Origin of the sequence: Nocardiopsis coralli (assembly GCF_014892575.1) — a bacterium.
Taxonomy (GTDB): domain Bacteria; phylum Actinomycetota; class Actinomycetes; order Streptosporangiales; family Streptosporangiaceae; genus Nocardiopsis; species Nocardiopsis coralli.
The window spans coordinates 1-57,671 of sequence record NZ_JADBGI010000012.1; the positions used below are offsets into that span (position 1 = coordinate 1).

Genomic DNA, 57,671 nt, shown 5'->3' on the forward strand with positions numbered 1-57,671 from the left:
GGTTGCGAGAAGGCCCGGCCGGGCTACGATCCCGACCCCGACGATCCCCGACCCCCGAGGCAACACCAACGAACCCGACCGACCCCCACCCCAGGAACCCGCCCCGAGGGGCACCACGAACGAACCCCAAGAACACTCACGTCCGGGGCGGAGAGCCCTTGAGGCAACGGGCCCGACGCAGAGAGTCCTTGAACCGGAGCGCCCGTCACGAACGCAGAATCCTCCCGACCTCGCGGGCGATACGCTCCGCGGATTCCTCCGCCACCTGCGTCGACGCCCCGGCCAGGTGCGGGGTGGCCCACACCTCCGGGCGGGCCGTGAGCGGGTCACCGGGGGCGGGCGGCTCGGGGTCGAAGACGTCGAGCACCGCCCCGCGCAGGCGTCCGGTGTCGAGGGCACGGTCCAGGGCCCGGTGGTCCACGAGCTCGCCCCGGGCGGTGTTGACCAGCAGCGATCCGGGGCGCATGGCGGCCAGGGCCTCGGCCCCGATCACGTGCCGGGTCTCGTCGGTGAGGCGCGCGTGCAGGCTGACCACGTCGCTCTCGGCGAGGAGCTCCGCCAGGGGAACCAGGCGTACCCCGGCACGACGCGCCTCGTCCGGGTCGGCGTAGGGGTCGTGGGCGAGGACCGTGCTCCCGAACGCCCGCAGGAGCTCGGCGACACGGCGCCCCACGGCGCCCATCCCGACCAGGCCGACGGTGCACGCCCGGAGTTCAGGACCGGTGCGTTCGTACCGGAAACCCTCCGCGTCCCAGTGCCCCGCCGACAGGCGCGCGGCCGCGGAGGGCAGCCCCCGCAGGGCGGTGATCATGGCGCCGACGCAGTACTCGGCGACCGCGCCCAGGTTGCGTCCGGGCAGGTTGACGACGGGGATCCCCGCGCGTTCGGCGGCCGCGGTGTCGACGTTGACCGGGCCGCCGCGCGTCACGCCGATGGCCCTCAGCGTTCCGGCCCCCGCCTCGATGACCTGCACGGTGACGGGGGCCAGGTGGGTGACCAGGGCGTCGGCGCCGCGCACGAGCTCGGCGAGGGCCCGGGGGTCGCCGGAGGCCTCCCGTACCCCGTCCACGCCGGTGAAGGGTTCGGTGGGCCATCCGGTGTCGGTGTGCTCGGTGCGCACGCCCGGCAGCTCACGTCCGAGGGCCCGGGCGAGGAGGGCGGAGGAGATGAACCCGTCCCCCGCGCACACCACCCGCGGCCCGTCCTGCCTGTGTCGTTCCGTCACGAGAGCCGCTCCCCCGTGTCCTTCGCGAACACGTGCACCCGCTCGGCCGGGGCCTGCACCCTGCACCGGTCGCCGGCGGCCCACGAGGCGCCGCCCTCGGTCTGCACCACCATCCGCGTGCCGTTCCCGTCGAGCGCGACGGTGGCGAGCCCGAACTCCATGAGGTCCTCCAGCACCTCGACGGTCGCGGCCGGGCCTTCACCGGGGGTGTCCTCGGCGGCCAGCCGGCAGTCCTGCGGGCGCAGCCCCACCTCGACCGGGCCCGACGCGGAAACGGCCGCCGGCAGACGCCCGGCACCGGCCACGTCGACCGCGCCGTCGGCGGCCTCACCAGGCACGAGGTTGATCGCGGGTTCACCGACGAAGTCCGCGACGAAGCGGTTCGCGGGCCGGTCGAACACCTCGTCGGGCGTCCCGAACTGCTGGATGGTTCCGCCGTCCATGACGGCCATCCGGTCGGCCAGGCTCAGGGCCTCCAGCTGGTCGTGGGTGACGACGATGGTCGTGTACCCGAACTCGCGCTGCAGCACCTTGAGCTCGCGCCGCACCCGCTGGCGCTGCCCGGCGTCCAGGTGGGAGAGCGGCTCGTCCAGCAGCAGCACGGGAGGGTTGCGCACCAGGGCACGGGCGAGCGCGACCCGCTGTTTCTGGCCGCTGGAGAGCGCGGCCGGGCGCAGGTCGAGCAGGTCGGTGACCTCCAGGCGTTCGGCGACGGCCTCGACACGTTCGCGGATGCACGCGTCGGGCATCGACCGCCGGGCCCGGAGCCCGTAGGCGAGGTTCTCGCGCACGGACAGCGGCGGGTACAGGGCGTAGCTCTCGAAGCCGACCCCGATGTCGCGCTTGCCCGGGGGCAGGTCGCCGACCTCGCGTTCACCGATCCGCACGCTGCCGGAGGTGACGCTCTCCAGCCCGGCGATCATGCGCAGCGTCGTGGTCTTGCCGCAGCCGGAGGGGCCCAGGAGCGCGACCATCTCCCCGGGTTCGATGTCGAGGTCGATGCCGCGCACGGCGGCGAAGGGTTCCCGGCCGCGGCTGCGGTAGGTCTTGTGCAGGTCGGCCAGCCGGAGCCGCCGGGCGGCCCCCTGTTCCATGGTGGCGCTCATCGCTGCTCCCCCTCGGTGTCGGTACGGGGCCGCGCGCTGCCGACCCGGTGCGCGTAGGCCCCCGGGTCGCTCCCGGCGAAGACGTGCACCCTGCTGTGCTCCGTGCTCAGGGTCACGGCGGTCCTCTCCCTCACGTCGGGGTCGTCGGTGACGGCGATGAGGGTGTCGCCGGGCCCTCCGCCGGACGCCTCGGTACGCACGCTCAGCTCCACGGACCTGCCGAGGCGTTCGGCCAGTTCGACCCGGCCGCGGACACGGAACCCCTCGGGGCGCGCCTCCCCTGCGGTCACCGTGAGGTCGCGCGGGCGCACCCCCAGCTCGACCGGCCCGGACACGTTTGTGTCCACCCCGACGGCCAGCCCGCCGGCGGTGGTGGCCACTCCCCCGTCGGCGCGGGCGGGCAGCAGGTTCATCTCGGGTTGGCCGAGCGAGCGCGCGACGAACGTGTCGTGCGGGGCGTCCCAGAGTTCGGCGGGTGTGCCGACCTGGACGAGGCGGCCGTCGCGCAGCACGCCGATCCGGTCCCCGAGGGCGAGCGCCTCCTGGTAGTCGTGCGTGACGTAGACGGTGGTGGTGCGCGAGAACTCGCCGAGCCGCCGCAGTTCCGCGCGCATGGTCGCCCGCAGTTTCGCGTCCAGGTGGGACAGCGGTTCGTCGAGCAGGTACACGTCGGCCGGCCGCACGAGCACCCGCCCCAGCGCGGTGCGTTGGCGCTGCCCGTTGGAGAGCTCCTTGGGCAGGCGTTCGCGCAGGTGGTCGATGCCGAGGGTGGTGGTGACCGCCTCGATGCGTGCGGCGCGCTCGGCCTCGGTCCAGGTGCCCAGGCGCCCGGACCTCAGGGGTGAGGCGAGGTTGTCGGCGACGGTCTTCTGCGGGTACAGCGCGTAGCTCTCGAACGCCATGGCGACGTTGCGTTCGTAGGGTTCCACGCCGGTCATGTCGCGCCCGCCGATGACGACCGAACCGTCGGCGCGGTCGACGAGCCCGGCCACGCACTTGAGCGTGGTGGTCTTGCCGGCCCCGGAGGGGCCCAGCAGGACGAAGAACTCGCCGTCGCCGACGGACACGTCCAGCCCGTGCAGCACGGGTTTCTTGCCGTAGCGGGCTCCCAGCCCGCGCAGTTCCAGTGTGCTCACGACTTCACCGCCCCGAAGGACAGACCGCGCACCAGGTACCGCTGGATGGACAGCGCGACCAGCAGGGGCGGTAGCGCGGCCAGCAGCGCGGCGGCGGCCGTCAGGTTGTAGTAGGCCTGGCCGCCCCCGCCGAGGAAGCGGGTCACGGCCACGGTCACGGTCGGGTTCTCGCTGCCGGTCAGGATCAGCGGGAACACGTAGTTGTTCCAGGCGAAGATGAACGCCAACAGGGCGGACGCGGCGATGCCGGGGCGTACGAGCGGCAGCGCGACGGTGAGGAACGCGCGCGTGCGGGTGTAGCCGTCCAGCAGCGCCGCCTGTTCGAGCTCCTCGGGCAGGTCCTGGAAGTAGGACCGCAGGATCCACACGATCAGCGGCAGGGTGACCAGCTGCAGCACCCAGATGGTGCCGAAGGCGGTGTCGAACAGCCCGAGCTGGTTGTAGATGATGAACAGCGGCACGATCACCATGAGCTCCGGAGCGAACCGGAACGACAGGATCGTGAACATGACGTCGCCCGACCCCCGGTAGGCCCATCGGCCCGCGGCATAGGCGGCGGGGACCCCGATGACCAGCGACAGCGCGACCGCGCCCAGCGAGGTGACGAGGCTGGTGAACAGGGCCCCGGTGAAGTCGACGCTGGTGATGCGCTCGCCCTCGGCGCTGAGCACGGTCGTGTAGTTCTCGAGCGTGGGCGTGAAGCGGAAGTAGGTGGAGGTCTGCTCGGCCTGCGTCTTCAGCGACAGCAGGATCATCCACAGGATCGGGAAGAGGGAGAAGGCGAACCACAGCACCAGCAGCAGGTCCGCGCCCGCGGCGGCGGGCGAGAACCGTCGGCTGCCGGGCCTGCGCTCTCGGGTGGCCACGGGTCAGTCCTCCGTTCCGGCGGCCCGCCTCTGGGCCTTGCCCAGGACGCCGACGAGGTAGCGGGCGGTGATGAAGACGATGATCCAGAGCAGGAACATGTACGTGCTGCCGAGCGAGAAGTTCAGGTTGGTCATGGAGTTCTGGTAGGCGCCGATCTGCAGGGTGCGGGTGGCGCCACCGGGTCCTCCGGCGGTCAGCACGTAGACGTGGTCGAAGATCTTCAGCGAGTCCATGAAGCGGAAGATGACGGCGACCAGGATGTAGGGCCACATCATCGGGAGCATGAGGCGGCGGAACATGTACAGCGCGCCCGCCCCGTCCACGGCCGAGGCCTCGAACGGTTCGCGCGGCAGCGACCTGATGCCGGCGAGCACGAGCACGGCGACGAACGGCGTGAAGATCCAGACGTCGACGAGCACGACCGACCACAGGGCGCGGTCCTCGCTGAGCCAGTCGAAGGTGGATCCGAGCCCGAACATGTGGTTGAGCACGCCGAACTGGGGGTTGTACATGAGTCCCCAGATGACGCCGGCGATGACGGGAGCGATCATCAGCGGCAGGATGAGCAGGCGTTCCAGCATCCGGCCGACGAGGCTGGCGCGGAACAGCAGCAACGCGATGCCCACGCCGAGCACGGTCTCGACGACGGTGGTGGTGACCGCGTAGGCGAGGGTGACGCGCACGCTCTCCCAGAACACGGGGTCGGAGAGCACGACGGCGTAGTTGGCCAGGCCCACCAGGACGGGTTCGGGCACCATGGCCGAGTAGTTGAGGAACGTGTAATAGACGCCCAGGCCGAAGGGGTAGAGGATCCCGGCGATGAGCAGGACGGCGGGGATCGACAGCAGGTAGGGGCGGAAGGCCCGCCGCCGGGCGGGGATCCGCCGGACGCTGCCCTCGCCCGCGGGCGGGCGGTGGGGGGTGTCGGTGCGTGTCACGGTCTCAGTCCCTGTTCACCAGCTCGGTGGTCTGCTCGGCGAGTTCGTCGAGGCGTTCCTTGGCGTCCTGGCCCGCGTAGATGTCCTGGAGCGCCACGGCCCAGTTCTCGGTGGTCTCGAAGAACTGGGTCTGCGGGGTGAAGTGGATGCGGGTGGAGTCGATGACCCGCTCGAAGCTCTCCTGGTAGCCGGGGAAGGCGTCGAGGGTGGGCTTGAACGCCTCCTCGAAGACGGACTCGCGGGTGGGGTTGGCGAACCCCATCTCGCCTGTGCGCACCGCCTCGGCCTGGGCCTCCTTGCCGGTGGCCCACTGGATGAAGAGCCACGCCGCGAGTTTGTTGCGGGACGCGGAGTTCATGGCCAGGCACCACGCCCACAGGCTGGTGTCGAGGTTGCCGTCGGGGCCGGCGGGGCCGGGGTGCCAGGCGAGGTCGCCGGCGCTGGCGCTGTTGCCGGGGATGTTCTGGGGGTAGGTGGCCGAGTCGGCGTCGAAGACCATGAGGGCGGTGCCGGAGCCGAGGTCGGCGGTGCAGTCGGGGTAGTCGTAGGTGGTCCAGGACGTGGGGCCGGCCTCGCGGGCCAGGTCGATCCACTTGCGGGTGAAGTCGACGGCCGTGTCGGAGTTCATGGTGGCGCGCAGGGTCCCGCCGTCCGTGGAGTAGTCGACGCACCCCTCGCGGGTGAACTGGGTCATGAACCCGGGGTGGATGGTCGCCCAGGAGCGGGATCCGCGGAAGGCCAATCCGTAGGTGCCCTCCGACCGGTCGGTGAGGTCGACGGCCAGCTCGAAGAGTTCGTCGAAGGTCTCGGCCGGGCGCACCCCGCGGCGGTCGAACTCGGCCTTGTTGTAGCAGATCACGTTGGTCTCGAAACCCCACGGGATCGCCCACTGCCCGCCGGTGCCGAGCGGGCTCCCGACCTCGAAGTCCCACTGGGTGGAGGTGCGCAGGCCTTCGAAGACGTCGTCGAAGTCGTACTCGTCGCTGGTGGCGGAGTCGTTGCCGATCCAGGGCCCGAGGTCCTCCATCCAGCCCGGCGGCCCGTAGGTCCACAGGAAGTAGGCGCCGGTCATGAACACGTCGTAGTTGCCGGAACCGCTGGCCAGTTCGGTGTTGAGGCGGGTGTAGTAGTCGGCCTCGGCCACCTGGTCGGTGTTGACGGTGATCCCGGTGAGCTCGGTGAACTCCTCCAGGAGCGGTTGGAAGGCGGCCTGGTAGGGGTGCGGGGTCTGCAGGAACGAGATCTCGGCGCCTTCGGCCTTGCGCCAGTCGAAGGAGCCGGTGACCTCCGAAGCCCCGTTCTCGTGGCCCTCCCCGAGCCCGCCGACGCCGACCCCGCAGGCGGAGAGCAGGGACCCGCCGGCCAGGGCGGCGCCGCCGGAACCGAACAGGCGCAGGGCCCGGCGGCGGGAGAGGTCGGGGGTACGCGGCGTGCTGGGGAAACGGGGGCCGGGGTCGAGGGGGGATCGGGGGGTGGGTCGGGCGCGTCGTCTCATGGGCTTCTCCAGGGGGCGCCGGGACCGCTGGGCGTCCCGGTGCGCGCGGCGGTGTCCGGGGGACGGGTCGGCACGTTGAGGCCGAGCAGGGCGGGCGGGTGTCCCGCGGTGCGGGGGACGCGGACGTGGGTCAGGGCCGCGTTGTCCAGCCGGGGGAGGACCCTCCGGTAGTGGGCGAGGGGGATGCCGAGCCAGGAGCACAGGGCCAGGCGCAGCGCGGTGTTGTGGCCCACGACGAGGATCCGGGCCCCGGGGTGGGCGGCGGCGAGGTCCTTCAGCGCCTGCCGGACGCGGGTGGCGACGGCGGCGGGGTCCTCGGCGTCGGGAAGCGGGTGGGCGACGGGGTCGGCGCGGAAGGCGGCGGCGGTGCCGGGCCGGTCGCGGTCGACCTCGTGGAGGGTGCGCCCTTCCGCGGAACCGAAGTCTGCCTCGGCCAGGCCGGGCACGACGATCGCGTCGAGCCCGAGGGCGCGGGCGGCGGGGGCGGCGGTCTCGCGGGAGCGGGTGAGGGGCGAGCAGGCCACCACGTCGTGGGGGTGGTCGCCGACCCACGCGGCGAGCTGGTCGGCCTGGTCGCGGCCGACGGGGTCGAGGTCGACGTCGGAGCTGCCCGCGTAGCGGTTCTCGGCGTGCCAGACGGTGCGGCCGTGGCGGACCAGGGACAGCTCGGCGGGGGCGTCGTCCGGGGTCCCGGTCCGGGCGTCGGCGGGGGTCTCGGCGGGGTTCATGGGCGGCCTGCCTGTGGGGTCGGGGCGAGCCAGCCGCGCTCGGCGAGGGCGTGCAGGAAACGCTCGTGGGCCTCGTCGAGCGCGTCGGCGCGGTCCGGGTCGGGGTCGTGGCGGCGTGCGGTGCGGACCATGGCCTCGGCGGTGTCGGCCAGGGCACCCTGCGGCGCGCGGGCCAGGACCGCGGAACCGAACGCGGAACCGGTGTGCGCGGGCACGAGCACCGGCCGGCGCAGCACGTCGGCGCGCAGCTGGGTGAGCCAGGTGTTGTCGGCGGCGCCCCCGGTGGCGGTGACGGGCCCGTGTGCGGGTGCTCCGAGGTGCTGGAGGCGTTCGAGCGCGAGGCGTTCGACGTGCGCGAGCCCGTGGGCGAGGCGGTGGAAGCGCTCGGCGGGGTCGGTGGTGCCGCTGCCGGGTCCGGTGTCGAACCCGGCCGCGTCGGGGGCCACGAAGGGGAACCGTTCCCCGGTTCCGGTGAGGGGGTAGGTGGCCCCGCCGGGCACCGGCAGGCCGCGGACGCGTTCGGTGAGGTCGGCCGGGTGGTGGCCGGGCAGGTCGTGCGCCCACACGCGGGTCCCGGCGTTGGCGGCGCCCCCGGGCAGCCATCCGCCGTCGGGGTTGCGGTGGCTGTAGACGGCGCCCGCGGGGTCGTGGATCCGGTGGGGTGTGGACCCCTTGAGCACGAGCGTGGTGCCGAGCGTGGCGGCCCAGCGCCCGGGGGCGAGGGCGGCGGAGGCGATCTGGGCGGCGACCCCGTCGGTGGTTCCGGCGCGGACGGGGGTCCCTGCGGGGATGCCGGTGTGCCGGGCGGCCTCCGCGCCGACGGTGCCGACGGGGGTCCCGGTGGGCACGACCTCGGGCAGGTGCGCGGGGTCGAGCCCGAGGCGGTCGAGCAGGGCGGTGGGCCATCCGTGTTCGGGGTCGTGGCCGGACTTGAGCGCCTGGGTCGGGTCGGTGGGCACGGGCCGGCCGACGAGGCGTCCGGTGATGTGGTCGCCCTGGTGGGCGGGGCGGGCGTCGGGGCCGAGCCGGTCCTCGGCGGCCAGGAGGAGGAGTTTGTGCAGCGCCCAGGTGGGCGGGACGGGGTGCCCCAACCGGGCGGCCAGGTCGTCCAGCGCGGCCTCGGTGCGGGCCGGGAGGGGGACACTCGCGGCGCGGGCGTCGTCGTACATCAGGCCGGGGCCGACGGGCCGGGCGCCGCGGTCCTGCAGGACCAGGGTTCCGGAGGTGCCGTCGACACACACCGCGCCGAGGGGGTGCCCGGCGTGGTCGGCGAGGGCGGAACGCACGGCGGCGCCGGTGGCCTCCCACCACTCGCGTGGGTCCTGCTCGTGGCGGGGTCCGTCGCGCCGGCCGCGCAGCAGCGGGGCGTTCCCGGAACCGTGCACCGTGCCGTCGCCGTCGACGAGCTGGGCGCGCACGCCCTGGGTTCCGAGGTCGATGCCCAACCACAGGGCTGCGGTCGCGCACGTTCGGGCTGGTCCTGGGGCGGGCACGAAACCTCCTCACACGTGTGACCTGCTTCATAACGGCGCAATGATGAGGAAACCTAAGCGAGTGAAGTTCTCGTGTCAATATGCGTTCGTCACACCAGATTTTGTTAAGTCTGCGCCCAGAGCACGATCGACGCAGCTCGATGGCCAGGTCAGGGCAGGCATTCTGCCGACAGAACCGGTCACATCCGACCTTGTGAACTTCACATGATCTCTTGACACATCACAGTCATCCCGTTGAGATGTGCGGACGACGCCCGACGACGACACAGGAGACGCCCACAGTGACGGTCAAGCACGGCCAGAGCCCGGACGAGCGGACCGGGCGGGACGCCGGCCACGACGACGCCCGACCGGCCGGACCCGAGGACCGCCGGGGCCTGATCACCGAGCTCGTGCTCGACCGGGGCTCCGTCTCCGCCCAGGACCTCTCCGAGAGGTTCGGCGTCTCGGTCATGACCGTGCACCGCGACCTCGACGAGCTCCAGCGGCAAGGGGTGCTGCGCAAGTCCCGGGGTGTGGCCACCGCCCAGCCCAGCGGCACCTTCGAGTCCAACGTCGCCTACCGAAGACGGGTGAACACCGACGCCAAGAAGGCGGTGGCGGCCCACGCGGCGCGCCTCGTCGAACCGGGCGCCTCGGTGCTGCTCGACGACTCCACGACGGCGGCCCGGCTCATCCCCCACCTGGGCGCCCTGACCCCGCTCACCGTCGCCACCAACTACCTCGGCGCCCTCACCGAACTCTCCCGGATCGAGGACATGCACGTGGTCGCCCTCGGCGGCACCTACGACGTGCAGCACGACTCGTTCCTGGGAACGACGTGTGTCGAGGCCATCCGTTCCATGCGCTTCGACGTGGCCTTCGTGAGCACCTCCGCGGTCGCCGCCGGCCACGCCTACCACCAGGAGGACCGCATCGTGGCGGTCAAACGCGAGATGGTCGCCGCCTCCGACACCTGCCACCTGCTGCTCGACCACAGCAAGCTCACCCGGGGCGCGCTGCACCGGCTGCTGCCCCTGGAGCGCTTCACCTCCGTGATCGTGGACTCCGCGACCCCCGAGCACGCCCTCGCCCAGCTCCGCGAACACGACGTGCGGGTGGAGGTGGCGCCCGATGCCGAATGACGGGGCCCACGGCTCCCCCGCCCCCGTGGTCTTCGACCTGGACGGCGTGCTCGTCCACACCGAACACCTGTGGGAGGAGTCCTGGGCCGCCCACTGCGCCGAGCACGGTGTGGAGTGGACCCGCGCCGACACCCTGCGCGTCCAGGGCATGAGCAGCCCGGAATGGTCGCGCGACGTCGCCGATGCGGTGCACGAACGATCCGGCGTCCGTGTCGCCCCCGAGCAGGTGCTGCGTTCCTGCGTCGCCCACATGCGCGCGGCGCTCCTGGAGGGCCGGGGCCCACTCCTGCCCGGCGCCCGCGAGCTCGTGACCGGCACCGCCGCACTGACCACCGTCGGACTCGCCTCCTCGGCCGCCCGCCCGGTCATCGACACCGTCCTGGAACGCGAGGGCCTGGCCGCGCTGTTCACCACGACGGTCTCCAGCGAGGAGGTCGCACGCGGCAAGCCCTCCCCCGACGTCTACACCGAGGCCCTGCGCCGCCTCGCCCCTCCCGACGACGGCCCCTGCCCCCTGGCCGTGGAGGACTCCGGCAACGGACTGCGCGCCGCCCACGCCGCGGGGCTCCGTGTGGTCGCGCTGCCCAACCCCGACTACCCGCCCGGCGAGGAGGCCCTCGCCCTGGCCGAACACGTGGCGTCCGACCACGCCGATGCCGCCGCCCACCTCCGGCGCGCGCTCGCCCCGGACGGAGCACCCCCCGACGACACCTGAGGAGACCCGTGTCATGTCCCGTCTACTCAACTCTCCCTCCGACTTCCGCGAGGACATGCTCGACGGTCTGTCCGCCGCCTACCCCAGCCACCTGACCCGTGTTCCCGGCGCCTCCGGAGTGGTCCGCAGCGCCGGGACCGGGGGCCGGGTGTCGGTCGTGGTCGGCGGCGGATGCGGCCACTACCCCGCCTTCGCCGGGCTCGTCGGGTCCGGGCTGGCCGCGGGCGCGGTCGTGGGCGAGGTCTTCACCTCCCCCTCCGCCGAGCAGGCCCACCGGGTCGGCCGCGCCGCCGACGAGGGCGCGGGCGTCCTGTTCAGCTTCGGCAACTACGCCGGCGACGTGATGAACTTCGGCCTGGCCGAGGAACGCCTGCGCGGCGAGGGCGTGGACTGCCGCACCGTGCTGGTCACCGACGACGTCGCCTCCGCCCCGCGTGAGGACCACGGCGCACGGCGCGGGATCGCCGGAACCCTCCCGGTGTTCAAGACCGCGGGCGCCGCCGCCGACAGAGGCGACCCGATCGACGAGGTCGAGCGCCTGGCCCGCCACGCGAACGCCCGCACCGCCACCCTGGGTGTGGGTTTCGCCGGGTGCACGGTGCCCGGGGAGAAGGAACCCCTGTTCACGGTCCCGCCCGGAAACATGGAGATCGGCCTGGGCATCCACGGCGAGCCCGGGATCGAGGAGGGGCCGCTCGTGAGCGCCTCGGAGCTGGCCCCGCTCCTGCTCGACCCGCTGCTGGCCGAACGCCCGGACGGTGCGTCGGGCCGGGTCGCGGTCGTGCTCAACGGGCTCGGCGCCACCAAGTACGAGGAGCTGTTCGTGGTGGCCTCCGGGCTGTTCCCCGCCCTGCGCCGCGCGGGGCTGGAACCGGTCCTGCCCGAGGTCGGCGAGGCGGTGACCAGCCTGGACATGGCCGGGTGCTCGCTGACGCTGGTGTGGTTGGACGACGAGCTCGAGGAGCTGTGGACGGCGCCGGCCGACACCCCCGGTTTCCGTCGCGGCGGGGCAGCCCCGCCCTCCACCGCCCCGGCCCCGCGCCCTGCCGTCGCGGAACAGGACGCCCGCTCGGCGCCCAACCCCTCGCTCGGCCCCGATGCCGGCAGCGAAACCGACCCCGACGCCTCCGCCCTGGTCTTCGCGGACCGGATCCGCGCCGCGCTCGCGGCCATGAGCACCGCCGTGGCCGACAACAGCGACGAGCTCGGTTCCCTCGACGCGGTCGCCGGCGACGGGGACCACGGAACCGGGATGGCCCGCGGCGCCAAGGCCGCCTTCGAGGCCGCGCACGGGATCGGCGGCGGCCCCGCCACGGTGCTGCGCGCCGCGGCCGCACGCTGGGCCGACCAGGCCGGCGGGACCAGCGGCGTCCTCTGGGGCGCCATGCTCGAACGCTTCGCCGACCGCATCGGCGACCTCACCGCGCCCTCCGCCGGCGACATCGCCGCCGGGGTCGAGGCCGCCGAACAGGCCCTCGCGCGCATGGGCCGGTGCGCCCCGGGCGACAAGACGATGCTCGACGCGCTCCGCCCGTTCCGCGAGACCCTGCGTGCCCGGCTGGCGACCGGGGCCGCGCTCGACGAGGCTTGGAACGAGGCCGTCGCCGACGCCGAACACGCCGCGCGCGCCACCGCGGACCTGCGCCCGCGCGTGGGCCGGGCCCGCCCACTCGCCGACCGCAGTGTCGGCACCCCCGACCCCGGAGCGGTCTCCCTCGCCCTGTGCCTGCGGGCCGTGGCCGGGGCCTGCTCCAACCCCCCGCTCGAAGGAGGACACCGGTCATGACACGCACGTGGCGCCTGGTCGTGGGCAGCGACGACGCCGGGCTCGAGTACAAGGACCTCATCGCAGGCGACCTGCAGGGCGATCCCCGGGTCACCGCCGTGGTCGACGTGGGGGTGAACGGCGACGAGCACACCCCGTACCCCGACATCGGCGCGGCCGCCGCCCGGATCGTCGCCGAGGGCCGCGCCGACCGCGCGGTCCTGGTGTGCGGCACCGGCATCGGCATGGCCATCAGCGCCAACAAGGTCGCCGGGGTACGCGCCACCACGGCGCACGACAGTTACAGCACAGAACGTTCGGTGCTGTCCAACGACTGCCAGGTCCTGACCCTGGGCCAGCGGGTCATCGGCCCCGAACTGGCCCGGCGCCTGGTGCGGGAGTGGCTGGACTACGAGTTCGACCCGGAATCCCCCTCGCACGCGAAGGTCGAGCGGATCAACGCACTGGAGTCGGCCCGCGGGGAGGCCGGCGGTGCGCGGTGAACCAACTTTCCTCGGTGTGGACGTGGGCACCTCCGTGGTCAAGGCGGTCGTCTTCGACGGCGGCGGCCGGGCGCTGGCGGTGCGCGGGCGCGAGCTCCCCCTGTCGCACGGGCCAGGCGGGGCGGTGGAGCAGGACCTCGGCGACCTCATGCGCAGCCTGGCCGAGGTCGTACGCGCGGTGGTGGCCGAGTCGGGCCGGACCCCGTCGCTGCTGGCGCTGACCGGGCAGGGCGACGGCTGTTGGCTGACCGACGCCGACCACCACCCGGTGCGTCCGGGCATGTCGTGGCTGGACGGGCGGGCCGCGGGGATCCTCCACTCCTGGGAGGAGGACGGGGTCCCCGAGGCCGTCTACCGCGCCAACGGCACCCGCATGTTCCCCGGGACCGCCGCCCCGCTGCTGGCGTGGCTGGCCGAGCACGAACCCGAGACTCTGGACCGCGCCGCCACCGCGGGTTACTGCAAGGACGCGGTGTTCGGCCGGCTCACGGGCGTGCGCGCCACCGACCCCTCCGACAGCTCGATGCCCTTCGGCGACGGCAGCGGGCGCGGTTACAGCGACACCGTCCTGTCGCTGACCGGGCTCGACGACCACCGGCACCTGCTCCCGCCGGTGCACACCCTGCCCGAGGGCCCGCTGAGCGCCGAGGGGGCCGCGCTGTTGGGCCTGCCCGAGGGGCTGCCCGTCAGTTCGGGCCCCTTCGACTTCCCCGCCTGCGCGGTCGGCGCCGGGGTCGAGGCCGACGGTGACGCGCTGATGATCATCGGCACCACCCTGGGCTGCCTGGTGCGCACCGACCGCCTGGACACCGGCGGCGAACCGGCCGGCTTCCACATCGCGACCGGGGACCGTTGGCTGCGTGCGATGCCGGCCATGGTCGGGACCGCCTCGGTCGACTGGCTGCTGTCGACCCTTCGCATGGACGTGGACGAGCTCGGCGCCTCCCTGGCCGAGAGCGACCCCGGCGCGGGCGGGGTGGAGGTGCTCCCCTACTTGGCGACCTCCGGGGAACGCGCCCCGTTCGTGGACCCGCGCGCCCGCGGCCAGATCTCCGGGGTGCGGCTGACCACCTCCCGGCACGACCTGGTGCGCGGGGTGTGCGAGGGCCTGGCCTACGCGGCCCGGCACTGTTTCGAGACCGCGGGGCTGTCCGGCCGGCTGCTGGTGTGCGGCGGGGGTTCGCGTTCCCTGCCCTGGCTCCAGGTCTTCGCCGACGTGCTGGGCACCCCGCTGGCCACCGCCCGCGCCCCGGAGGTGGGGGCCCGCGGCGCCGTGCTGACGGCGGCGGGCGACCGGGTGGACCGCCGGGCCTGGACCGCGCCGTCCGCGGTCGTCGAGCCCGAGCCCGCCCGCGCCTCCCGTTACGAGGACGGTTACGCCCGCTACCTGGACCACCTGTCCGCGGCCCGTGCGCTGTGGCCGGACGAGCACGAGACACGAAGGAGCACACCCGCATGAACTCCGCACCCGGACAGCTGTCCCCCGCCTCCAGGGAGAACGCGCTCTCCGCGGCCGACGGCGGCACGTTCGACGTCGTGGTCGTGGGCGGCGGGATCACCGGCGCCGGGTGCGCCCTGGACGCCGCCGTCCGCGGCCTGTCGGTGCTGTTGGTGGAGGCCGGCGACCTGGCCGCCGGCACCTCCTCGCGGTCGGGCAAGACCGCGCACGGGGGCCTGCGGTACCTGGAGCAGCTCAACTTCTCCCTGGTCGCCGAGGCCCTGCGCGAGCGCGACCGCATGATCGGGGTGACCGCGCCGCACCTGGTGGGCGCCGAACCGTTCCTGCTGCCCACGACCCGGTGGTGGGAACGCCCGTACTTCGGCGCGGGCGTGCTGGCCTACGACACGATGGCGCGGGCCCGCGGCCGGTTGGGGGTCCCGCGCCACCGCCACCTGGGCCGGGCCTCGACGCGCCGCCGGGCGCCGGGGCTGGCCGACTCGGTGACGGGGGCGATCCGCTTCTTCGACGGGCGCATGGACGACGCGCGCCACACCCTGGCGGTGGCCCGGACCGCCGCGCGCGAGGGCGCGCAGGTGCTCACCCACACGCGCGCGACGGGGGCGGTCGTCGAGGGCGGGCGTGTGCGCGGGCTCCGGTTGACCGACGCGATCTCGGGCCGGGACCTGGAGGTGCGCGCCGGCTCGGTGGTCAACGCCGCCGGGGTGTGGGCCGCCGACGTGCAGGGCCTCGCCGGGCCGGCCGGGTTCTCGGTGCGTCCGGCGAAGGGTGTGCACCTGCTCGTGGACGGGGACGCGTTCGAGTCCGACTCCGGCCTCATCGCGCGTGCGGAGGACTCGGTCATCATCCTGCGCCGCTGGTACGGGAACTGGCTGCTGGGCACCACCGACACCGCCTACGAGGGTGACCGGGGCACCCCGTCGGTCGAGGGCTCCGACGTCGACTACCTGCTGCGCAACGTCAACCGGTACCTGGCCCGGCCCCTGGACCGCTCCGACGTGCTGGGCGCCTACGCGGGTCTGCGCCCGCTGTTGTCGGCCGAGAGCGGGTCGGGGGCGACCTCCGCCCTCTCGCGCGACCACACGGTGGTGACCGGTCCCTCGGGCATGGTCACGGTGGTGGGCGGCAAGTACACCACCTACCGGGTGATGGCCCGCGACGCCGTCGACACTGCGGCGCGGGAGGCGGGGATCGACGCGGGGCCGTGCCGCACGGCCGACCTGCCGCTGGTGGGCGCGGACGGCCACGAGGAGGTGGGCCGCGAGCTGGACCGGCTGGCCGCGGAGGCCGGGACCCCGGAGGCAGAGGCCGCACGCATGCTCCCCCGGTACGGCGGTGAACTGCCGGACGTGCTGCGTTGGGACGGCGACGGGGCCGGACCGAAGATCGCCGGCCACCTGGCCTCGGAGCTCCGCCGGGCGGTGACCCACGAGGGCGCGATGACCCTCTCCGACGTGCTCGTGCGCCGGACCCGGGCGTCGATCACCGCCGAGCACGGCGGCGTGGACGAGGCCCCGCGGGTCGCCGAGCTCCTCGCCCCGCTGCTGGGGTGGTCGCCCGGACACGCCGCCGAGGAGGTGAAACGCTACCGGGCCGAGGTCGAACGCGACCGCAACGCATTGATCAGTGACGGAGGGTCACAAGACCCGTAAAGTCATGACTCCCAGCGACAAGGGGGTAACAATGCGTACGAGATATCGGAACACCCGATCGGGTGAGGCGCAGGCGGGCACCGTCCCCTGCGCCTTTCTCGTGTCCGGGGCGCCTGTGGCCACGCGGGTTTGTGGTGATCAGCGGTGAGCCGCCGCAGACGTCACCGTTCGGTGGCCGGATGTTGGCCGCGTCATGGCACCTCGTTCAGGCCGGTCGACCAGGGTTGCTCTCCGCCGGTTCCCCTTGGCCGGCGCAGTTCCCCCGAGACTTCGGAGAGCGACCCCATGCCTACGACGCACATACCGCCGCTGCGCGCCGAACGGGCGCGCCGCTCATGGAGAACCACCCTGTCCGTCTCGATGGCCGCCGCCGTCACCGGGTCCCTGACCCTGGTGGCCGCGCCGGCCTCCGCCGCGCCCGACGACGGGGCCGGTGACGGCTACCGGGGCGCGATCGAGGTCGTGCCCGCCGCGGAGGAGGGTTCCGGCGACGACTCGGTCGTGACCGGGACCGTCTTCGTCGACGCCGAGGAGAGTGGCGCCGCCGAGGGCCAGGAGGGCCTGGCCGACGTCGTGGTCACCAACGGCCGCGACGTGGTGACCACCGACGACGAGGGCCGCTACGAGCTGCCCGCGTTCGACAACATGACGGTGTCGATCACCCAGCCGTCGGGTTACCAGGTCCCGATGGACGAGAACAACATCCCGCAGTTCCACTACAACCACCTGCCGGAGGGTTCCCCGGACCTGGAGTACGGCGGCATCGAGCCGACCGGCCCGCTGCCCGAGGAGGTCAACTTCCCGGTCGTCGAGAGCGAGGCGACCGCCGACGACGCGCAGAGCTGTGTGATCGCGGGCGACCTGCAGGTCACCGACGAGGAAGAGGTCGAGTACGCCCGGGCGGGCGCCATCAACGACCTGTCCGAGCGCGACGACTACGCGGGCTGCGGTTCCCTGTTCGTGGGCGACGTGGCCAACGACGACCTGTCGCTGTACCCGTCCATCAAGGAGCTGGTGGGCGAGACCAACGGCCCGGCCCGCTTCCTGCCCGGCAACCACGACATCGACTTCGACTCGGAGACGCCGGAGCACGCCTTCGACACCTTCCGCGAGCACCTGGCTCCGGAGTACTACTCCTACGACGTCGGCAACGTGCACTTCGTGGCGATGAACAACGTCGACTACCCGTGCACGGCCGCCGAGGACAGCCCGGAGGGTGTCGAGGAGATCTGCTCCGACCCCGAGGGCGACCCGAGCTACAACGGCCGCATCAGCGACGAGCAGATGGAGTGGCTCGAGCAGGACCTCGAGAACGTCGCCGACGACAAGCTCGTGGTCGTGGCCGGCCACATCGGTCTGGTCAACTACGCGGACGAGGGCGAGGCCCAGCACCAGGTCGACCAGGCCGCCGAGGTGCACGAGCTGCTGCAGGGCCGCGAGGCCGTTGCGGTCTCCGGGCACAGCCACAGCATCGAGAACATGGAGGCCGGCGACGACGCGGAGGGCTGGAACGAGCTCCTCGGCATCGAGGACGGGCTCCCCTTCCCGCACATCACCGCGGGTGCGATCTCCGGTGACTGGTACTCCGGCGAGGTCGGCGACGGCGGTTTCCCGTCGGCGATCGGCCGTGACGGCGGACGCCCGGGTGTGGTGACGCTGGACGTGGAGGGCAACCAGTTCCAGGAGCGCTTCTCCGTCACCGGCGAGTCCGACGACGTGCAGACGCAGCTGGGCATCAACAGCCCGGCCTACCGCGAGTGGTACGAGGAGCACAGCGACAAGGAGGACGGCGGCGCCCCCGAGCTGGAGGACCCGCTGGTGGTCGACCGCGAGGACCTCGACGAGGGCACCTGGCTGACCACCAACTTCTTCATGGGCTCCACCAGCGGCGACGTCGAGGTGGCCATCGACGGCGAGCAGGGCGGCACGGCCGAGCGGACCCAGCAGATGGAGGGCGAGGCGCAGAACGTCGGTGCCGAGTACTCCGACCCGTACGCGGTGCAGCAGCAGCTCGTGCACGGCGGTTCGATCGCCGACCGGGCGATGCACCTGTGGACCTACGACCTGCCCGCGGACCTCGAGCCCGGCGCTCACACCGCGGAGGTGACCGCGACCGACGCGTACGGCCGCGAGTTCACCGACGTCCTCGAGTTCGAGGTCGTCGAGGACCGCGTGTAACACCCGAACGCACCGAGGGCCGCCACCCGTGCAGGTGGCGGCCCTTCGTGCGTCCCGCCTGTCGGAGGACGGGGCGCGACCGAACCACTAAACTCGTCACCCTCAGTGATCACAGGGGGAGACATGAGCATCGAGGCCCGCAACGCGCGCTGGTCGTGGGAGAAGCAGAACCTGACCGCCTGCGCCTACATGGAGCTGCACAACACCGGGGAGGGATCGGCCGCGCTGGTCTCCGCGTCCAGCCCCGACTTCCGGTACGCCAACCTGGTCACCACGACCGACGAGGAGGGCGAGCGGGTCAAGGCGGGCCTCGACCGCATCACCGTGAGTGACGGAACCTCGTTGGAGCCAGGCGACAACCGGGTGCAGCTGGACGCCCCCACGCACCCCCTCGACGACGGCGATCCGGTGGAGATCGTGCTGTCGCTGTCCGACGGGACCCGGCTCACCGTCACCGCCGACGGGGGCGCGGACACCCCCTGATCTCTAGTCGTCCTGGGAGGTCCGTCCCTCACCGGAGGCGGCCGTGGTCTCGTCCGTGGATTCGTTGCGGACCTTGGTACCCACGTCCAGCTCGGCCCGCTCCTCGGCCAGCATCTGCAGCGCCGCCTCGTGGGAGACCTCCCGGCGGGGCGTGACCAGGCTGACCACGACCCCCGCGACCAGTGCCGCGAGCATCGACGGGATCACCGGGTTGCCCCAGAAGTCGGTCCACGCGGAGATGTTGTGCACGAGCAGGGCCATGACCGAACCGCCGATGAGCGAGGCCAGACCGCCCTGCCACGTCGCCCGCGGCCAGAACTTGCCCAACAGCGACGCGACCAGCACACCGGTGAGCACTGTCGAGATCATCAGTTCGATGTAACCGATGATCGTGGTGGCCATGAGGGAGGAGAGCAGGGCCAGCCCGAGCACGGCCGTCAGAGCGACCCGGGAGAGGGCGACCATGTTCTCGGCCTTCGGCAGCCGTCCGGTGACCAGGTGGGTGACGTCGCGCAGCAGGATCGTCACGCCGGCGATGGCGTCGGAGTCGCCCGAGGACATCGTGGCCGAGAGCCCCGCGATCAGGAGAAAGGCGCCCACCCAGACGGGGAAAAGCGTCGTCGCCAAGTAGGGGAAGGCCATGTCCGGGTTCTCCAACCCGGGCTCCAGGCCGCGTGCGGCCATCCCCGCGATGGCGGGCAGCATTGCGAAGAGCGCGAACAGACCGGCGACCCAGGCGAAGCTGGTGCGCACGGTACGGACGTTGATCGCCGAGTAGATGCGCTGCCGGTACGAGGGGGTGGCCAGCACGCCCACGGCGATGACCAGGGCCAGGGAGATCCCCGGCAGCACTCCGACCGCTTCCAGCCCGAGCATCGAGGTCGCCTCGTCGGGCACGTCCCGGCCGATGCCCTCGAAACCGCCGACGTGCACGAGGGCGAGCACGGCCAGGAGGGTGAAGCCGAGGAACAGGATCGTGCCCTGGATGGCGTCGGTGATGACGACGGCGAGGTAGCCGCCCACGACGGTGTAGAGCCCGAAGCTCACGGCGATCACGATCTTGGCCGTGGCCGGGTCCATCCCGGTCAGGTAGGAGAGGTAGAGCGCTCCGCCCATGATGTGCGCGCCGAGCCACCCCACGGAGGCCAGGAGCATCACCACCGAGACCACGCCCTTGATGGCCCGGCTGGCGCCGTAGTAGTAACTCATCTCCTCGGAGAAGGTCATGAACCCGTGTCTGCGCACGTCGGAGAAGAGCCAGAGCAGGAGCAGGACGCCGACGGCGCCGCCGATCCCGTACAGCCCTCCGGCCCACCCGTTCTCGTAGGCGAAACCGACGGCCCCGAGGCTGGAGCCGGTTCCGACCAGCGTGGCGAGTGTGGTGCCCAGGAGCAGGGGTGTGCTGAGGCTGCGCCCCGCCAGCAGGAAGTCCTCGCCGCTGCTGGTGCGGCGCCGCGCGACCCACACACCGATCCCGAGCATGAGCACGACGGTGCCGGCCAGGGACCCCAGGTAGATCAGGTTCGTTGCGTCATTCATGTGGATCTCCTTTGCCCGGCCCGGCCCGCTCTCGGGCTCGCCCGGGGAGGGGGGTCGGGGCCCCGGCGCGTTGCCGGGGCCCCGCGGCTCACTCGGCCGGCTTGTACAGGACCGCGTCGACCTCGATGGCGAAGCCCGGCAGGTCGGCCTGCAGGGTGGTGCGGACCGGCGGCTCCTCGCCGAAGTACTCCGCGAAGAGCGTGTTCATCTCGGCGAAGTCGTCGAGGTCGCGCAGGTACACCCCGACGCGCACCGCGTCGCGCAGGCTCGACCCGGCGGCCTCGGCGACCGTGGCGAGGTTCTTGAAGGTCGCGTGGGCCTCGTCCGCGAAGGAGCCCTTGACCAGGGACCGGTCGGTGCGGTGGGGCGTGGCCCCGGCGAGGTAGACGAAGTCGCCGGCCACGACGGCGTGGGAGTACGGGCCGCCGGGCGGGGCGGCCTCGGGCGTGTTCACGATCTTCTTGGACATGGGAACCCTCCGTGTTCTGTGTTCTGTGTGTTCGTGCCGTCTCGGTGTCAGAAGACGGTGCGTACTGCGTCGACGACGTGGTCCCGGTCGTCCAGGACGGGGATCAGGGACCACTTGTCGAAGACGGTGCAGGCGTGGGACAGGCCGAACTCGACCACGTCCCCGACCTCGATCTCCGGTGCGTCCTCGTCCAGGTCGAGGAACCCGTGGTGGTCGTTGAGCTCCACCACCCGCGCCCCACCCTCGACCGGGATGCGGCGCCCCTCGCGCAGGACCGCGCGGGGCACGGGGAGGTCGATGTCGAAGGAGAGGTCGCGCTTGCCCGCCCCGAAGAGCGCCCGCCCCGGTTCGGGGCAGGAGAGCACCCGCGCGTAGCACGAGAGCGCGGGGCGCAGGGGGTCGGCGTCGGCCTCCGAACGCAGCGGCGAGGCGCGTTCCATGAAGAGGTCGTCGTGGGTGATGTAGCACCCCGACCGCACGATCGGCCGGACGGGCAGGGACAGCCCGCCGAGCCCGGAGAAGGCGTCGGCGACCAGGTCGGGGTAGCTGCTGCCGCCGGCGGTCACGATGATCTCGTCGGCGCCGGTGAACAGGCCCCGGGCGTCGGCGCGGCGGACGAACTCGGGCAGCCGGCCCAGCCAGGTGCGGGTGCGGTCGGGCGAGTCGTCGTCGCGGCGCTGCGGGAAGACCCCCTCGAACCCTTCGACCCCGACCAGGCGGACGCTCTCGCTGCGCGCCACCCGCTCGGCGAGGTCCAGGGCGTCCTCGAGGGTGCGCACGCCGGTGCGCCGGCCCGGGACCCCCAGTTCCACGAGGACCGGGAGGCGGCGCGGTGCCCCGCGCAGGGCGTGCTCCATCAGTTCCAGGCCGGCCGCGGAGTCGACCAGGCACATCGTTTCGAAGCCCGGGTCGGCCAGGGTCTCGGCGATCCAGGCCAACTGGGCCGTCTCCGTCACCTCGTTGGCGATGATGACCCTGCTGACGCCGGACCGGTGCATGATGCGGGCCTGCGCGACGGTGGCCGCGGTGAGCCCCCACGCGCCCCGTTCCAACTGGGCCGCCCAGAGCTGGGGGGCCATGGTCGTCTTGGCGTGCGGGGCCAGGTCGAGGCCGCGCTCGGCGCACCAGCGGGCGAAGCGGTCGAGGTTGTGGTGCAGGGCGTCGCGGTGGAGGGTGACCGCGGGCAGCCACAGGTCGCTCAGCCGGAGGCCGGCGTCGCGGACCTCGGCGGGGCTGGTGGGGCTCTGCGGCAGGGAACGCGCCTCGACGGCGGCGTGGTCCAGGTGGTGTGCGGGGTTCATGCTCTGGCTCCGTGGCGCGGGAAGGGTTCGTCGAAGTCCTCGGGGTCGGTCAGGTGCTGCACCGCGTCCCGGGTGCGCTGCTGCCGCCCGTGCTCCGCGCGTTGCTGCGCGGGGCTGAGCGGGACCCACGGTGGCGGGGCCTCGGCCGTGCTCGGGGGCAGGAGGCGGCCGGCGACGTAGGTGGCGGTGTTGTGCAGCTTCACGGGCGCGTGCCGGACGTCGCCGTGCACGTCCGGGAGCGGGAACGGCCCCTCCTCGACGTCGAAGACGGCGATGTCGGCCGGTGCTCCGGGGGCGAGGGTGCCGGCGTCGAGGCCGAACGTGCGGGCGGGCCGGACGGTGGCGGCCTCGACGGCCTCGTTCAGGCTGAGCCCGGCCGCCATCGTCTTGGCCATCACGGTCGGCAGGTCGAAGGCGGGCCCGTACATGGAACGGATGTGCAGGTCGGAGGAGACCAGGGGGCGCACGCCCGCCGCGAGTTCGGTCTCGAGCACGTCGTAGGCGAAGGCGCCGGAGCCGTGCCCGAGGTCGAACACCACCCCGGCGTCGAGGGCGCGCTCGACCGGGGCGGTGAGCCCGCCGTCGGCGACCAGGTCGGTGGGGCAGCCGGAGGCGCAGTGGGTCAGGACGTCGCCCTCGCCGAGCAGGGGTGCGATCTCGGCGATGGTGGGCGGGCCGTACCCCACGTGCACCATGAGCGGGCGCTCCAGTGTGCGGGCCAGGCGCACGGCCCTGCGCAGGGGCTCGATGCCGTTCTCGCCCACGGTCCGGGCGTCGATGCGGGCCTTGACGCCGCGCACGAAACCACCCTGGCGTGCTGCGACGGCCGCCGCGGCGTCGACGTCGAGGTGGTCGAGCACGCGGTGCTCACCGGTCTCGGCGACCAGTCCGAGCCCGGAGACGTTGATCAGCGCATGCACCCGCACACCGGCGGGTTCGGCCACGTAGCGGCGGAACCCGTCCATGGCGTAGGCACCGGCCGAACCGGCGTCGATCCACGTGGTCACACCCGTGCGCCACGCGACGGGCGTGGGGTCCATGCCCCAGTAACCGGCGCCGTGCCACACGTGGGTGTGCGCGTCGACGAGGCCCGGGGTCACCAGCTTGCCCCGGACGTCGACGACCTCGGCCGCCGCGCCCGTGTCCTCCGCCCCGGTGTCCGGCGCTCGGGCGGGCCGCACCTCCGCGATCCTGCCGTCGCGCACGGCCACGTCGGCCGTGCGGTCGTGCCCGGACGCGGGGTCCACGACCCGGCCGCCGCGCAGCAGTAGGTCCCACATGACAACCCCCGATGCTGCGTATCATGCAGCACTGTTGCGTATATCTCAGCAGAAGTATTAGCATCCAGTTTCATCGGAGGTCAACACCCCGCAATTTCGGGGCCGCACGTGGGAGGACAGGCGTGGAAGAGTCGGCGCAGAGCGGGTTCGGGACCGACGCGGTGTGTGTGGGCGAGACGATGGCGCTCCTGGTGCCCGATCCCCCGCAACCGCCCGAGGAGGCCGCCGCCTTCCGGATGCTGGCCGGCGGCGCGGAGTCCAACGTCGCCGTGCACCTGGCCAGGTCAGGGCGCCGCGTGGTCTGGCACAGCGCCCTGGGCGACGACGGGCTGGGCGAGCAGATCCGCCGCACGCTCACCTCCGAGGACGTCGAGTGCCGCGCCCGTGTCGACCACGAACGCCCCACCGGCCTCTACCTGAAGGAGCTCGGCCCGGACGGCACCCGCGTGCGCTACTACCGGCAGGGTTCGGCCGCCACGGCGCTCGGCCCGGAGGACGCCGACGAGATCCTGGGCCGCGTGCCCGCCCTGATCCACACCACGGGCATCACCGCAGCGCTCTCCGATTCCACACACGCCCTGGTCACGCGCCTGCTCACCGCCGAGCTCCCCGGAACGCTCCGCAGCTTCGACGTGAACCACCGGCCCGCCCTGCACGGCCCGCACCACGCCGAGCCCCTGCTCGAAGCGGCACGCAGCGCCGACATCGTGTTCTGCGGGCTCGACGAGGCCGAGGCGCTGTGGGGATCGCGCAACACCGAGGAGGTCCACGCCCTGATGCCCGAACCCCGGCTCCTGATCGTCAAACAGGGGGCCGACGGGGCCACCGCGTTCTCGCAGGGCCGTACCTGGAACCGGCCCGCACCCGAGGTCGAGGTGGTCGAACCCGTCGGGGCCGGTGACGCCTTCGCCGCAGGTGCACTGCATAAACTTCTTGCCGGCGCCCCCGTGGACGAGTGCCTCGACGAAGGCACCCGCCTGGCCGGCCAGGCCCTGAGGGTGCACGACGACATCCCCCCGCGTGCTCTCGCGGCCGGTGGCTCCGCCACCGCGCCTCGGGCCCGCGGCGCCGGGTGAGGGGCGCACGACCGAACGGACCGACCCAGAAGGAGACCCCCGTTGTCGAGCAGCGTCCAGCGTGCCCTGCACATCCTCGTGGAGCTGTCCTCCGGCCCCCTGACCATCAGCGAGCTCGGACGGCGCCTCGACGTGCACCGCACCACGTCGCTGCGACTGCTGCGCACGCTCGAGGAGGAGCGTTTCGTCCGCCGCACGGAGGACGGCCGCTACCGGATCGGTCCCCTCATGGCCGCGCTGTCCCACGAGGCGCTGGAGGGCTTCGACCTGCGCACCGCGGCGTACGAGCACGTGCGGGCCCTGGGTTCGGCGACCGGCCACACCGTGCACCTGGCCGCGCTCGACGGTGACAGCATCGTCTACCTCGACAAGGTCGAGTCCCGCCAGAGCATCCGGATGTACTCCTACGTCGGCGCCCGGGCCCCGCTGCACGCGACCGGGGTGGGCAAGGCGATCCTGGCGCACCTGGACCCGCAGGAGCGCGAGACCCTGCTCGGCACTCCCCCGTACCGGGGTTACGCCCCCAACACCCGGACCGACCCCGACGACCTGGCCGCGGACCTCGCCCGGATCGCCGAGCAGGGGTGGGCGCTGGACGACTTCGAGCACGAGGAGTTCATCCACTGCGTCGCGGCACCCATCAAGGGCGTCACCGGCAAGGTCGACGCGGCCGTCTCCGTGTCGGCCCCCGAGGTCACCCTGGACCGCCAGGGCCTGCTCGGGCTGGTCGGCGAACTCACCTCCACGGCGGAAGCCATCAGCGAAGAACTCGGTTGGAGCCGAACATGAACGTCCCACCCACGACCGACACCACGGCCCCGCAGGGAACGGAGGGCTGGGCGGACTTCTTCGCGTCCGGCTTCTCCGGCCCGCCCGTCATGCTGATCCTGCGCGGGGTCTCCCCCGAGGACGCCGTGGCCACGGCGCGCACGGCGTGGGCCTCCGGGGTCGGCCTCGTCGAGGTGACCGTGGAGAGCGAGAACGGGCTGCGCGCCCTGGAGGCGGTCGTGCGGGCCGCCGGCGGCGAGCACACGGTCGGGGCCGGGACCGTGACCACCCCCGAGCGGTTGGCGGCGGCGGTCGCGGCCGGCGCGGGGTTCGGGGTCGCCCCCGGCCTGGACCCCGACACCGTGCACGCGGCCGGGCGCGCGGGCGTGCCGTTCCTGCCGGGCGTGGCCACCCCGACCGAGGTGGGCCAGGCGGTGCGGCTGGGGGTGCGCACGGTCAAGGCGTTCCCCGCGTCGTCGCTCGGTGCCCCGTGGATCTCGGCGCTGGCCGGGCCGTTCCCGGAGGTGCGGGTGGTGGCCACCGGGGGTGTGCGGCCGGACAACGCCGCGGAGTTCCTGCGGGCCGGCGCGCTCGGGTTGGGGGTCGGTCAGTCGGCCACCGTCGGAGGCGCGCTGGAGTCCCTCGTCGGGGCATCGGCCGACGGGTGATCGAGGCACGTTCGGGGTCATCCAGGGCCTGCTTGGCGGACGCCTTCCGTCGCGAGCGGCGTATCCAGTGGTGCTCTCGCAAGGCCGAAGAAGGAGTGCCCCTACTGTGCATGCCTCGCAAGCTCGGCAGTTTCGCCCAGCGGGGGCCCGGGCGGGGTCCTGTCGACTGATGAGAACAAAGCGAGAGTGCCGCTGGGGCGACGCGCAGCAGGTATCGGTGTTCGCCAATCAGGCCCTAGGGTCAGGGCATGAAGTTCCTCGTACGCGAACGCGTCTTCGACATCGGCGACGACTTCTGGGTGACCGACGAGAACGACCGCAGGGTCTTCTGGGTCGACGGCAAGGCCCTGAGGGTCCGCACCACCTTCGAGCTCCGGACCCCCGAGGGGGAGGTGCTCACCCGGATCCGCAAGAAGCTGTTCAAGGTCCGCGACCAGATGACGGTCGAGCGCGACGGCGACAAGGTCGCCACCGTGCGCACGCGGCTGTTCAACCCCGTGCGCGACAAGCTCAACGTGGAGATCGGTGACGGCCACGACTGGGAGGTCACCGGCGACTTCCTGGGCAAGGAGTACGTCATCAGCGACCGCGAGGGGACCGTGGCGCACGTGTCGCGCAAGTGGTTCCGCATGCGCGACACCTACGCGGTGGACGTGAACACGCACCGGCGCGACATCGGCGGCGACCCGGCGCTGGTGATCAGCGTGGCGGTGGCCGTGGACGCCCTCACCGGTGATGACGGCGACTGAGCCGCCCACCTTCTTCCGGTCCCCCGTCCCCCGGCCCTGACCCGGCCCCCGGGCTCTCGGAACCACGCCCCCGGCCTGTGTGCCGGGGGCGTTCGTGTGTCCGGAGTTCTCGTGTCAGTCGGGTTGCGCGGCCCGGACCTCGTCGCGCGCGGCCCGGCGGCTGACCAGGACGCCCGCGACGGCGGCGGTGAAGAACATGAGCACCCCGTAGACGGCCGAGGGCACGGCGATCTGGGTGTTGCCGAGCAGCGCCGGGCTCAGGGCGATGGCCAGGGACAGCGTGGTGTTGTGCAGGCCGATCTCCATGCAGGACGCGATGGCCTCGGGGCGGCCGGTCCCGATGATCCGCGGGACCCAGTACCCCAGGGCCAGGCTGACCACGTTGAAGATCAGCACCATGGCACCGACCGCGACGATGTAGTCGCCGATGTTGTCGAGCTCCTGCAGGATCGCGGCGATGATGACGCCGAGGAGCACGAGCACGGACGCGATCTTCACCGGCTGTTCCATGCGCCGCGCGAAGGCCTCGGCGCGGGCGCGCACGGTCATGCCGACGGCGACGGGGACGAGGATGACCGCGAAGACCTGCAGGACCTTGTCGAACTGCAGGCCCAGGGTGGTGCCGTCGCCCATGAAGTAGCCGATGGCGAGGTTGGTGATGATCGGGAGGGTGATCATCGCCGTCAGCGAGTTGAGCGCGGTGAGGGAGATGTTGAGCGCGACGTTGCCGCGGAAGAGGTAGCTGTACAGGCTCGCGGTGGTCCCGCCGGGCGAGGCGGCCAGGAGCATCATGCCCACGGCCAGTTCGGGCGCCGGTTCGAAGAGCAGCACCATCCCGAAGCAGAACAGCGGGAGAAGGACGATCTGGCAGCCCAGGATCAGGGCGACGGTTCCGGGCAGGCGCAGCAGGCGGGTGAAGTCGGCGACGGTCAGGCTCAGTCCCAGGCCGAGCATGATGATGCCGAGCGCCACGGGCAGGGCGATCGTGGCGATGGTGGAGTCCACGGTGGTCCTCGAGGGATCGGGCCGCCGTTCGGCCTCGGCAGGCGCTGGAGGGGACCGGCCAGGGCTCGCGCCACCCCGTGACCTGGGTCACTTCGACGTACTGGTCGGTATGTTCGCACGCCGGCCCGGGAGAGACAAGACCTGCTGCAGGCGGCCCGGGCGCTCAGGCAGCGGGCCAGCCGCTCCCGGTGAGGTCGAACGCCAGGTGGAACCAGACCTTGCGGATGCTGGGATGGCCGTTGTCGCCCCACGTGGTGGCGAAGCTGTCGACGAGGGCGAGCCCGCGGCCGTGCTCGGTGGTCAGGTGTTCACCCTCGAGCGGGGCGGGGCTCAGGGGGACGCCCTCCTCGGCCTCGCCGTCCTCGGCGCGCACCGGACAGCCGTTGTCGCGGCAGACCAGGGTCAGACCGTTGCCGCTGCGGGTCACACGCAGCACGAAGGTCTGCCCCTCCTCCCCTGAGCGGCTGTGGCGGATGGCGTTGGTGGCGAGCTCGGTGCCCAGGAGGGAGAAGACGTAGCGGAACTCGGAGTCCCGGCCGGCGGCGCAGGTGTCGAGGAAGGCGCGGGCCAGGGGAACACTGGAGGAGGCTCCGGCGAACTCCCAGTGGCGTTTGGTGAACGGTACCGGCGTGCGGCCGTTGAAGTAGTGCCGGTACTCGTCGGGTACCCGCGACAGGACGGTGTCCTCGGCCTGCGTGAGGGTGGGCACTGGGACGAGCGTGGGCATGGACGACTCCTTAGGCGGGGCGACTCGTGTGACCAGAGCCTCGGGGACGGCGCCCGGGGCACGTCCCCGCGGGGGCGGCTGCGGGAGTAACCGGCCGCGGGGGAGGGCGGCGCGGGTCGGCTACGACCATACGCCAAGATCTGCCCGTGGGACAGGGGATGCGCATGTGGCGCGTTCCCCGTTCCCCCCGGGAACCCGAGCTTCGCAAGGCCCCGTTCGGATCACCCGTGGGCCTCCAGGGCGGCAGCGGCGGCGGCCTCGGCCTCGGCACGCTCCGCGGGGATCCACCCCACGCGGCAGCGACGGTCCAGCAGGTCCCCGACGTCCATCGCCCCCTCGTGGCGCACCCCGAAGCGCAGCTCGGCCCCGGTGACACCGCGCACGACCGGTTTCAGGAGCGAGGGGTCCTCCGCGGCCTCGGCCGCCACCGCGGGGGCCTCGGCCCCGTAGCGGGCCACGAACGGACCGGCGGCCCCGTCCAGGACGTCGCATCCGGCCGTGCCCTCCCCCGCCGCCAGGGCGGCGAGCTCCTCCACGGGGGCGGCACCCACCAACGGCAGCTCCCGGGTCCGGCACGGCCCCGCGGGCAACCGGTGCGCGGCGACGGCGGCGTCCACGGCCTCCTCCGCCATGGCCCGGTAGGTGGTCAACTTGCCGCCGACGACGGTGACGGCCCCGTTGGGCCCCACGGCGACCGAGTGCTCGCGCGACAGGTCCGAGCTCTCCCCCTCCCCGTGCAGCAACGGCCGCAGTCCGGCGAAGGTCCCAAGCACGTCGTCACGCGTGAGATGCGTACTCAGAACCCGGTTGAACTGGGACAACAGCGTGTCCACGTCCTCCTCCGGCGCGTGCGGCACCCGCGGCACGGGGCCCTCGACCGGTTCGTCGGTGAGCCCGGCCAGTACCCGCCCGTCCGGCTGCGGGAGCGCGAAGACGAAGCGCGACAGGCTCCCGGGGACCGGCGCGGTGAGTGCGGCGCGCGGCCGGCCGAGCGACGCCCCGTCCAGCACCAGGTGGGTACCGCGGCTGGGGCTGAGCCGCACCCCGGGGTCGAGGGCGTCGGCGTGCACACCCGTGGCGTTGACGACCGCACGCGGGCGGACCGGGATCAGCCGTCCGGTGACCCCGTCACGCAGGGTCACCCCGTCGCGGGTGACGTTCTCCGCGGAACACCGGGTGATGACCCGCGCCCCCTCCCGCGCCGCGGTGCGCGCCAGTGTCACGACGAGGCGCGCGTCGTCCACGAGCTGCCCGTCGAAGGAGAGCACGCCGCCGACCAGCCCGCGCGGGTCCACGGTCGGCAACAGGCGCAGGGTCTGGCGGGCGTCGAGGGTCCGCGGGCGCGGGAGCACGTCGCCGGGTGTCCCGGCCGCGCGGCGCAGCAGGTCGCCCAGGCCCATGCCGCCTCGGGAGAGGAGCGCCCGCCCCAGGCCGGTGTGCCGGTGCACGGGCATCACCATCGGCAACGGACGCACGAGGTGGGGAGCGGTCACCCGCATGAGCACGTCGCGTTCGCGCGCGCTCTCGTAGGCGATGCCGATCTGACCCTTGGCGAGGTAGCGCAGCCCTCCGTGCACGAGCTTGGAGCTCCAGCGGCTGGTCCCGAACGCGAGGTCGTCGCGTTCGACGAGCACGGTGGTGAGCCCGCGCGCGGCGGCGTCGAGCGCGGCCCCGGTCCCGGTGACGCCGCCGCCCACGACGAGCACGTCGATCTCGGGGTCGGATTCCAGGTGTGCGAGGTCCTCGGCCCGGCGTGCGGCGTTGAGGGAGGAGGCGGGGACGGTCGTGTTCATGCGGTGGTCCTTCCGGGGCCGTGCTCGCCTTCGGCCGGCGCGAGGTAACCGTCCAGCAGGGTCATGAGTTCGTCGACGAGCGCGTCCTCGTCCAGGAGGTCCTCGAAGAGGCGCCGCGCGGTCACCGTGTTCTGCACCGTCACCAGCACCATCCGGGCCAGCACGGCCGGGTCCCCGCCCCGCACGGAACCGTCGTCCTGCCCTTCGGCGACGGCGGGCACGATGACCTCGAGCGCCGCCCGGTGGCTGGTCCCGAGGCGGTGGAAGGTGTAGGTCGCCAGCAGTTCCGGTTCGCTGTCGACCACCCGGGTGAACAGCGGGTGGGTGGCCAGGGCGCGGGCGACCCCGCCGGCGTGGCGCACGAGCCGAGTGCGGGCCCGTTCCTCCGGACGGTCGTCGGCGGCGCGTTCCTCTTCCTCCAGCAGGAGCGTGCGCAGTTCCCGGGTGAGCAGGTCGGCCACGAGCGCGGTCACGTCGGGCCACCGCCGGTAGACGGTGGGGCGGCTGACCCCGGCGCGGCGGGCCACGTCGGTGAGGGTCGTGCGGCGCACCCCGAAGGCCTCCACGCAGGTCCGGGCCGCGTCGAGGATGCCGTCCTCTACATTACGTTTTGACGCCATGTGTAAAACTGTAGGGCATGGCCCACGACGAGACCACACCCTCCGCCCCCGAGATGAGCTGGTTCGCCTGGGGTGACCCCGAGCGCGCCAAGACCCTCGACCCCGGACTCCGCGACCTCATCGCCCAGGTCCTGGACGCCGACGTGCACGAGATGCCGCCGGTGGACGAGGCCGACGTCGACCTCCCGCCCTCACGCCTGACCGATCACCTGCGCCAGGCCCTCGCCGGCGTCGCCGGCCCCGAGCACGTGGTCACCGACGACACCGTGCGCCTGCGCCGGTCCGGGGGCAAGAGCACACCCGACCTGCTGCGGCGCCGTTCCGGGCAGGCCGACCCCGCCCCGGACGCGGTGATCCGTCCCGCCGACCACGACCAGGTGCAACGCCTGCTGGAACTGTGTTCCGCGGAAGGCGTCGCGGTCGTGCCCTTCGGCGGCGGCACGAGCGTCGTCGGCGGCGTCGATCCCCTCCGCGGTCCCTTCGACACGGTCGTCGCCCTCGACCTGCGGCGCCTGGACGCCCTCGTCTCCTTCGACCGCACGTCCCTGACCGCGGTCCTGGGCGCGGGCGTGCGCGCTCCCCACGCCGAGGAGCTCCTGGGCGAGCACGGCTGCACCCTCGGCCACCTGCCCCAGAGCTTCGAGTACGCCACCATCGGCGGGTTCGCCGCCACCCGCTCGGCCGGCCAGGCCTCCGCCGGGTACGGGCGGTTCGAGGACATGGTCGTCTCCCTGCGTGTGGCGACCCCGCGCGGAACCCTGGAACTGGGCGGCGCACCCGCCTCCGCCGCGGGCCCCGACCTCAAGCGCCTCCTGCTCGGCTCGGAAGGCACCCTGGGCGTCATCACCGAGGTCGGGCTGCGCGTGCGCCCGGTGCCCGAAACGGTGCTCGACGAAGCGTGGACCTTCCCCGACTTCGCGACCGGGACCGAGGCTCTGCGTGTGCTCGCCCAGTCCGACACCCGCCCGACCATGGCCCGCGTGCTGGACGAGTCCGAGACCTTCGTCGGCGCGGCGATGGGCGGGCGCGAGGCCGCCCCGGGATGTCAGGCGGTCCTCGGGTTCGAGGGCACCGCGGCGGAGGTCGAGGCCCGCGCCGCCCTCGTGCGCGAGCTCATGACCGCGGCGGGCGGGACCCGGCTGGGCCCGGAACCCGTCGCGCACTGGCGGGAGAACCGCTTCTCCTCGCCCTACCTGCGCGACACCCTGCTCGGCGCGGGCATCCTCGCCGAGACCCTGGAGACCGCGACCACCTGGACCGGGCTGCTGCCGCTGTACGAGGCGGTGAGCGAGGCGCTCAAGGGCGCACTCGTCGGTGAGGAGGGCGGCGCGGTCGTCATGTGCCACGTCTCGCACACCTACCCGACCGGGGCGTCGCTGTACTTCACGGTCGCCACCGCCGCGAGCGCCGACCCGCTCGCGCGCTGGGACCGGGCCAAGCGGGCGGCCTCGGACGCGATCGCCGACGCCGGGGGCACCATCTCCCACCACCACGCGGTCGGGGCGGACCACCGGCCGTGGATGGTGTCGGAGATCGGGCCGCTGGGTGCGGAGATCCTGCGTTCGGTGAAGGCGTCGCTGGACCCGGAGGGCGTGCTCAACCCGGGCAAGCTCGTTCCGGAGCGTTCGTAGGGGGCTGACGACGGAAGGGGCGCCGCGGACCGTGGGTGGGCCGCGGCGCCCCTTCGGTGTTCCCGGGGCTCGGGGGTCAGACGAATTCGGCCTCGGACCGGAGTTGGCGTGCGAGGCCCTCGCCGAAGGAGGCGAGGAACTCCAGGATCTCCTCCTCGTCGTCCCGGTCCTCGAGCTCGTAGGAGTAGGCGCCCCAGACGTTCTGGCTGAGGAAATTCCCCATGCCCAGGGTGCTCCCGTCATCGGAGTACGTGGAGGAGAACTGCTGGAGGCTGATGTAGCCGCCGTCACCTGCACCGGTCGCTTCCCAGTCCAGGAGGTCGAAGCTCCCCTCGTCGTCCCGGCGGGGGTCCTCGAAGTCCTCGATCGCGTCGTCCAGGTCGTGCTGGAGGTTCCGCATCCCGCGCTCGTCCTCGTGGTCGTGGAGGAGGAGCGACACCGACATCAGGAGTGAGCTGTCGCGCCGACCGCTGTCCCCAGATTCGGTGATCTCGCAGTTCAGGACACCTTCGAGCTCCGCGATGTAATCGTCGTCCACCCCCTCGGTCTCAAAATCACCGTCGACGTCCGGACGGTCGGCGCCGGGGATCTCGTCGGCGAGGTCCCCGATCAGCTGCCGGCACGTGGGCAGGTCGGCGTAGGCACGGCCGCCGGAGACGTTGACCGCGACGATGATGCCGGCGATCAGCAGGATGGTGGCCGCGATCGAGGACGCCACGATCAGCGCACGTGTTCCGGGACGGCGCGGCGGGCGCGGCCCACCCGGGCCCGGAGGCGGCGGGAACCCGGGCGGGCCTCCGTGGGGGCCGTGCGGGCCGCCGGGTACTCCGGGGTGACCGGGGTGACCGCCGGCCGGGCCGCCGTGGGGCCCGCCGGGCATCCCCGCACGGCCCTGGTTCGGCGGGTCCGTCCACACCGGGCCCTGATGCGGGTGCTGCGGGGGCTGGGCCGGGCCCGGAGCACCCGGCGCAGGGGCACCCGGGCCGGGCGTCCCGGGGCTCCCGGGTGTTCCGGGGAAGGGCTGGTCGCCGGGGTTCCCGGGGAAGGAACCGCCGTCAGGGGGATGTCCGGTCATCGTTGTCGCGGCCACCCGCTCCCGAGCGGCCGCACCTCCTCACAGGGGCATTCACGAGGGTCGTACAGGTCGTACACAGGGGTCGTTCAGGCAGCGGGCCCGCGGGGCCGCAGGGTGCGTCAGACGGACTCGGCCTCGGAGCGGAGCTGCCGTTCCAGGTCCCCGCCGAAGGAGCGCACGAAGTCCATCGCCTCCTCCTCGTCCTCGCGCTCCTCGAGCTCGTAGGAGTAGGAGACGGACGCGTTGCCGGTCAGGAACAGGCCGTACGCGGTCCGGTGGTTCTCGTCGGAACCGGAACCGCCCACGTACTCCTGCACAGCGAGGATCCCGCCGTCCCCGATCGTGGTCTCCTCCCACTCCAGCATCCGGTAGTCGTCGTACTCGTCCTCCACGGACCCGTCCTCGTAGGACTCGAACTCGTCCGCCATCTCGTGGTGGAGGTCGGACAGGCCGCGCTCGTCCTCGTGGTCGTAGAGGAACGCGTTCACGTGGACGACGTACGGGACGTCATCGCGGTCGGGGTCCTCGACGTTGCACTCGACACCGCTCCGGGCTTCACCGTCGTAGTGGCCGTACGCGTCGTCCTCGTCGACACGGTGCCCGTCCACGGTCGGACGGTCCATGCCCGGGATGTCGTCGGCCAGGTCCCCGAGGAGCTGCCGGCAGGTGGGCAGTTCGGCGTAGGACCGGCTGCCGGAGACGTTCACGGCCACGATGATCCCGGCGATCAGCAGGACCACCGCCGCGATCGAGGACGCCACGACCAGCGCGCGGGTCCCGGCACGGCGCGGCGGGCGCGGTCCACCCGGGCCCGGAGGCGGCGGGAACCCGGGCGGGCCGCCGGGCGGACCACCGTGGGGACCGCCGGGTGCACCGGGGTACGGGCCGGGGTGACCCCCCGCGGGACCACCGTGGGGCCCGCCGGGCATCCCCGCGTGGCCCTGGTGCGGGGGTCCGGGCTGTTGCCACCCCGGGCCGGGACCACCGGGACCTCCGGGGCCTGGCGGCGGGTAGCCACCGGGACCGGGCGGCGGGTAGGAACCGCCGGGGTTGCCGGCGCCTCCGGGGTGGCCCGGACGGCCTGGTGTCCCGGGAAAGGGCTGGTCACCGGGGTTGCCGGGGAAGGAACCGTCGGAAGGGGGATGTCCGGTCATCGTTGTCGCGGCCGACCACCCGCCGGGACGGCCGCACCTCCTCACAAGAATCCATGTGTTCGTTCGCCTGCGGACACCGACCCCGGAGGAGGCCGATCCCTGCTCCCGCCGGCCCGGCGCCGGCGGGGACCCCCGTTTTCGACGGGGGCACCGCCTCCAGACCCGCCGGGGCCCGTCACCACGTGGGACCACCGTTCCGGCGGCCCCGTTCGCAAGCGGTGGCCGACGACGGTGTGGGGCTGCACACCCGGACCGGTCACGCCGGGCCGGCTCCGGGCCGGGCTCCACCCCGGGCCGGTCGTTCGGCCGCCCCGGGCACACCCGAACGCGCCGACCCCGTGACCTGGCTACGGGCCGCGCCCTACGGCGCCTCGTTGACCGACCTGATCGCGCTGATCACGTCGCCGGCCAGGCTCTCGGCGTCCGACATCCCGTCCTCGGGCTCGAAGTCGGAGCTCTGCGGGAAGATCGCCGTCACCGCGAAGGACGCGTTCTGGTCCCGCACGTACGCGCCGGCGATGTCGGGCGCGTACTCGCCGTCGCTCGGCATGGCCAGGACCGCACCCTCCTCGCCCTGCGACGTGTGCTGCCAGATCATGTCACCGGAGGCGGCCGAGCCGAGGTCCGTGTCACCGGAGGGCCGGCCGAGTTCGCCCGGTTCCAGGTTGTCCTCCAACTCCTCGAGGCCCTCGGTGAGGTCGTCGGTCATCTCCCGGTGACCGCTCGAGTCCACCTCGTGGATCTCCGCCATGACATGCACGGCGTGCTCGGGGTTGTCGGACGAGCCGAAGGAGACCTCGCACTCCAGGAGGTGGGAGTCGTCGGTCCCGGAGTACTCCTCGTACTCGCCGTCGACGTAGACGCTCTCGCCGTCGCTGACACGATCGAACGTGCTCTCGGGGAGGATCGTGTGGCACTGGTCCTCGGCGAGGGTGCCGTACTCCCCCGACCCGGAGGACACCGCGAGGGCAACGAGCCCGCCGATGAGGATCACGGCACCGGCGATCGCACCGCCGATGATCAGACCCTTACGGCTGCCCGAACCGCCGGGCGGCTGCTGTCCGTAACCGGGCGGGGGCGGACCCTGCGGGGCACCGCCGTAGGGGTTGCCCGGCCCACCCGGACCACCCGGGCCACCGGGGGGAGGCGGGCCCTGCGGGGGCTGCTGGCCGAACCCGGGGCCGCCGTAACCGGGCGGCTGCTGCCCGTACCCGGGAGGCGGCTGCGGCGGCCCGCCCTGGGGCTGGCCGGGGTAGGGGCCGGGCTGCTGGGGGCCGTAGGGGCCCTGGTTCGGACCGTAGGGGCCCTGAGGGGGCGGAGCCGACATGGGTGGGGTACTCCCGTTACGTGTCTTGGAGGCGAATGGGGGCGGCACGGTGCCGGCCTGGCCGGCGCCGAGAGCTTCTCACGGCGGATCCCGCGGATCGGCCGCAACAGATGGGATGGCCGGGACCGGCCGATGGTTGTCACCGGGGCGGCACGGGGATCCGGACACCGGGCCGTACCCGCGCACCTGCGCACGCAGGAGGGGGTCCCGCGCACCGGACCGGACGGCCTGCCCCGCGAAGGGGGCCGCAGCGGATCGTATCGGAGCGCGTACCGCACGCTCCGCATCGCCCCGACAATGGATGCCGTGGCACGAGGAAAACTCCGCATCTACCTGGGATACGCACCCGGCGTCGGCACCACCTACAGCGCGCTGGCCGAGGCGCACCGCAGGGCCGCGCACGGCGCCGAGGTGCTGGTCGGCGCCGCGGTCACACACGGGCGGCGGCACACCGGCGCGCTCCTGGAGGGCCTGCGCACGATGCCGCTGCACGAGTCCGGATCCATGGACGTGATCGCGGTGATCGCGCGCGTCCCGGACCTGGTCGTCGTGGACGAGCTGCACCGCGTCAACCCTCCCGGTTCGCGCAACCCCACCCGGTGGCAGGACGTCGAGGACATCCGCGCCGCCGGGATCGACGTGATCACCACCGTCGGCATCGAGCACCTGGAGTCCCTCAACGACGTCGTCGAGGAGATCACCGGCTCGTGCCCGACCCAGACCGTTCCCGACCAGGTGGTGCGCGGCGCCACCGAGGTCGAGCTGGTCGACGCCTCCCCGCAGGAGCTGCGGCGGCGCATCGCCCAGGGCGACCTGCACCCGCCCGAACGCCTCAACGCGGCCCTGTCCGACTACTACCGGGAGGGCAACCTCGGGGCGCTGCGCGAGCTGGCGCTGCTGTGGACCGCCGACCGGGTCGAGGAGGGCCTGGCCCGGTACCGCGGCGAGCACGAGATCAGCGTGACGTGGGAGGCCCGGGAACGGGTCGTGGTGGCGCTGACCGGCGGGCCGGAGGGCGAGACGCTGATCCGGCGCGCGGCCCGGGTGGCGGCGCGGTCGCGGGGCGGCGGGCCCCACCCCAGTCACCTGCTCGCTGTGCACGTGGTTCCGCCCAACGCGCTGGCGGGGCCGCCCACCGACGACCTGCTGCGGCAGCGGCGCCTGCTCGCCGAGCTCGGCGGGACCTACCACCAGGTGGTCGGGGGCGACGTTCCGAACGCGCTGCTCGAGTTCGCGCGCGGGGTGCACGCCACGCAGATCGTCCTGGGTTCCTCACGCCGTCCGACCTGGCAGTACGTACTGGGCCCCGGTGTGGGCGCGATGGTGGCGCGCGATTCCGGCGACATCGACGTGCACATCGTCACCCACGAGGAGGTCGGCAGCGGGCGCTGGCCCCTGCCCCCGCCCGGACGCGGTCTGGGCGAGCACCGCCGGGTGACGGGATGGGCCCTGGCCCTGGTCGCTCCGACGCTGGTGGCGCTGGGCCTCACCCTGCCGGCCTTCGACGACATCGGTCCGGCCTCCGACGCGTTGCTGCTGTTGTTCATCACCGTGGCCACCGCAGCGATCGGGGGCCTGCGCCCGGCTCTGGCGTCGGCGGTGTGGAGCGCGGTGCTGTTGACCGTGCTGCTGTCGCCCCTGCACGGGCGTCCGTCGGTGTCGGTCGACAACCTGTTGGCGTTGGCGGCGTTCACCCTGGTGGGCACGTTGGTGGCGATCGTGGTGGAGATCGCGGCGCGCCGGTCGGCCCAGGCGGCGCGGGGGCGTGCTGAGGCCGACGCGGTCTCCCTGCTGGCCGGGAGTGTGCTGGCCGGTAACGAACCCCTGCCGGCGCTCTTGCGGCGCATCACCGAGACGTTCGGTCAGCGTTCGGCGGCGCTGCTGGAGCGTGTGGACGAGGGCGGTTGGCGTGTGGTCAACAGTGTCGGGGCCCCGGTGTGCGAGTCCGAGGAGGACGCCGACGTCCTGGTCACCTTCAACGACAAACTGAGCCTGGCGCTCAAGGGGCGGATGCTTCCGGCCGCGGACCGGGGTGTGCTGTGGGCCTTCGCCGCGCACATCGCCATCGCCCTGGAGCACCAGCGGTTGGAGTGGGACGCGGCCGAGGCGCGCGGGCAAGCGGCCGGGAACCGGATCCGCACGGCGTTGCTGGCCGCGGTCTCGCACGACCTGCGCACCCCGCTGACCTCCATCAAGGCGAGCCTGTCGAGTCTGCGCGCCACCGACATCGAGCTCGCGCCGCAGGACCGCGACGACCTGTTGGAGACCGCGGAGGAGTCCACCGACCGGCTCAACCAGCTCATCGACAACCTTCTGGACATGAGCCGGGTGCAGACCGACAGCGTGCGTCCGAATCTGAGGGCGGTGGGGCTGGAGGAGGTCGTGCCCGCCGCGCTCCTGGGGCTGTCGCGGCGAGCGGTGCGCGTGGACGTGCCCGACGACCTGCCGCGGGTGAACGCCGACGCGGGGCTGCTGGAACGTGCGGTGGCCAACGTGGTGGGCAACGCGGTGCGGCACAACCCGGATCCGTCGATCCCGGTGCTGGTCAACGCCAGCGCGCACGGGGACGAGGTGCAGCTGCGTGTGGTCGACCGCGGTCCCGGTGTGTCCGACGAGGGGAAACAGCGTATGTTCGAGGCCTTCCAACGCCTCGGGGACGCCCCGCAGGGCACGGGCGTCGGGCTGGGGTTGGCGGTCGCGCGCGGGTTCGTCGAGACCATGCAGGGCGGTCTGACCCCGGAGGACACCCCGGGCGGCGGGCTGACCATGGTGTTCACCCTGCGTGCGGTGGACGGGGAGGACGACGAAGGGGGTAACGGTGCGGGTCCTGGTCGTTGACGACGACGTGCAGATCATCCGGGCGATGCGGATCAACCTGCGGGCACGCGGCCACGAGGTCGACACGGCCGAGGGAGGGGCGGGTGCGCTGCGTCTGGCGACCGAGAACCGTCCGGACCTGGTGCTGTTGGACCTGGGGCTGCCGGACATGGAGGGGCTGGAGGTGATCCGCCGGCTGCGCGGGTGGACCCAGGTCCCGATCATCGTGCTCTCGGCGCGCCACTCGGCCGGTGAGAAGGTGCGCTGCCTGGACTCGGGCGCGGACGACTACGTCACGAAACCGTTCGGGATGGACGAGCTGCTCGCGCGCATGCGGGCGGCTGAGCGGCGGTCGGCGTCGGAGGAGGCCGCGCCGGAGGTGGCCACGGCGGCGTTCACGGTGGACCTGAGCGCCAAGCGGGTGCTGCGCGACGGCGAGGAGGTTCGTGTCACACCGACCGAGTGGCACATCCTCGAGCTCCTGGCCCAGCACCCGGGTCATCTGGTGAGTCAGCGGCGGCTGCTGCAGGAGGTGTGGGGCCCGGCGTACCAGAGCGAGACCAACTACCTGCGGGTGTACATGGCGCAGTTGCGGCGGAAGTTGGAGCCCGACCCGGCGCACCCGCGGTTCCTCATCACCGAGGCGGGGCGCGGGTACCGGCTCGAGACCGACGGCTGACCGGGCAAGCGCGGATACCGGGTTCCCCGGGGGTCGGGCCCCGGAGCGGTCGGGCACGTGGGGCAGGATGGAGAGCGTGTCCGATGCGCTTGACCACCCGCTCAGCCGGGCCCGTGAACACCGTCACTGGCTGACCACCTCCGACGGGGTCGGCATCGACGCCGCCCTCCTGCGCGGCGCCGAGCCCCGCACGACGGCGGTGGTGATCGCCAACGGTTTCACCGGTACCCGGCGCAGCCCGCACACGCGAGCGATCGCCGAGGCCCTGTACTCGGCCGGCGACGTGATGACCTTCGACTTCCGCGGCCACCACGGTTCGGAGGGGCGCAGCACCGTCGGGAACGCGGAGATCCACGACCTGGAGGCGGTGCTGGAGCAGCTCCGCGAGCTGGGGTACACACGCGTGGCCACGGTCGGGTTCTCGATGGGCGCGGCGGTCGCGATCCGGCACGCGGCGATCTTCGGCGGGGCGGACGCGGTCGTGGCGGTCAGCGGCCCGAGCCGGTGGTACTACCGGGGCACCCGCCAGATGCGCCTGCTGCACGTGGGGATCGGACGGCGCGCGGGGCGGTTCTTCCTGCGGACGTTCCGCAAGGTGCGCGTGGTCGACCGCAAGTGGAGCGTGCGGCCGGCGGAGCCCCGCGAGATCGCCGGGGAGGTCGCACCCGCGCCACTGCTGGTGGTGCACGGCGACTCCGACGGATTCTTCCCCACCACACACGCCACCGCGATCCACGGTGCGGCGCGCGAGCCCAAGGACCTGTGGATCGAGCCGGGCATGGGCCACGCCGAGCGCGCGGTGACGCCCGACCTGGCCGGGCGCCTGCGGGACTGGCTCACCGAGCGCCTGCGCAAGGACGAGCCCGACGCCTGACCCGTCGAGCCGCCCCGGCGGGGCAGCACCCCGCACGCGAATACTCCGACGCACCCCCGCCCGAGGCGGGTGACCCCGCGCACCGAACCGACGCCTGGGCATCGTCCCGGCCCGAACTTCTACCGGAAGTGCAGCGCCCGGCAGAACCGGGCTCACGGACCCGAGGACGGCTCCCGCCTAGGCGGGCACCGGACCGAGCCCGGAACGGGCATCGCTCGGCCCGAAAGCCGCCCCCGCCGGGCGCAGCCCGGCCACCCCTTGCACACGGACCCGAGGACGAACGTCCACCGAAGGCGGAGACCGACAGGCCGACGCGGCGAGTGACCGGGTGCCAGGCGCAAACACCCGCCGAAGGCGGGTGACCCCACGCACCGGACCGGGGCCGGCCCTGACGGGCCCGGGCGCGGATCCCACCTGGCAAGCCTCCGGAACCCCCGGCCCGAACGCCGCTCCGGTCCGGCGAAGCCGGGCGCACGAATCCGAGGACGAACGTCCACCGAAGACGGAGACCGACGGGCCGGCACGCCAAGCGACCAGGCACCTGCGCAAGGACGACCCAGACACCTGACCCCTCGGGCCGCCCCGACGGGGCAGCATCCCGCACGCGAATGCTCCGACGCACCCCCGCCCGAGAGGCAGGTGGCCCCCGCACGGGCCCGACGCCCGAGTCGAGCCCGGCACAGGGATCGCCCTGGCGACCTGGCCCCAGACCTCCGGGCCGAATGCCGCTCCGGTCCGGCGATACCTGGTGTACGGATGCGTTGACGAACACCCGCCGTGAGCGGGTGGCCCCGCAGTGCCGGGCCTCGGCCCGAGGACGGCCCGAGCGCGCGGATCCCACGTCGTGTGTGCCCGGGACCCTCGCGTGGACAGGCCTGTGGGGCTCGGCTACAAAGGGGGGATGACCCGACCTCGACCTTCTTCGCCCGGACCCAGCACGCCCGCGTCCGAGAGCGACCTCCCCGGTCTGCGCGGGCGGGGGTTCGCCCTGCTCATCGCCGCCACGGCCATCGGACTGTGCGGGTTCGCCGCCGTCCTTCCGCTGGTGCCGCTGTGGGCCACCCGGGGCGGGGTCGGCGAGTTCGGGGCGGGCACCACCACCGCGGTCTTCATGCTCACCACGGTCCTGACCCAGCTCGGCATGCCCTGGCTCCTGGACCGCGGCGCCTACCGCTGGGCGTTCCCCGTCGGATCGCTGATCCTGGGCCTGCCCACACCCCTGTTCGCCGCCACCACCGACCTGGGTCCGCTCATCGCGGTCTCGGCAGTGCGCGGCATCGGGTTCGGCATGGTGACGGTCGCCGGCACCGCGCTGGCCGCCCGCCTCGTCCCGCGCGCTCAGGTCGGACGCGCGACCGGCCTCTACGGGCTCGCGGTCGGCCTGCCCCAGGTGGTGATCCTGCCCGGGGGTGTGGCCGTGGCGCTCGCGGTCGGGTTCGGCCCCGTCTTCTGGGCGACCGGGGCGACGGGTGTGGTCGCGGCGGTCCTGGCGTCGGGCATCTGGTTCGCCGACGGCGGGCGCAACCGCCCGGCCCTGCGCTCGGCCCCCACGACCGGGACCCCCGCCTCGAACGCCGGCGACCCGCGCGGCCTCGCCCTCTGGATGGCGCTGGCCTCTCCCCTGCTCATGATGTTGATCGTCGCGATCGGCGCGAGCACCATCGTGACCTTCCTGGCGATCCCCTTCGAGCGCGCCGCCTGGCTGGTGGGCGCGGCGCTGGCCCTGTACGCACTGTCCGTGGTCATCGGCCGCTGGACCGCCGGGGCCCTGTACGACCGGCACGGACGCACCGTGCTGCTCATGCCCGCGATGGTCTCCGGCTCGCTCGGCATGGGTCTGGTCACCGCCGCCATGTGGACCGACGCCGGAACCGGACAGCCAGGGGTGTCCACGGTCGCGCTGATCCTGGGCGGGTCCGCTCTGTTCGGGCTCGGCTTCGGGTCGGTGCAGAACGACACCGTGACGATCATGCTCGACCGCGCCGGCGCCTCCGGTCAGGGCCGGGCCAGCGCGGTGTGGAACATCGGCTACGACGCCGGGACCGGGGCGGGCGCCATGGGTCTGGGCCTGCTCATCCAGCTGCTCGGTTACGGGCCCGCGTTCGCCGTCACCGCCGTCGCGCTGCTGGCGCTGGTGCCCCTGACCCTGCGGACCGGGGTGCGCCGCCCCGAGAGCGCCGTGCACCGCTGACCGCCCCCGGACCACCTCACGTGCAACGGTCCCCGTGCCCCTCCGAGGGACACGGGGACCGCAAGACACGGTCCGGCTCGAACCCGGATCAGGTCAGCGACGACACGTGCACGTGGTCGAAGTGGTTCTGCGTCAGGTCGCCCCGGTCCTCCATGCCGCGCCACGAACGGCTGCCGGTGTGCCAGATCTGCTGCTCCCAGATGATGTAGTCGATGCCCAGCCGGTCGGCGTTGTCGATCGCGTACTGGGCGATCGCGTCGCCCAGCTGCCGGTTCTCCTCCGAGGGCATCTGACCGTTGGCGCTCATCATGAAGTCGCAGGCGCGCCCCTCGCCGTGGTCGTCGGAGCTGGGCCGGTAGCACCCGGTCGGGTAGGGCTGCTCGAACTCGCCGATGATGTCGTCGCGGATCGCCGCCATCGTCGGGGTCACCTGGTCGAAGCCGGGCCCGCGCGCCGACTCCGGAACGGTGCCGTCGCCGTTGCCGGGGCTCTCGGCCTCCTCGCGGGCCTCTTCCTCGGCCCGCAGTTCGGCGATGCGCTCCTCGACGTCGTCCTTCTGGTCCTCGAGGTCGTCGACGAGTTCGGCGGCGTCCTCGAGTTCGTCGTTGAGCTTCTCGGCGACCTCTTCGGCCTCGTCGCGGGTCTCGACGAGCTCGGCGATCTGCTCGGCCTGTGACTCACCCAGGTAGCTGGCGTTGGCGGCGTCGGAGGACATCTGGTCGGGGTCGCTGGAGAAGATCACCTGCAGTGCCGGGTCGACACCGCCGTCGGTGTACCGGGCGTGGGCGATCTCCGAGACGGAGCCGCGGGAGGCCTCGAGGCGTTCCTCGACCTCTTCGAGGTCGGCCTCGGCGGCCTCGACGCGGTCCTTGATCTCGTTGAACTGCAGGAGTTCGCCGTTGTAGGACTCCTCCAACTCGTCGGCGCGCTCTGTCAGCTCGTCGATGTCGACGTCGTCGGGGTCGGCGTGCGCGACGCCGGAGACCGGCCCGACCAGGAAGGCGGCACTGACGGCGGTGACGGTGAGGAGACCCCGCTTGGTGCGCAGGGCGAAGCTTCGAGGAGAGGATGTCATGTCGGCTCCGGGGATGGACTGAACGCATCCGCTCCGCGGCCGAGGAGGGTGAGGAGAGGGGTGAGGCGCGGAGTCGGGAGGTGCTCAGGAGACCATACGAGATCTTGGCGTTACATGCCCAGTGCGTGGAACACCGGGCTTGCGGACTGCGCGGGTATGTGTCCAGAACATACCGGGTCCCGATGACCGGGTGCGCCCGCCGCCCCCGCCCGCGGCGACGGCGGACGGAAGGGCGTCAGGCGCCGCCGAACGCGCTCGGCAGGGCGTTCCCGGGCTGTGCCTGGGGTTCCTGGCCGCCGGTGAGGAACCAGTCGGAGCGGCGGATGTCACGCAGCGCCCGCTTGCGGTCCTCCTTCGACAGCCGGTCGATGTAGAGCATGCCGTCGAGGTGGTCGGTCTCGTGCTGCAGGCACTGCGCCATGAGGCCGGTGCCCTCGACGGTGATCGGCTCGTTGCGCAGGTCGACGCCGGTCACGACCGCCCTCTGCGCGCGCTCGGTGTGGTACCAGAGCTGCGGGATCGACAGGCAGCCCTCGTCGCAGTCCTGCAGTTCGTCGGAGAGCTCCGCGATCTGCGGGTTGATGACGTAACCCGTGCGGCCCTCGACGTCGTAGCTGAAGACCCGCAGCCCCACGCCGATCTGGGTGGCTGCCACACCGGCGCGCCCCGGGGCGTCGACGGTGTCGAGGAGGTCGCGGACCAGTTTCTCGGTGTGCCCGTCGAAGGAGGTGACGGGGGCGGTCGGGCTGGTGAGGACGGGGTCGCCGAAACGGACGATGGGGCGCATGCTCATGTGAACAGGTTAAGCGGCGCTGCCGGCGGGCGGTCCGGACGCGGGAGGGTTCCGGATCAGCCCGCGAGCTTGGGGCGCAGCGACTCGTCCAGGACCATCTCGATGTAGTCCAGCGCGGCCCGGCGGCGGGCCAGGGCGCTCTCGTACAGCGACGGGGCCTGGGAGTCGCGCCGCACGCGCAGGCACTCGTTGACGATGTTCTGCCACTTCTGCTCGAACGCGTGCAGGGCGTAGGCGCCTGCGCCCGACTTCGAGGTGATCTCGCCGGTCTTGAGCGTGAAGTGCAGGCGGCTGACGCTCAGCACGCTCCAGGACGGGGCGAGGGAACCCAGCACGGCGAGGCCGCGCGGCGTGACCAGGCGGCCGGCCTTCTCGCGCCAGCGCCGCCACTGCTCGTCGAGCGAACCCAGCGACCAGGCGCGCAGGCTCTCCGGCTCGTCCCACACGTCGAGTTCGAGCGGGTGCGGGCCGCGCACGGTGACCCCGCGTTCGGCCAGGACGTGCCAGGTGACGGGGTTGACGTCCTGCTGGGCGCGCGCACGGAACCGTCCCCCGACCACCGAGGCGACCGGGCCGCACGCGGCGGGGTCGCGGGTGAGGTCGTTCCAGGTCACGTGGACGCCGTTGAACTGGGGGCGGGGCACGTCGCTGCGCGTGCGCACGTGGGCGCGGCGCAGGCGGTCGGCCTCGTCGACGTCGGGGCGGCGGTCGGTGACCACCACGAAGTCGACGTCGCTGGTGTGGGGGCGGAAGTCGCCGAGCGCGACCGAACCGGTCAGGTACAGGCCTCGCACGAGGCCGGGGGCCTCCTGATCGGCGTGGGAGAGGAAGGTCCGGGCCAACGTCTGCACCCGAGGGTGGACGGCCATGCTCACTCCAGTCTGAAGGGTTCGGCTTGCGTGGGGTCCGGCGCGGAGCGGGGAGAGGAGGGACGACCGTGGCGCTGCGCCGGACAGGGCGTTTTGTGGCTCACGGTGCCAACGGTGCCTGTGTGTCCACCGGTGGCGCGGTGTCCGTTCGTCACCAAGTTTGGGTGTGCTCGGGTGAGTTGGCAAGTGATCACGCCGCACTCACACCCTGTCTCCCCACGTCAAGTGGTGTGCGTCTGCAGCCGAGAAGGGGAGCGCACACCCTTGACACCGGCCGTTCGGATGTGCGATGCGCTCCGGGGGGGGCGGTGGACAACTGCAGCCACCGGCGTCCCACGGGGAACACATTCGGCGCGCACCCGAACGCCGAACGCTACCCGGGCGGCACCACTCTCCGTGCCGGTGGGAGGCCTTCGGCACGTGCACACGCACCATGCGAATGCATGGGAATTCGTTGGCCCCTCCATTTCTCTGGAGAGGTCGGAACCGCGAGAACATCCTGACCCCACTCTGCTTACCGTTCTACCGGCGGGTAATGAGTTCCCGGACTCATTCTGTGGACTTTCGCCACGGTCCGCGTAGGATTGACCCAGGATCGGGGCAGGTCATCCCCTTCCCGCCGAAGACCCGAGGCATGTGGACCATCACCGCGGACACGGGGCTCCCCCCGCATTTCGACGATCGTTATGGTTCGCCGGGCCTTCCACAGGCGATAACAACACCAGCCATTCTCCGCTTTTTTCCTCCCCGTAACACGGGGGCACCCGGATGAAACCGGGTCCCTTTACGCTCGGTACGCAGGCGGCAGAGAAAGCAGAGAGAACGCAGCGATCCCAAGGAGCCGTGCATGGTCCCCACGATGGTCCTCGTAGCCGACGACTCCCGCGACGCCCAACGCCGGGAGGCCCTGTGCGGCCTCGCCGACGCGGTCGCCGACCGGGGTGAGGCCCCAGTGGCACCCGCCTTCGGCAGCCCGGACGAGGTCGCCGCCGCCGTCCGCGGGGTCCGGGGCCCCAAGGTCGTCGTCCCGGCGTTCGTCGCGGGCGGAGACGTCGCCAGCGCCCAGATGATGTCCCGCATCGGGCTCCCGGAACTGCGTGACTCCTGCCAGACCGAACCCCTGGGTGCGGTGCCCTCGATCGTCGCCGACCTGGCCACACGCCTGGGCGATGAGGGGTGGAGCGGGCAGGACGGTGTGGTGCTGGCCGCGGACGGCGCCACAGGGACCGACGAACGCACCGTGGTCACCGACGTCGCGCGGATGCTCAGTCGGCGGCTCGGTTCCCCCGTGCAGGTCGGTTACCTCCGCACCTGGGCGCCCTCGGTCTTCGACGCCGTGGACCGCCTGCGCCGCGACGGGCACGACAAGGTCGCCGTCGCCGCGTGGCGCCTGGTCGACGGGCCCGACTTCGACCTGCTGCGTTCGTTGGACGTCACCGCGATCACCTCTCCCCTGTGGCCGTCCGACCTGATCGTGGACACACTGCTGGCCCAGCACCGCGCTGCCAAGGGCCGCCTCACCTGAACCGGTCCCGCCCCGGGTGGGTGCGGGGCGGGTCCACAACCCCCGGGGGACACCGTTATCCGGGCTCCGGTGGTGGGTATGGCCGTGACCGGCGGGAACGCCCCGCATCCGTACAACGGCACCGCCCCACGAACGGGCACGCCGGTCGCGGCCCCTCCGCGACCTGCCGCGGGGCTCACGCGCCCGCGCCCCCGCAGAACGGGTCCCGCACGGCGGCGTGAGCGAACCTGAGGTGGATCTATGAGTGACGTCACGCAGTTGGTCGACGACAATCAGCGCGGTCGGCTGGAACGCCGATTCGGGCAGCACGTCGGTGACTGGCTGGCCGAACTCCCCTCCACCCTCGACGCTCTGGCCGCGGAGTGGGACCTGACCCTGCAGGGCCCGGCGCCGGGCGGGCGCACCTCCGTCGTCGTCTACGCGACCCTCGCCGACGGGCGTGAGGGTGCGCTGAAGCTCTCCCCCGACCACGGGTTGGCCCGGGCCGAGGCCGGGATGCTGCGCATGTGGTCCGGTTCCGGGCGCGTACCCGCCGTGTGGGGCCTGGACGCGGGACGCGGCGCGATCCTGATGGAGCGTATCGAGGGGGACTCCCTCGCCGCAGGGCGCGTGCTGCCGCCGATGTCGACGATCGGCACACTGATCCGGGAGCTGCACGCCGTGGACGGCGACCCCGAAGAGCTCGCCGAGCTGCGCCCGCTCATGGCGCGGGTGCAGTTCATCTTCGACCTGTGGGGACGCGAACGCACCGAGGGAGCGGCCGCGGACGTCGTGTCGCCCGCGGTCATGCACCAGGGGTTCTGCCGGGCGCGCGAGCTCGCCCACGACGACGTCGACGTGGTGCCCCTGCACGGGGACCTGCACCCGGGCAACGTGATCGACGGCGGCGAGCGCGGGCTCGTGGCGCTGGACCCGCGTGCGTGCGCGGGCGACGGTGCCGTGGACGCGGTGGACTGGATCCTGTGGCAGGTCACCGACGCAGGTCAGGCGGAGCGGCGCGCACAGGAGCTGTCCAAGGCGATGGGCGTCGACGCCGACCGGATGCTGGACTGGGCGCGCGCGTTCGCGCCGTGCCTGGCCGTGGCCATGGTCAACCGCGGCCACGACGGGACGCCTGAGTTCGACGCCGTGATGACCCTCGCTCAGGGGTAGCGGATCGAAGGGGCCGGTAGGGGCCCGGAAGAGGCCCTGAAGGGGACCGAAGAGGCCCGGCTCGGCGCTCCGGTACGGCAGGCCTGCCGTACCGTGCGCGAACCCATGCGTGCCCCGTCCGCGCTACTCACGTGCAGCAACGCCCCTCGTGCCGGACTGCACGTCGCTGCTCGAATATCCATCCACGCGTGCATGCGGGCGTCGGGAGTGCGGTGGTCGGGGCCGCCCCGGGTCACACGTGCTCGGGGCACACGTTGTCCGCGGGCACATGCGCTCCGTGGGGCGCTGCGCCAGGACCGCATGACGTGCCGCTCCGGGCGCCTCCGGTCCTGTCCCGCGTGAAACTCGGACGAACCCCCGCCCGTCGCACGGGATCCCATCGGCACCGAACGGAAGGGATCCGATGAGCGCCACCCGATATCTGTACTTGGCCCGTCACGCCGAACCCGACGCGGACGGCAGCGGGCTGTCCGCACACGGGTTCCGGCAGGCGGACGCACTGGGCCGACGCCTGGCCACCCCGGGCCCGGACGGCACGGTCGTGGAGAGCCTCACCTGCGGACCCTCCGCGCGTGCGCGGGCCACGGCCGACGCCGTCGCGCAGCACGTGCCGGGGGCCGGTGTGCAGGCCTGCGAGGAGGCCGGGGACCTCGTGCCGTACGTGCCCGAGCGTTCGGAGCTCCCGCCCGAGTACGCCGAGGGTGTCCTGGACTTCGTCCGGAAGGCCGACGGCGTCCACGATCCGGAGCTGACCCGTGCGTGCCTGGAACGCTTCGCCGGGCCGGTCCGGGGAGACCGGGGATCAGGGCGTGACCAGCGCGAGGTCGTCGTCACCCACGCCTTCACGGTGGGGTTCCTCGTCGCCCACGCCCTGCACGCCCCGCCCTGGAGGTGGGTGAGCCTCGCCCCGGCGCATGCGTCTCTGACCGTGATCCGTTACCCGCTCGGAGCTCCGGCCTCGGTGACCGTCTACAACAACGTGTCCCATCTGCCCGGCGAGCTGCGCTGGACCGGCTTCCCCGACCACCTGCGCCCCTGAGTCCGGGGCACTCCCGCACGGCGGTGTCCGGAGGATCAGGGGTGGCCGCCGCGGGCGTCCCAATCCCTCCGAGCGTCCCGGCCGTCGCGGCCCTCGGGCGCGTCACCGCGGGGCTCGTCGAGCATGTCCCAGTACGCCTGCGGGTCGTCCTTGGTCGGGTAGTCCCAGCGGTTGGGGTCCGGCGTGCCCGGCTCTGCGGGACCGGCGGGGCCTGCAGCGCCCCATGAGGGCTCCCCGCTGCCCCAGGCGGCGCCGCTCTCCCACGACGTGTGGTCCCCGAAGGAACCGTACGACCCGGTGGTCGGGTCGATGCGCCACGACGGTGCGTCGGTGCCGGGGACCGCTCCCCCGGGCCAGTCCCCGCCGGGAAGCTGCGAACCTGACACGCCGGGACCGGGGTCGGAACCGTGTCCGGGCCGTCCCTGCGGGCCTCGCGGTTCGGCGTTCCCCCACTGCTGCGCGTAAGGGTCCTGCGGGGAGTACGGGTCCTGCGGGGCCGGACCGGACCCGGCCCACGTGTCGGCCGGTGCGCCGCTCGGATCCCTCGGGTCGCTCAGGTCACCTGGGCCACTCGGGGCGTTCGGGCCACCCGGACCACGTGGGTCTCCCGGGTCCCCCGTGCCCCAGGCCCCGGGCTCGGGCGGCGCGGCACCCCAGGCAGGGGCACCGGCGTTCCCGGCCCCGGCAGGTCCGGGCTCCCCGGTCGGCGTTCCGAAGCTCTCCGCGCCGGCGGGGCCACCGGCAACGCCCGCGGCGCCGGCGGACCAGCTGTCCGCGCCTGCACGCGGACCGTCCGGGCCCTCACCGGGGGACCCGGCCCCGGCCGGCTCCGTGTAGCCCTCGTGGCCGGACCCCGCGTCGACGGCCTCCATCTCCCCGGTGTCGCCGTAGCGGCCGTCGGAGCCGTACTCGTCGTAGTCGTCGTAGTGGTAGTCGCCGTACTCGTCGTACTCGGGGTACTCCCCGTAGTCGTCGTACCAGTCCTCGTCGGGCGCGGCCGAGGCCGGCGGGAACACCATGGACCGGATGTTGAGCACGACGTGCACCACGATGGGCACCCACAGGCTCCCCGTCCCCAGGTACAGCACGGTGAACAGGGTCCCGGTCAGCGCACCGTGGGCGGCTCCCCACCACCCCTGGTACACGTGCGCCACCGAGAACAGCAGGATCGACAGCACCGCGGCCACGAACAGGTTCAGCCCCATGCTCGCGACCAGGGTGATGAACAGCCCGCGGTACAGGATCTCGGCGAAGACACCGCCCGTGACGGCAGCGCCCGCGGCTGTGGCCTGCTCCGCGCGGGTGCGCGGGTAGAGCAGCTCCTCGACGCGCCGGCCGGGCTCGGGCAGCGTCATCGGCCGGTCGGCGGCGCGCCGTCCCTTCCGTTTCCCCTTGCCCTCGGGCAGGCGCGCGGCGAGCTTGGCGGGCAGGACCTTCTCACGCCGCGGCATGCCGTTGACCAGCACCCAGAACAGGGCGAGGGCCACGAGTCCGCCGATCGCCGCGGCAACGACCGGGCCGACGGCGTGGGGCATGCGCAGCCCCAGGTCGTTGCCGGTCAGGCCGGGCGAGAGCACGACCACGAGCAGGACGAGCAGGCCCCAAACGAAGTGCACACCCATGGTGACGGAGTGCAGCAGCTTCAGGGATCGTTCGTCGTCGAAGCGGCTCCGGGACAACCAGGCGTAGGCCCGTCGCCCGAGCAGGGGTTCGCCGACCGCCGCGAAGAAGAGCAGCAGGACCGTGAGGAGGGTCCCGGCGAGGCTGACTTGAGGGAGTGTCTCGGACCATGGCACGGGGGCAATAGTAGGGGCGATTCGCGGCTTTTCGCACGGACGGGAACACAGGCCCAGCACACGCCCACCGCGCGCGTCCGCACGCCCCCGGCCCATGACCGGGGCTTTTCCGGCCCGCCGTGACCGCACCCCGGCCCCACATCCGCCCGCACCCCCTCTTGCCGTCCGCCCCGAGGAGCGCGAACGTAGAGAGTGTCACAGGTCACACAGCGTGGGCGTGCTCGGTACGGGCGTGACCGAGCACGGCGATCCCCGGAAGGCTGGGCAGCAGGGATGGCAGACCGCTCCGTCGAAGCACCGAGGGCCGCACGGCCCCAGGACATCCGCAACATCGCGCTGGTCGGCCCGTCCGGCGCCGGAAAGACGACCCTGGTCGAAGTGGTCCTGCACGCGTCGGGCCGCATCGACCGCCCCGGAACCGTGGAGGGCGGCACGACCGCCTCCGACCGCGACCCCGTCGAGCAGCGGCAGGAACGCTCGGTCCACCTGACCGTCAACCCGGTGATGGTGGACGGCATCAAGGTCAACCTGCTCGACACCCCCGGTTACGCCGACTTCCTCGGTCCCCTGCGCGCGGGCCTGCGCGGGGCCGACGCCGCCCTGTTCGTGGTCTCGGCCGCGGACGGCGTCGACGGCCGCACCCGCCTGCTGTGGCGCGAGTGCGCGGCGCTGGGCATGCCGCGCGCGGTCGCGGTCACCAAGATCGATCACCCCCGCGCCGACCACGACGCGGTGGTGGCCCAGTGCCAGGAGGCGTTCGGGCACGGCGTGCACCCGGCGTACGTGCCGGCTGTCGAGGGAGAGGGTGAGGCCCGGCGTGTGACGGGGGTCTGGGGCCTGATCTCGGAGCGCTTCTACGACTACTCCGAGGCCTCCGAACCGGGTTCCCCGCCGCAGCAGCGCGAGGCCCCTGACTGGTTGCGCGCGGCGGCGGGCCCGCTGCGCGAGGAGCTGGTCGAGGAGGTCATCACCGAGAGCGAGGACGAGGGCCTCATGGAGCGCTACGCGGAGGGCGGGTCCCTCGACCCCGACCTGCTCATCGCCGACCTGAAGAAGGCCGTCGCCGCGGGCGGTTTCCACCCCGTGCTGGCCCTGAGCCCGACGACGGGGGTGGGGGTGCGCGAGCTCCTGCGGGAACTGCCGTTGGCGTGCCCGGACCCCACGCGCCGCCCGCTCCCCGAGGTGGTGCGCCCCGACGGCCGCCCGGTCCGGGGGCTCTCCTGCGACCCGGAGGGCCCGCTCGTGGCCGAGGTGCTGTCCACCACCGGCGATCCGTACGTGGGACGGGTCAGCCTGGTGCGGGTCTTCTCGGGCACGCTCAGCCCGGAGAGCACCGTGCACGTGGCCGGCGAGGACCACGGCACGGACGAACGCGCGGGCCGGATCACGGTCCCCTCCGGACGGGACGCGGAACCGGTCGGCCAGGTCGTGGCCGGGGACCTGTGCCTGGTGGCCAAGGTTCCGGCGGCCCGCACCGGCGACACCCTGTCCGAGCCCGAGGACCCGTTGCGCGCCGTCCCGTGGGCGCCGCCTCAGCCGGTGTACGCGATGGCGGTGCGGGCGACCCACGCGGGCGAGGAGGACAAGCTCGCCCGCGCGGTCACACGCCTGGCGGCCGAGGACCCGTCCCTGAGCGTGGAGGTCGAACCCGAGACCCACCGGATGGTGCTGTGGACGCTGGGCGAGGCACACCTGGACTCCGCGCTGGACCGCCTCGACCACCACTTCGGGGTGCACGTGGACACCGCCGACCCGCAGGTGCCGCTGCGCGAGACCTTCACCGTCCCCGCGCAGGGGCTGGGCCGCAACGTCAAACAGAGCGGCGGGCACGGGGAGTTCGGGGTCTGCAGGATCGAGGTGGAACCGTTGGAGTCCGGCGCGGGCCTGCAGTTCGTCGACCGTGTCGTGGGCGGTGTGGTCCCGCGCCAGTACGTGCCCGCGGTGGAGAAGGGCGTGCGCGCGCAGATGGAGGAGGGCGTCGGGTCGGGGCGCCCGATCGTCGACCTGAAGGTGACTCTGCACGACGGGAAGGCGCACTCGGTGGACTCCTCCGAGATGGCGTTCCAGAAGGCGGGCCGGCTGGCGCTGCGGAACGCCGCGGAGGAGGGGCGGCTGCGGACCCTGGAACCGGTGGACGAGGTCGCGGTGGAGGTCGACGACGAGCACCTGGGCGCGGTGATGAGCGACCTGTCGGCCCGGCGCGGACGTGTCGTGGGCACGGAGGGTTCCGGGGACGGGCGTGTGCTGGTCCGCGCGGAGGTGCCGCGGTTGGAGACGCTACGGTACGCGGTGGAGCTGCGGTCGATCGCGCACGGTTCGGGCACGTTCACGCGCGCGTACCTGCGCCACGAGCCGCTGCCGCCGCGGGTGGAGGCGCGCCTGGCCGAGCACTGAGCGCGCCCGGGGCCTCAGAACACGCGTCCGGGCCGGCCCCGGTCGGCCAGCGCCGCGAACCGGAACGTGTTGATCGGGTGGCTGGAGACCAGGTTCACGAGCAGCACGAAGAACCCGGTGTCGGTCTGCGCGCGGCCGGCGATGTCGTCGAAGTCCACGTCGGGGTACAGGTACTTGCCCGCGGCCAGCACCCGCAGCCCGTGGCGTCCCTCGGGGCAGAAGGCGTACGCGTGGTTGTCGGCGGTGTACTCCTGTGCGCGCCCCAGGGAGCTGCCGACAGCGGGGATCACGTTGGCGACGGAGATGCCGAACTGGCGCCAGAAGGACGTGTGGCCCGCGGCGATGTGGCCGACCTCGTGGCCGATGACGAACCGCAGCGCGTCGGGGTCGGCCAGGCGCCCTCCGACCTCGAACAGGTCGCTGTTGACGGCCACGTAGCGCCGCCGCCCGTGGCCGGACGCGAACGCGTTGACGACGCCGTTGCCGAGCACGACGTAGGCCTCGGGGACACGCGGCATGCCGAACTGCTCGGCGGCCTCGCGCACCATCCGGTGGGCCTCGGGGAACTGGTCCTCGGTTATGCGCACACCGTTGACGCGTTGCAGCGCGTGTGTGTAGCCGCGCACGAAGTAGACCAGCGCGGGGATGCTGAGCAGTAGCAACGGTTCGTCGGTCGCCCCGGACACGAAACGGCTGACCGCCCCGAGGACGGCCAGCCCGGTGACGGCCACGCACACCGCGAGCACGGCGTTCTCGCTCGGGTGGCGCAGCCGTCGGCGCACGCGGGGGTCACCCCAGCCCCATCGGGCGGGACGGCCCCCGTGCGCGTTCAGGACCGCTGGTCGGGGTCGGTCCGGTCCTCGTCGTCACCGTCCTGCGGGGGCGGGCCCTGGTGGGCGCTGCCCTCGGGCGGCGGGCCGGAGTAGGCCGGGCCGGACGGCGGTGTCTGCGGCGGCTCACCCTGGCCGGTGTCGCCGTCGTCCTGCAGGTACCGCTCCATGTCGGCCGGGTGGGTGGTCGGCGGGCTCTGCGTGGGTGCGCCGCCGGTGTCACCCGCGGGCGGTGCCGCCTCGCCGGGGCCCTCGCTCCAGGAGGAGGACGCCGCCAAGAACGGGTTCTCGTAGGCCTCCTCGGGCGCGAACGGCTCCCCGAGCGGCGGACCGGCCGGGGCGGGACCCCCGGGTGCCGGCTCGGCCGGAGCGGGTTCCCCCGGCTCGGGAGCACCCGGGACCGGCGGCTGGTCGGCGAACGGCGCGGGCTCCCCCGGGAAGGGTTCGCCGGGCACACCCTCCGGAACCGGCTCCCCCGGCACTGCGCCCTCGGCCGGCAGGCCCTCGGGGGCGGGGCCCGGAACCGCGGCCCCCACCGGCGCATCGACCGGCGGGCCCGCGGGAGCCCCCGCGTCCTCGGCGGGTGCGGCCACCGGCGCCGCGTCGGGGTTCTCCTCGGCCAGGTAGGCCAGGGCGGCGACGGTGATCGCGGCCAGCCCGGCGCGCAGCGTGGGCTCGCGCGCGGGGGCGAAGTACGGCGAGTGGTTGCTGGGGACGTTGCCCATCTTCTCGTAGGGCGTGTTGCCCGGCGCGGACTCCCACACGTCGTGCGGGGTGGCGCCCACGAACCAGAACACGTACGGGATCGGCTGCGGGTCCCCGGGCAGGCCGAAGGCGCAGAAGTCCTCCGTGGCCGGCGAGGGGTCGGGCAGGTGGATCACGTACTCGTCGCCGAAGTAGGCGTGGTGCGCGGAGGCGACCTCGTTGGTGCTCGCGGGGTCGTTGAAGGTGGCCCCGCTGCCCTGGAACCGCTCGACCTCGGGTTCGCGCCCGGCACCCGAGGCGGCGGCCTCGGCGCGCACGATGCGTTCGATGGCCTCCTCGAGCTGCTGCACGACGTTGTCGTTGAGCGCCCGGGTGCTGATCTCCAGGTAGGCCTCGTCCGGGATGATGTTGGCCTTGGTGCCGGCCTGGATACGGCCGACGGTCAGCACGGCCATCTCGCTGGGGCTGATCTCGCGCGAGACCACGCCCTGCAGCCGGGAGACCACGTTCGCCGCGATGAGCACCGGGTCGACGGTGGTGTGCGGCTGGGAGGCGTGGCCGCCCTCGCCGAAGATCCGGACCCGGTAGGCGTTGGCCGCGCCGAGGATGATGCCGGCGCGGTGGGAGATGAGCCCGGCCGGCTGGGGCCCCAGGTGCTGGCCCAGCACGACGTCGGGGCGGCCGAAGCGGTCGAAGAGGCCGTCGTCGATCATGCCCTGGGCGCCGTCGAGGGTCTCCTCACCCGGCTGGGCGACGATCATGACGGTCCCGGCCCACTGGTCGCGGGTCTCCGAGAGCAGGTCCGCGGCGCCGACGAGGCAGGCCGTGTGCGCGTCGTGGCCGCAGGCGTGCATGACGTGCACCTCGCCACCGTCGGGGTCGTCGACCCGGGCGGTACTGGCGTAGGGCAGTCCCGTCTTCTCCTCCAGCGGGAGGGCGTCCATGTCGGCGCGCAGCATCACCGTGGGTCCGGGCCCGTTGCGCAGGATGCCGACGACACCGGTGCCGCCGATGCCCTTGTGCACCTCGTAGCCGGTCCGGGTGAGCCATTCGGCGACCCCGCTGGCGGTGCGGTGTTCGGCGTGGGACAGCTCCGGGTTCTTGTGGAGGTCGACGTAGAACCCCTCGACGAGCGGAAAGATCTCGTCGAGGAGTCGCATGACCACACTCCCGTGCTGGGCGGCACGGTTGGGGTCCACCGCGTGCGGCACGGTTTCCACCGCCTTCTTCGTTCTCGACTGGGGCAGTCGCCTGTCGGGGGGCACCTGTACTCCCCCGCAGCTTAACGGCGGAGGTGTGCGGGGCGGCATCCGCATGGTGTCCACGGGACGGACCGAACCCTTGCGGGCATGGGTTAGGGTCTGCACACGGAAAGCGACCCCGTGCCGTTCGTCGGCCAGGTCACACGCCACCCGCCACCGCGGACGTCCAGGCATGTGACTTTCTCGGAACTTTCCGCCGGTTCGGGCGAACCACTGGATGCTCCGGTCACATCACAGTAAGGTAACGGAGCACGATGTGGACGGAACCCGCGACCCTGCCGGTGTCCCCCACGCGCACCACGCGGCACCGGCGACAGCGTTCGATCTCCCTCGACGAGACCCGGCCCCGCACCACGGCCGGCCCTCCGAACGTCCCTGCCCAAGACACCCGATCCCCGGAGTCCACCTGTGGCCTCATCCACGACCAGCCCGGCGTCCCCGCAGCCCGATCCAGGGCGCGGCGTGAGTCGCGCCCCGGGCTCCGCCGCGCGTCCCGAGAAGGCCACCCAGGCCCCGGGGCGCGATTCACGCCTGGACAACGCCAAGTTCCTGCTCATCGCGCTGGTCGTGTTCGGCCACGCGATCGAACCGCTGCGGGACTACGCCCCCACCCAGGTCATCTACTACTGGTTCTACATGTTCCACATGCCCGCGTTCATCCTGATCAGCGGGTACTTGTCCAGGAACTTCGACGCCTCCTCCTCCCGCGTCGAGAAGGCGGTCCTGACCCTCGCGGTCCCCTACCTCATCTTCTGGGCCATCCACCAGGGGATCTACGCGGCCGAGGACGGCATGCCCGACTCGCTGTCGGTGCTGACCCCGACCTGGTCGCTGTGGTTCCTGGTCGCGCTCTTCCTCTGGCGGCTCAGCGTGCCGGTGTGGAAGCGCCTGCGCTGGCCCGTGACGATCGCGGTGATCATCTCCGTCTTCGCCGCCACCGCGGACCTGACCACGACCATGGCCCTGGGCCGTGTCCTGAGCTTCCTGCCCTTCTTCGTGCTGGGCCTGAGCCTGCGCAAGGAGCACTTCGAGCTCCTGGACCGCACGTGGGCGCGCGTGGGTGCGGTCGCCGTCTTCGCCGTCACCTTCGCCTTCGCGCTCTTCATCGCCAACGAGGAGGTCAGCCGCGAGTGGCTGTTCTGGCGTGAGAGCCTCAGCGACCGCGACATCGACCCGATCCTGCCCAGCATGGCGATCCGGTTGACGTTCATGGCGATCGCGCTGGCGATGTCCTTCGCGTTCCTGGCGCTCACGCCGAAGAAGAAGACCTGGTTCACCAAGCTCGGCGCCTACACGCTGTACGTGTACCTGGGCCACGGTGCCTTCTTCCTGATCCTCAAGGCCTCGCCGTTCTACGAGTACTTCGAGGGGACCGGCCCGGTCGGCCTGGCCGTGACCACGTCGATCGCCGTGGCGGTGACCCTGCTGCTGTGCACGCCGTGGGTGCGCAAGGCCCTGAAGTGGGCCGTGGAGCCGCAGCCCCAGTGGTTGCTGCGGAGCGACGAACCGGCGCCCAAGGCGGCGATGTCCGGGTCGAACCCCGCGGAGGAGGCGAGCACGGCGGAGCGTCCCGAGGCCGCGCAGGGCTCGGCAGCCGCGGGCCCCGCGCCCGACGGCAGCC

Annotated in this window: 47 protein-coding genes (1 of these 47 running past the window's edge); 22 read left to right on the forward strand and 25 right to left on the reverse strand. The window is 72.9% G+C overall.

Annotated elements, in window-relative coordinates; translation table 11 throughout:
• Positions 1-205: 205 nt before the first annotated feature.
• The 8 genes from IDM40_RS14715 to IDM40_RS28650 are packed head-to-tail and all read right to left on the reverse strand — an operon-like array spanning position 206 to position 8,988.
• Positions 206-1,225, reverse strand: a complete 1,020-nt coding sequence (locus tag IDM40_RS14715; protein WP_193122576.1) for a 2-hydroxyacid dehydrogenase — start codon at positions 1,223-1,225, stop codon at positions 206-208.
• The gene (locus IDM40_RS14720) at positions 1,222-2,331 is read right to left on the reverse strand and encodes an ABC transporter ATP-binding protein (protein WP_193122577.1); all 1,110 of its coding nucleotides are present in this window, start codon (positions 2,329-2,331) and stop codon (positions 1,222-1,224) included. Before IDM40_RS14720 ends, IDM40_RS14715 begins: the two co-directional genes overlap by 4 nt.
• Positions 2,328-3,467, reverse strand: a complete 1,140-nt coding sequence (locus IDM40_RS14725; protein ID WP_193122578.1) for an ABC transporter ATP-binding protein — start codon at positions 3,465-3,467, stop codon at positions 2,328-2,330. The genes IDM40_RS14720 and IDM40_RS14725 overlap by 4 nt, the downstream gene beginning before the upstream one ends.
• Positions 3,464-4,333 (reverse strand): carbohydrate ABC transporter permease, encoded by an 870-nt coding sequence (locus tag IDM40_RS14730; protein WP_193122579.1) that lies wholly within the window; start codon positions 4,331-4,333, stop codon positions 3,464-3,466. The genes IDM40_RS14725 and IDM40_RS14730 overlap by 4 nt, the downstream gene beginning before the upstream one ends.
• A gap of 3 nt (positions 4,334-4,336) precedes the next feature.
• Positions 4,337-5,272: a carbohydrate ABC transporter permease gene (locus IDM40_RS28190; protein WP_193122580.1), complete on the reverse strand. Its 936-nt coding sequence runs from the start codon at positions 5,270-5,272 to the stop codon at positions 4,337-4,339.
• A gap of 4 nt (positions 5,273-5,276) precedes the next feature.
• On the reverse strand, positions 5,277-6,767 hold the full coding sequence (locus tag IDM40_RS14740; RefSeq protein ID WP_216630831.1) for an ABC transporter substrate-binding protein: 1,491 nt from the start codon (positions 6,765-6,767) through the stop codon (positions 5,277-5,279).
• Positions 6,764-7,495 carry a histidine phosphatase family protein gene (locus tag IDM40_RS14745; protein WP_193122581.1) on the reverse strand — a complete coding sequence of 244 codons (732 nt, stop codon included), beginning with the start codon at positions 7,493-7,495 and terminating at the stop codon, positions 6,764-6,766. Before IDM40_RS14745 ends, IDM40_RS14740 begins: the two co-directional genes overlap by 4 nt.
• Positions 7,492-8,988, reverse strand: coding sequence for an FGGY-family carbohydrate kinase (locus IDM40_RS28650; RefSeq protein WP_193122582.1), 1,497 nt, complete (start codon positions 8,986-8,988; stop codon positions 7,492-7,494). Before IDM40_RS28650 ends, IDM40_RS14745 begins: the two co-directional genes overlap by 4 nt.
• Before the next feature lie 281 nt (positions 8,989-9,269).
• Between IDM40_RS28650 and IDM40_RS14755 the strand changes: the two genes are divergently transcribed.
• From IDM40_RS14755 to IDM40_RS14790, 8 genes are all read left to right on the forward strand, one after another.
• Complete coding sequence (locus tag IDM40_RS14755; RefSeq protein WP_193122583.1) at positions 9,270-10,112, forward strand: DeoR/GlpR family DNA-binding transcription regulator; 843 nt, start codon at positions 9,270-9,272, stop codon at positions 10,110-10,112.
• On the forward strand, positions 10,102-10,827 hold the full coding sequence (locus IDM40_RS14760) for an HAD family hydrolase (protein ID WP_193122584.1): 726 nt from the start codon (positions 10,102-10,104) through the stop codon (positions 10,825-10,827). The genes IDM40_RS14755 and IDM40_RS14760 overlap by 11 nt, the downstream gene beginning before the upstream one ends.
• 13 nt (positions 10,828-10,840) lie before the next feature.
• Entirely contained in the window at positions 10,841-12,613 is a 1,773-nt protein-coding gene (locus tag IDM40_RS14765; RefSeq protein ID WP_193122585.1) for a dihydroxyacetone kinase family protein, read from the forward strand.
• Positions 12,610-13,095: a ribose-5-phosphate isomerase gene (locus IDM40_RS14770; protein WP_193122586.1), complete on the forward strand. Its 486-nt coding sequence runs from the start codon at positions 12,610-12,612 to the stop codon at positions 13,093-13,095. The genes IDM40_RS14765 and IDM40_RS14770 overlap by 4 nt, the downstream gene beginning before the upstream one ends.
• Entirely contained in the window at positions 13,085-14,554 is a 1,470-nt protein-coding gene (locus IDM40_RS28830; RefSeq protein ID WP_193122587.1) for an FGGY family carbohydrate kinase, read from the forward strand. Before IDM40_RS14770 ends, IDM40_RS28830 begins: the two co-directional genes overlap by 11 nt.
• On the forward strand, positions 14,551-16,206 hold the full coding sequence (locus IDM40_RS14780; RefSeq protein ID WP_193122588.1) for a glycerol-3-phosphate dehydrogenase/oxidase: 1,656 nt from the start codon (positions 14,551-14,553) through the stop codon (positions 16,204-16,206). Before IDM40_RS28830 ends, IDM40_RS14780 begins: the two co-directional genes overlap by 4 nt.
• 360 nt (positions 16,207-16,566) lie before the next feature.
• Positions 16,567-18,384 (forward strand): calcineurin-like phosphoesterase C-terminal domain-containing protein, encoded by a 1,818-nt coding sequence (locus tag IDM40_RS14785; RefSeq protein WP_193122727.1) that lies wholly within the window; start codon positions 16,567-16,569, stop codon positions 18,382-18,384.
• Between the two features lie 123 nt (positions 18,385-18,507).
• Positions 18,508-18,867 (forward strand): copper chaperone PCu(A)C, encoded by a 360-nt coding sequence (locus tag IDM40_RS14790; protein WP_193122589.1) that lies wholly within the window; start codon positions 18,508-18,510, stop codon positions 18,865-18,867.
• Positions 18,868-18,870: 3 nt separating this feature from the next.
• Here IDM40_RS14790 and IDM40_RS14795 read toward each other — a convergent pair whose 3' ends face one another.
• The 4 genes from IDM40_RS14795 to IDM40_RS14810 all read right to left on the reverse strand — a co-directional run bounded on the left by IDM40_RS14795 (position 18,871) and on the right by IDM40_RS14810 (position 23,456).
• Positions 18,871-20,406: a sodium:solute symporter family protein gene (locus tag IDM40_RS14795; protein WP_193122590.1), complete on the reverse strand. Its 1,536-nt coding sequence runs from the start codon at positions 20,404-20,406 to the stop codon at positions 18,871-18,873.
• Between the two features lie 88 nt (positions 20,407-20,494).
• Entirely contained in the window at positions 20,495-20,875 is a 381-nt protein-coding gene (locus tag IDM40_RS14800; RefSeq protein WP_193122591.1) for a RidA family protein, read from the reverse strand.
• A 47-nt stretch (positions 20,876-20,922) separates the two neighbouring features.
• The gene (locus IDM40_RS14805; protein WP_193122592.1) at positions 20,923-22,176 is read right to left on the reverse strand and encodes an alanine racemase; all 1,254 of its coding nucleotides are present in this window, start codon (positions 22,174-22,176) and stop codon (positions 20,923-20,925) included.
• On the reverse strand, positions 22,173-23,456 hold the full coding sequence (locus IDM40_RS14810; protein ID WP_193122593.1) for an amidohydrolase family protein: 1,284 nt from the start codon (positions 23,454-23,456) through the stop codon (positions 22,173-22,175). The genes IDM40_RS14805 and IDM40_RS14810 overlap by 4 nt, the downstream gene beginning before the upstream one ends.
• Before the next feature lie 122 nt (positions 23,457-23,578).
• Here IDM40_RS14810 and IDM40_RS14815 point away from each other — a divergent pair, with 122 nt between their 5' ends.
• From IDM40_RS14815 to IDM40_RS14830, 4 genes are all read left to right on the forward strand, one after another.
• Positions 23,579-24,532: a sugar kinase gene (locus IDM40_RS14815; RefSeq protein ID WP_193122594.1), complete on the forward strand. Its 954-nt coding sequence runs from the start codon at positions 23,579-23,581 to the stop codon at positions 24,530-24,532.
• A 42-nt stretch (positions 24,533-24,574) separates the two neighbouring features.
• Positions 24,575-25,321: an IclR family transcriptional regulator gene (locus tag IDM40_RS14820; RefSeq protein WP_193122595.1), complete on the forward strand. Its 747-nt coding sequence runs from the start codon at positions 24,575-24,577 to the stop codon at positions 25,319-25,321.
• Positions 25,318-25,968, forward strand: a complete 651-nt coding sequence (locus IDM40_RS14825; RefSeq protein WP_193122596.1) for a bifunctional 4-hydroxy-2-oxoglutarate aldolase/2-dehydro-3-deoxy-phosphogluconate aldolase — start codon at positions 25,318-25,320, stop codon at positions 25,966-25,968. Before IDM40_RS14820 ends, IDM40_RS14825 begins: the two co-directional genes overlap by 4 nt.
• A 248-nt stretch (positions 25,969-26,216) precedes the next feature.
• On the forward strand, positions 26,217-26,717 hold the full coding sequence (locus IDM40_RS14830; RefSeq protein ID WP_193122597.1) for an LURP-one-related/scramblase family protein: 501 nt from the start codon (positions 26,217-26,219) through the stop codon (positions 26,715-26,717).
• 114 nt (positions 26,718-26,831) lie between these two features.
• On the opposite strand, the gene IDM40_RS14835 is transcribed toward IDM40_RS14830, so the two are convergent.
• The 4 genes from IDM40_RS14835 to IDM40_RS14850 all read right to left on the reverse strand — a co-directional run bounded on the left by IDM40_RS14835 (position 26,832) and on the right by IDM40_RS14850 (position 30,862).
• A complete protein-coding gene (locus IDM40_RS14835; RefSeq protein WP_193122598.1) occupies positions 26,832-27,722 on the reverse strand; it encodes a bile acid:sodium symporter family protein in 891 nt (296 codons plus the stop codon).
• Positions 27,723-27,885: 163 nt separating this feature from the next.
• Positions 27,886-28,449, reverse strand: a complete 564-nt coding sequence (locus IDM40_RS14840) for an ATP-binding protein (RefSeq protein WP_193122599.1) — start codon at positions 28,447-28,449, stop codon at positions 27,886-27,888.
• Between the two features lie 221 nt (positions 28,450-28,670).
• Entirely contained in the window at positions 28,671-30,242 is a 1,572-nt protein-coding gene (locus IDM40_RS14845) for a glycerol-3-phosphate dehydrogenase/oxidase (RefSeq protein WP_193122600.1), read from the reverse strand.
• Positions 30,239-30,862, reverse strand: coding sequence for a TetR/AcrR family transcriptional regulator (locus IDM40_RS14850; RefSeq protein WP_193122601.1), 624 nt, complete (start codon positions 30,860-30,862; stop codon positions 30,239-30,241). The genes IDM40_RS14845 and IDM40_RS14850 overlap by 4 nt, the downstream gene beginning before the upstream one ends.
• 17 nt (positions 30,863-30,879) lie before the next feature.
• Between IDM40_RS14850 and IDM40_RS14855 the strand changes: the two genes are divergently transcribed.
• Positions 30,880-32,493 carry an FAD-binding oxidoreductase gene (locus IDM40_RS14855; protein WP_193122602.1) on the forward strand — a complete coding sequence of 538 codons (1,614 nt, stop codon included), beginning with the start codon at positions 30,880-30,882 and terminating at the stop codon, positions 32,491-32,493.
• A 76-nt stretch (positions 32,494-32,569) separates the two neighbouring features.
• On the opposite strand, the gene IDM40_RS14860 is transcribed toward IDM40_RS14855, so the two are convergent.
• The 3 genes from IDM40_RS14860 to IDM40_RS14870 form a co-directional block, all read right to left on the reverse strand.
• Positions 32,570-33,211, reverse strand: coding sequence for a hypothetical protein (locus IDM40_RS14860; RefSeq protein WP_193122603.1), 642 nt, complete (start codon positions 33,209-33,211; stop codon positions 32,570-32,572).
• A 476-nt stretch (positions 33,212-33,687) separates the two neighbouring features.
• The gene (locus IDM40_RS14865) at positions 33,688-34,329 is read right to left on the reverse strand and encodes a hypothetical protein (RefSeq protein ID WP_193122604.1); all 642 of its coding nucleotides are present in this window, start codon (positions 34,327-34,329) and stop codon (positions 33,688-33,690) included.
• A gap of 754 nt (positions 34,330-35,083) precedes the next feature.
• Positions 35,084-36,049: a hypothetical protein gene (locus IDM40_RS14870; protein ID WP_235997609.1), complete on the reverse strand. Its 966-nt coding sequence runs from the start codon at positions 36,047-36,049 to the stop codon at positions 35,084-35,086.
• Between the two features lie 297 nt (positions 36,050-36,346).
• On the opposite strand from IDM40_RS14870, the gene IDM40_RS14875 reads away from it, so the two are divergent.
• The 4 genes from IDM40_RS14875 to IDM40_RS14890 all read left to right on the forward strand — a co-directional run bounded on the left by IDM40_RS14875 (position 36,347) and on the right by IDM40_RS14890 (position 42,610).
• The gene (locus IDM40_RS14875; RefSeq protein WP_193122605.1) at positions 36,347-38,887 is read left to right on the forward strand and encodes an ATP-binding protein; all 2,541 of its coding nucleotides are present in this window, start codon (positions 36,347-36,349) and stop codon (positions 38,885-38,887) included.
• The gene (locus IDM40_RS14880) at positions 38,868-39,545 is read left to right on the forward strand and encodes a response regulator (protein ID WP_193122606.1); all 678 of its coding nucleotides are present in this window, start codon (positions 38,868-38,870) and stop codon (positions 39,543-39,545) included. Before IDM40_RS14875 ends, IDM40_RS14880 begins: the two co-directional genes overlap by 20 nt.
• Positions 39,546-39,621: 76 nt before the next feature.
• Positions 39,622-40,419, forward strand: coding sequence for an alpha/beta hydrolase (locus IDM40_RS14885; RefSeq protein WP_193122607.1), 798 nt, complete (start codon positions 39,622-39,624; stop codon positions 40,417-40,419).
• 901 nt (positions 40,420-41,320) lie between these two features.
• Positions 41,321-42,610, forward strand: coding sequence for an MFS transporter (locus tag IDM40_RS14890; RefSeq protein WP_193122608.1), 1,290 nt, complete (start codon positions 41,321-41,323; stop codon positions 42,608-42,610).
• A gap of 88 nt (positions 42,611-42,698) precedes the next feature.
• Here IDM40_RS14890 and IDM40_RS14895 read toward each other — a convergent pair whose 3' ends face one another.
• The 3 genes from IDM40_RS14895 to IDM40_RS14905 form a co-directional block, all read right to left on the reverse strand.
• Positions 42,699-43,685 carry a coiled-coil domain-containing protein gene (locus IDM40_RS14895; RefSeq protein ID WP_193122609.1) on the reverse strand — a complete coding sequence of 329 codons (987 nt, stop codon included), beginning with the start codon at positions 43,683-43,685 and terminating at the stop codon, positions 42,699-42,701.
• Positions 43,686-43,920: 235 nt separating this feature from the next.
• Complete coding sequence (def, locus tag IDM40_RS14900; protein ID WP_193122610.1) at positions 43,921-44,478, reverse strand: peptide deformylase; 558 nt, start codon at positions 44,476-44,478, stop codon at positions 43,921-43,923.
• 56 nt (positions 44,479-44,534) lie between these two features.
• Positions 44,535-45,347 carry a nucleotidyltransferase domain-containing protein gene (locus IDM40_RS14905; protein ID WP_193122611.1) on the reverse strand — a complete coding sequence of 271 codons (813 nt, stop codon included), beginning with the start codon at positions 45,345-45,347 and terminating at the stop codon, positions 44,535-44,537.
• An 847-nt stretch (positions 45,348-46,194) separates the two neighbouring features.
• On the opposite strand from IDM40_RS14905, the gene IDM40_RS14910 reads away from it, so the two are divergent.
• The 3 genes from IDM40_RS14910 to IDM40_RS14920 all read left to right on the forward strand — a co-directional run bounded on the left by IDM40_RS14910 (position 46,195) and on the right by IDM40_RS14920 (position 49,063).
• Positions 46,195-46,872 (forward strand): sirohydrochlorin chelatase, encoded by a 678-nt coding sequence (locus IDM40_RS14910; protein WP_193122612.1) that lies wholly within the window; start codon positions 46,195-46,197, stop codon positions 46,870-46,872.
• A gap of 240 nt (positions 46,873-47,112) precedes the next feature.
• Positions 47,113-48,024, forward strand: coding sequence for an aminoglycoside phosphotransferase family protein (locus IDM40_RS14915; protein WP_193122613.1), 912 nt, complete (start codon positions 47,113-47,115; stop codon positions 48,022-48,024).
• 403 nt (positions 48,025-48,427) lie between these two features.
• Positions 48,428-49,063 carry a histidine phosphatase family protein gene (locus IDM40_RS14920; RefSeq protein ID WP_193122614.1) on the forward strand — a complete coding sequence of 212 codons (636 nt, stop codon included), beginning with the start codon at positions 48,428-48,430 and terminating at the stop codon, positions 49,061-49,063.
• Positions 49,064-49,098: 35 nt separating this feature from the next.
• Here IDM40_RS14920 and IDM40_RS28215 read toward each other — a convergent pair whose 3' ends face one another.
• Entirely contained in the window at positions 49,099-50,859 is a 1,761-nt protein-coding gene (locus IDM40_RS28215; RefSeq protein WP_328807027.1) for a CPBP family glutamic-type intramembrane protease, read from the reverse strand.
• A gap of 273 nt (positions 50,860-51,132) precedes the next feature.
• Between IDM40_RS28215 and IDM40_RS14930 the strand changes: the two genes are divergently transcribed.
• Positions 51,133-53,253 (forward strand): elongation factor G-like protein EF-G2, encoded by a 2,121-nt coding sequence (locus IDM40_RS14930; protein ID WP_193122615.1) that lies wholly within the window; start codon positions 51,133-51,135, stop codon positions 53,251-53,253.
• Positions 53,254-53,267: 14 nt separating this feature from the next.
• Here IDM40_RS14930 and IDM40_RS14935 read toward each other — a convergent pair whose 3' ends face one another.
• Both IDM40_RS14935 and IDM40_RS14940 read right to left on the reverse strand, forming a co-directional pair.
• The gene (locus tag IDM40_RS14935) at positions 53,268-54,035 is read right to left on the reverse strand and encodes a M48 family metallopeptidase (RefSeq protein WP_193122616.1); all 768 of its coding nucleotides are present in this window, start codon (positions 54,033-54,035) and stop codon (positions 53,268-53,270) included.
• Between the two features lie 47 nt (positions 54,036-54,082).
• A complete protein-coding gene (locus IDM40_RS14940) occupies positions 54,083-56,008 on the reverse strand; it encodes an amidohydrolase (protein WP_193122617.1) in 1,926 nt (641 codons plus the stop codon).
• A gap of 504 nt (positions 56,009-56,512) precedes the next feature.
• Between IDM40_RS14940 and IDM40_RS14945 the strand changes: the two genes are divergently transcribed.
• Positions 56,513-57,671, forward strand: partial view of an acyltransferase family protein gene (locus tag IDM40_RS14945; protein ID WP_193122618.1) — the 5' portion only. Its footprint extends 53 nt past the window's final position; the window shows 1,159 of its 1,212 coding nt (coding positions 1-1,159); the start codon lies at positions 56,513-56,515; the stop codon falls past the right edge of the window.

Excerpts from the sequence above, each read along its gene's own strand:
- IDM40_RS14740 (WP_216630831.1), bottom strand. The coding sequence starts at position 6,767 with ATGAGACGACGCGCCCGACCCACCCCCCGATCCCCCCTCGACCCCGGC.
- IDM40_RS14795 (WP_193122590.1), bottom strand. The coding sequence starts at position 20,406 with ATGAATGACGCAACGAACCTGATCTACCTGGGGTCCCTGGCCGGCACC.
- IDM40_RS14830 (WP_193122597.1), top strand. The coding sequence starts at position 26,217 with ATGAAGTTCCTCGTACGCGAACGCGTCTTCGACATCGGCGACGACTTC.
- IDM40_RS14905 (WP_193122611.1), bottom strand. The coding sequence starts at position 45,347 with ATGGCCGTCCACCCTCGGGTGCAGACGTTGGCCCGGACCTTCCTCTCC.
- IDM40_RS14910 (WP_193122612.1), top strand. The coding sequence starts at position 46,195 with ATGGTCCCCACGATGGTCCTCGTAGCCGACGACTCCCGCGACGCCCAA.
- IDM40_RS14915 (WP_193122613.1), top strand. The coding sequence starts at position 47,113 with ATGAGTGACGTCACGCAGTTGGTCGACGACAATCAGCGCGGTCGGCTG.
- IDM40_RS14780 (WP_193122588.1), top strand. The coding sequence starts at position 14,551 with ATGAACTCCGCACCCGGACAGCTGTCCCCCGCCTCCAGGGAGAACGCG.
- IDM40_RS14920 (WP_193122614.1), top strand. The coding sequence starts at position 48,428 with ATGAGCGCCACCCGATATCTGTACTTGGCCCGTCACGCCGAACCCGAC.
- IDM40_RS14810 (WP_193122593.1), bottom strand. The coding sequence starts at position 23,456 with ATGTGGGACCTACTGCTGCGCGGCGGCCGGGTCGTGGACCCCGCGTCC.
- IDM40_RS14890 (WP_193122608.1), top strand. The coding sequence starts at position 41,321 with ATGACCCGACCTCGACCTTCTTCGCCCGGACCCAGCACGCCCGCGTCC.
- IDM40_RS14790 (WP_193122589.1), top strand. The coding sequence starts at position 18,508 with ATGAGCATCGAGGCCCGCAACGCGCGCTGGTCGTGGGAGAAGCAGAAC.
- IDM40_RS14800 (WP_193122591.1), bottom strand. The coding sequence starts at position 20,875 with ATGTCCAAGAAGATCGTGAACACGCCCGAGGCCGCCCCGCCCGGCGGC.
- IDM40_RS14765 (WP_193122585.1), top strand. The coding sequence starts at position 10,841 with ATGTCCCGTCTACTCAACTCTCCCTCCGACTTCCGCGAGGACATGCTC.
- IDM40_RS14785 (WP_193122727.1), top strand. The coding sequence starts at position 16,567 with ATGGCCGCCGCCGTCACCGGGTCCCTGACCCTGGTGGCCGCGCCGGCC.
- IDM40_RS14720 (WP_193122577.1), bottom strand. The coding sequence starts at position 2,331 with ATGAGCGCCACCATGGAACAGGGGGCCGCCCGGCGGCTCCGGCTGGCC.
- IDM40_RS14895 (WP_193122609.1), bottom strand. The coding sequence starts at position 43,685 with ATGACATCCTCTCCTCGAAGCTTCGCCCTGCGCACCAAGCGGGGTCTC.
- IDM40_RS14870 (WP_235997609.1), bottom strand. The coding sequence starts at position 36,049 with ATGTCGGCTCCGCCCCCTCAGGGCCCCTACGGTCCGAACCAGGGCCCC.
- IDM40_RS14760 (WP_193122584.1), top strand. The coding sequence starts at position 10,102 with ATGCCGAATGACGGGGCCCACGGCTCCCCCGCCCCCGTGGTCTTCGAC.
- IDM40_RS14825 (WP_193122596.1), top strand. The coding sequence starts at position 25,318 with ATGAACGTCCCACCCACGACCGACACCACGGCCCCGCAGGGAACGGAG.
- IDM40_RS14840 (WP_193122599.1), bottom strand. The coding sequence starts at position 28,449 with ATGCCCACGCTCGTCCCAGTGCCCACCCTCACGCAGGCCGAGGACACC.
- IDM40_RS14770 (WP_193122586.1), top strand. The coding sequence starts at position 12,610 with ATGACACGCACGTGGCGCCTGGTCGTGGGCAGCGACGACGCCGGGCTC.
- def (WP_193122610.1), bottom strand. The coding sequence starts at position 44,478 with ATGAGCATGCGCCCCATCGTCCGTTTCGGCGACCCCGTCCTCACCAGC.
- IDM40_RS14855 (WP_193122602.1), top strand. The coding sequence starts at position 30,880 with ATGGCCCACGACGAGACCACACCCTCCGCCCCCGAGATGAGCTGGTTC.
- IDM40_RS14805 (WP_193122592.1), bottom strand. The coding sequence starts at position 22,176 with ATGAACCCCGCACACCACCTGGACCACGCCGCCGTCGAGGCGCGTTCC.
- IDM40_RS14845 (WP_193122600.1), bottom strand. The coding sequence starts at position 30,242 with ATGAACACGACCGTCCCCGCCTCCTCCCTCAACGCCGCACGCCGGGCC.
- IDM40_RS14745 (WP_193122581.1), bottom strand. The coding sequence starts at position 7,495 with ATGAACCCCGCCGAGACCCCCGCCGACGCCCGGACCGGGACCCCGGAC.
- IDM40_RS14930 (WP_193122615.1), top strand. The coding sequence starts at position 51,133 with ATGGCAGACCGCTCCGTCGAAGCACCGAGGGCCGCACGGCCCCAGGAC.
- IDM40_RS14875 (WP_193122605.1), top strand. The coding sequence starts at position 36,347 with ATGGATGCCGTGGCACGAGGAAAACTCCGCATCTACCTGGGATACGCA.
- IDM40_RS14850 (WP_193122601.1), bottom strand. The coding sequence starts at position 30,862 with ATGGCGTCAAAACGTAATGTAGAGGACGGCATCCTCGACGCGGCCCGG.